Raw genomic sequence first — 55,951 nt, 5'->3', positions numbered from 1 at the left:
GAAATCGCGCCGTCTTCTGCAGCGTCGCTTTCCGGTTGGTCGGCGGCTTGTTTCGCCGCTCGTCTTATGGATGTGAATATGCCTGACGGCCTTCAATGGCCGCTTAAAATCCATGCTTAATTTGACGCAAACAAAGTGCAAATGCTTGGTAAACTTGGGTTTTCGTTAAGCATCGCAGGCCCTGCAAAGGCACGCATTCGCCTCGAATTTTACGAAAATTTCACGTTCGGATTTCAACCGAACGCTAACCATGAGAACAATTGCTCTTTCAAGGACGGTGCCGCCGCGCGCGCAAGAAGCCCCTTGGAAGGCATGGTAACGCCCGGATATTTACCTTTACGTACGCGTAATATACTGTCTGTGCCGGAGTGATCTTCATCCGCCCGATAGCCCGTGCGGAAGCAAGAGTTCGCGCTCCACAGGGAACAAGCACGCGGCAGGACCGAAGAGCCTGCCGACTTCGGAGGAAATTGCATGATTCGCACATTGCTCGTCGCAGCAGCGCTTGGCTTTGCCGCAGCCGCCCCGGTCCACGCTGCCGAACCGATCCTCGGCAAGTGGAAGACGGCGAGCGGCTCCACCGCGGAAATCGCGGCTTGCGGCACAGCCTTCTGCGTCACGCTGAAGACGGGCAAGCACGCGGGCAAGCGCGTCGGTTCGCTGTCCGGAACCGGCGGCAGCTATAGCGGCGTGGTCACCGATCCCGAAAGCGACAAGACCTATAGCGGCACGGGATCGGTGGACGGCAATCTGCTGAAGATGCGGGGCTGCGTGCTGAAGGTGCTTTGCAAATCGCAAACCTGGACGCGTCTTTAAGCCTCCGCAGCAAGAACACGGGCGGCGCTGCACCAGATACGCCTATGGAGGGGCATTGTTCGCCCCTCCCGCGCCCCCGCATTAGCGGGCGCGCTGGCCGAATAGGACCTTCTGCGCCTCTTCGTCCTCGGCGAGGCTTTTCTGGCGGGCCCGCTCTTCCTTGCCCACTTCGATGGCCTTCTTCACCGCGGGGCGCGCAAGTACGGCGTTGAACCAGCGCTTCAGGTTAGGGAATTCGTTGAGGTCCTGGCCCTGGTTCTCGTGCGGAATCACCCAACCGATCGCGGCCATGTCTGCGATCGAGTAGTCGCCGGCGAGGAACGGCCGGTCGGCGAGCCTCTTGTTCATCACGCCGTAGAGGCGGTTCACTTCATTGGTATAGCGGTCGATGCCGTAGGCGATTCTTTCCGGGGCATATTGGCGGAAATGATGTGCCTGCCCCGCCATCGGGCCGAGGCCGCCCACCTGCCAGAAGAGCCACTCCTCTACCTCGACGCGGGCGCGCTCGTCGGACGGATAGAACTTGCCGTATTTGCGACCGAGATATTGCAGGATCGCTCCTGATTCGAATACGGAGATGGGCTCGCCGCCCGGACCGTCCGGATCGACGATCGCCGGCATCCGGTTGTTCGGCGAGATCTTCAGGAAGTCCGGCTGGAACTGATCGCCCCGGCCGATATTTATGTACTTGACGACGTAGGGAACGCCGAGCTCCTCCAGCATTATGGTGATCTTCCAGCCGTTCGGCGTGGGCCAGTAATAAAGCTCGATCGGAGCGGTCATCGCGTCTCTCCTGATTTGTCGGAAGGACAGACTTAGGAACACGACGGCTCAACGGCAAGGCCGCAGACCGACGCGCATTCGTTTAAGTGCATGATCGTTCTCCCTAAACCGCTGCACATCTCCGGCGCTGCTTAGATGAACGCCAGATGAACGGACGTCTCAGCCAGAGTTCAGTTTGGTTGTGCGAAAAGACAATCAATCGATTTGAACGTGTCTCGCTTCAACGGACGGAACCATGGACATTCTCGCTCGCCGCCTCACCATTATCAGCCTGCTCATGGTCGTCTTCGCGATGACGCTTGCCGCCGCAGTCGGCGCCGACACGGAACGCCGCCGCCAGAACACCTATATCGGTTCGCTCACGGATTGCACCGCTCACACGGCGCAATACTGCCAAGCCAAACTCTGAAGGAAGCCGTGGAATGGCCGCGCTCGTCTCCTCTGCCATTCTCTCGCTCAGGCTCCTGATACTCGCGGGCCTGCTGATCGCTCCCATCGGAGCGGTCGCTTACAGCAAAGCCGCCGGCTACGGCATCGGCAAGAACGGTGCCGGCTTCGTTCTTTTCGTCACCCTCCAGCGCCAGGCGATGAGCTGATTTCGAGACGCCGCCTTCGGTCCTTGCATATCGGTTGAAAGTGCGCTCCTCTCCTGATCGGGAAGACCTGTAAGCCATGCCCGCATACGCGATCTACTTTGCCGCAGCTCTTGCCGAAATCGCCGGATGCTTTGCCTTCTGGTCCTGGCTGAGACTTGGCAAATCCACCCTGTGGCTCATTCCCGGCATGGCTTCGCTTGCGCTTTTCGCCTGGCTGCTGACGATGGTGGACGCGGCAGCGGCGGGCCGCACCTATGCCGCCTATGGCGGCGTCTACATCGTCGCGTCGCTCTCTTGGCTCTGGCTTGCCGAAGGCGTCCGGCCGGATCACTGGGACATGACGGGCGCCGCCGTGGCGCTCGCCGGCAGCGCGATCATTCTCGCGGGGCCGCGCTGAAGTACAAAGTGCGGCGCTGTAGAACAAAAAACAGCACTCTTGTCGTTTGCTTGTCGAAAGGGGCTGCATATAATGCGACATGAACAAGCGAATCTCTTCACACTCCGTCCTCTCCGTCGCCACCCCTGAACCCTTCGAGCCGCAGCTCTTCGACGATGCGACCCAGGCCGTCGATTGTCTGGAAGCGCTCTACGAACGCAACACCCGCTTCCTCTGCGAAGCCTTCGAAGGTCTCGGGAAAAGCGGCAGGCCCCTCACTCGTTTCCGCGCCTGCTATCCGCAGGTCAGCATCGAGACGAGCAGCTTCGGACATGTCGATTCGAGGCTTTCCTTCGGCTATGTCAGCGCGCCCGGCGTCTACACGACGACCATCACCCGGCCCAAACTGTTCCGGCACTATTTGAAAGAACAGCTCGGCCATCTCATGCGCAACCACGGCGTCGCCGTCACGGTGTCGGAATCCTCGACACCGATCCCCCTCCATTTCGCCTTTGGCGAAGGGGCGCATGTCGAAGCGTCTGCGGCCGACGGCATCGACATTCCGCTGCGCGACCTTTTCGACGCGCCGGATCTTACGACCACCGACGACGAGATCGCCAACGGCTCCTACGAGCCGGGTCCGGGAGAGCCGTCGCCGCTCGCGCCCTTCACGGCGCAGCGCATCGACTATTCGCTCGCGCGCCTCAGCCACTATACCGCGACCAGCGCCAGGCACTTCCAGAACTTCGTGCTTTTCACGAACTATCAGTTCTATGTCGACGAGTTCTGCGCCTGGGCGCGCCAGCAGATGGCGGAGGGCGGCAACGGTTACACCGCCTTCATCGAACCAGGCAACATCACCACCCCCGCGGGTGCCGACCGGCCGGATGCCGACTATTCGCTCGCCCGCCTGCCGCAGATGCCCGCCTATCATCTGAAGAAGAAGGGGCACGGCGGCATCACTCTCGTCAATATCGGCGTCGGCCCATCCAATGCCAAGACGATCACCGACCATATCGCCGTGTTGAGGCCGCATGTCTGGCTGATGCTCGGCCATTGCGCGGGCCTGCGCAACAGCCAGCGGCTCGGCGATTACGTGCTGGCGCATGCCTATATGCGCGAGGATCACGTGCTCGATGACGACCTGCCGGTCTGGATTCCCTTACCCGCACTGGCCGAGGTGCAGGTTGCCCTGCAGGACGCCGTCGCCGAAGTGACGGGCTACAAGGGCTACGACCTCAAACAGATCATGCGCACGGGCACGGTCGCGACGATCGACAACCGCAACTGGGAACTGCGCGACCAGCGCGGACCGGTCAAACGACTCTCGCAGGCCCGGGCCATCGCGCTCGACATGGAATCGGCTACCATCGCCGCCAACGGGTTCCGCTTCCGCGTCCCCTACGGGACGCTGCTCTGCGTGTCCGACAAGCCGTTGCACGGCGAACTGAAGCTGCCCGGCATGGCGAGCGCCTTTTACCGGACACAGGTGAGCCAGCACCTGAAAATCGGTATCCTGGCCCTGCAGAAGCTGGCGGCGATGCCTTCCGAGAAGCTCCATTCACGCAAGCTCAGAAGCTTCTACGAGACTTCGTTCCAGTAGAGCCCGCATCCTGTCGCTCAGAAGCGTTTCACGCTTTCGGCCGCAGGAGGAGCGACAGCAGCGTGCCGACCACCGCCGACACGATTACCATGAGGTGGGCATTGACACTGGCGCGGCCGAGCGTCTCGAGCGTCGCCTGATCCGCCGACGCTCCGAAGGAAACCGCACCGGCGACGATCGCCGCTGCGTAGGTTCCCACACCCGCCGGCGCGTGCACCGGCAGGACGGAAGACAATTCGCCACCGAGCGCCCCGCCGAAGGAGGCGGCGAGCGGAGCGACCCCCATGATCGCGAGCACCCAGGCGAGAACGACGACTTTTACCGCCCAGTTCAGCATCGTCATCGCCCAGGCCCGCAGGAAAGCGGGAATGCCGATCGGCAGGCCCGCCTCCACCTCGTCCAGATGCGGACCGACCTTCGCCGGCGCGAAACGGCGCACCGTGGTGAGAGCTTTCTCCTTCATGAGAAAGAAGGCAAGAGGCGACAGAAAAGCGATAAGCCAGAGAACCCAGCCGATCGCCCCTGGGCCCCGCCCCACCACCAGACCCACCGCAGCGACGGTCAGCAGGGCATGCAGGTCCAGAAGCCGCATGACGAAGAGCGCCGCGGTACCACGCAGCAGCGGCACACCGAATTCGCTGCGCATGAGCAAGGGAAAGCTCGTTTCGCCCGCTCTGAACGGCAGCATGATGTTGAGCAGATTGTGAACCTGGGTCACACGGAAGAGAGACAGAAACCGGCCCCTGGTTTCGCCCGGGAAGTAGTCGTGGATCCGATAGCAACGGATGAGATAGGTGGCGACGAGAAGCGCTAGCGCCGAGAGCACCGGCACGACGCCGATTTCGGCCCATTGCCGCAGCAATACCGGCCAGCCCCAGACCCACTCCACGAAGACGGCATAAGCCGCGATTGCCGCAGCGGAAATCAGTGCCAGACGGTTGCGCGCGAGCCACGACCGCCGGCTGCGCTCCCAGTTCGTATTCATCGAGACCGTTTTCCTGTATCAGCAATGCGATTCGACATTGGTTATAACCTCAGAAGTATGCAAGAAAACCTGCCAGCCCACCGGAGACTGCCCTCTTGAATCGCATCGAAGAACCCGTGAAGCCGATGACCGAAGTCCTGGAGGGTGTCGAGCTCTCCATAGTCGTGCCGGTGTTCAACGAGGAGGAGAGCGTCGGACCGCTCGTCACGCGCATCCGGGCGGCAATGGCCGGGTTCCTGAAGTCATGGGAACTCATCCTCGTCGACGACGGCAGCACGGACCGAACCCTGCCGAACGCGCGCAAGGAGCTTTCACACCCCGACCTGCAACTGAAGATCATCGAACTCCAGAAGAATTTCGGCCAGACGGCCGCAATGCAGGCGGGGATCGACGCGGCGTCCGGCCGGCTGATCGCCACGCTCGACGGCGACCTTCAGAATGATCCGGCAGACATTCCCAACATGGTCGCGGCGATAGAAGAGCGCGGGCTCGACCTCCTTGTCGGCTGGCGGCAAAACCGACGCGATGCACTGATTCTGAGGAAGATCCCGTCCTGGTGCGCCAACGTTCTGATCGGCAAGATCACGGGCGTGAGATTGCACGACTATGGCTGCAGCCTGAAGATCTACCGCGGTTCCATCATCAAGCAGGTGAAGCTGATGGGGGAAATGCACCGCTTCATTCCGGCCTGGGTGGCGGGTGTCGTGCCGAGCAGTCGGATCGGCGAGATGCCGGTGACCCATCACGCGCGGCATTACGGCAGCTCGAAGTACGGGATCTCGCGCACGTTCCGGGTTATTCTCGATCTGCTCGCGGTCTTGTTCTTCATGCGCTACAAGGCGCGGCCCGGGCACTTTTTCGGCTCCATCGGCCTGGCCGCCGGCGGTCTCAGTGTGCTGATCCTTCTCTATCTAGCGATAGACAAGTTCATCTTCGGCAACGACATCGGCACCCGTCCGATGCTGATCGTCGGCGTGATGCTGTTCCTATCTTCGGTCCAACTGATCACCACCGGCATTCTCTCGGAGATGATGGCGCGCGCCTATTTCCGCGACGATGAAATGACGAGTTACATCGTGCGCCAGACTTTCGAGCGGGAGCAGCCGCGTGCTTGAAGCGGTCAATCGACGCCCTGGAGCGGTCGTCCTGGCGGTTGCCGGCTATTCCTGCTGTGCATCATCCTGCGGGTCTCCGTCTCGAGCTCACTGGAAATCGACGAGGCGGAACAGGCATTTCTGTCTCAGTTCCTCGCCCTCGGGTACGGACCGCAGCCGCCCTTCTACAATTGGCTGCAATATGGACTGGCAGAGGTGATCGGGACCTCGCTGGCGACGATGACCATCCTCAAGAACGGGCTCCTATTTCTCTGCTGTCTGTTCTACGGCCTTGCGGCACGGCTGGTATTGACCGACCGCCGTCTGCCCCCGATCGCAATGCTCGGCGTTCTTACGCTGCCCCCGATCTTTCTACTCGCACAGCGCGATCTTTCCCACACGGTCGCAGCACTCTTCGCCGTCTCGCTGTTTCTCTACAGTTTCCTGAAGACGCTGAAGCGGCCCAGCCTTTTCTCCTATATTCTCACCGGCGTTGCGGTGGGTATCGGCCTGATGGCGAAGTACAACTTCGTCCTCGTGCCGGTCGCGGCGATCGTCGCCGTTTTGCCGGAACGGGAGCTGCGGGCGCGGATACTCGACTGGCGCATTCTGCCGGCGATTGCGGTAGCAACGCTCATCGTTCTGCCCCACGCCTACTGGATGCTGCAGAATTTCGGTTTCGCCTCGGGTGGGACCTTGAACGAGATGCGGGAGCGCGAGGCGGAGGGATTTCTGCTTCAGGCCTTTTACGGCGTCTATTCGCTCGGCTCCGCCGTCATCGGCGGCAGCCTGGTGCCGCTGCTCGTATTCGGCCTGGTCTTCCGCGGCAAGTTCCGCGCGATCTGGCAGGCGGAAAGCCAGTGGAGCAGGATCATCGGGCGGATGCTCGCCCTTTGCCTGATCGCGGTCCTGCTGGTCGTACTCGGCGTCGCCGCCACGCATGTGCGCGAAAAATGGCTGGTCCTCTTCCTCGTTCTCATTCCGCTTTATCTCTGCCTGAAGATCGAGGCGGCGAATATCGACCTTACAGACAGCCTCAGGCGCTTCTTTCTGCTGGTCTTAGTCATCGTGCTGGGCGCACTCGTGCTCGTGTCGGCGCGAGCGGTCGCGCGGCCGTGGTTTGGTGACTATTCGAGGCTGAACATACCCTACGCCGCATTGGCCGAAGCGGTGGCACAGGCAGAAGGCCAGCCGGCGCTTATCCTGGCCAATGACAAGCAGATCGCGGGAAATCTCCGAATGCAGTTCAGCGGAGCACAGGTCACGATGCCAAGCCCCTCGAATGCGCTTCCGGTCGATATGTCGAAAAGGCCCCTTCTCGCGGTCTGGCATGACGACGCACAGCCGGAAGCACCCGTTCCCGACCTGTTGCGGAACGCTCTCTCCGCACTTGGCATTCCGGACGCGGCCGCGGCACCGCGCCACCTCGCGCTGCCCTATCTCTACGGGACCGGCGAGGACCGCTACAGCTTCAGCTATGTCTGGGTCGCGGAATAGACGCGCGGGAAGCCGCTACACGGGGTTCCCGAAATTGCTCTCCTGCGAGCCGACCAGCAGCTTCAATTCACCGGGGTGAACGCGCAATGCGACCTTGCCGCTTCTGATCGGGATAAGCTCGCCGTCGATGACGCAGTTGATCTTCCGATCCACCTTCGGAAAGTGCAGGTCGACCGTCAGAGCGCTCATCTCGGTGATCAGCGTGCTGCTCCTGAATTTTCCGCGCAGGATGTCGAAGGAGAGCTTCGCCACGCCCGCAGGGCTTAGCGGCGGCGCCGTGTAGAAGCCAAGGTGGCCGCTCGTCAGGTCTTCCGCATACATCAGCGTGTCGTGGCCGAAATGGTTGTTTGAAACGGAAATCGCCGAAACATGCCGGCGCTCGCGGTGCCCGTCCGCGTCGAATTCGATCTCGAAATCCGGCGGGTTGAAGATTACGCCGATGGCGGCGCGTACGCTGGCGCTGATCTTTCCGAGTCGCGACGCGAAACGATAGGACTGACGATAACGCACCATGCGGGCGTGGAGCCCCATCGAGAACTGATGCACGAATGCGCGGCCGTCAGCGCTGCCTATATCGGCATCGATGATTCGGCCATTGGCCAGCACCTCCGGAACCTTCCAGATATCGAGCGGCAGCTTCAGGGAGCGCGCGACGAGATTCATCGTCCCGGCGGGGACGATGCCCAGCGGCATGCCGGTTTTCCAGGCCACGCCTGCTGCCGCAGAAATCGTGCCGTCGCCGCCGCCGGCGACGATCGCGTCGAGATCGTCCCGTCCGCAAGCGGTCTCCAACGCGTCCCGCATCTCATCCGCCGCGACCACGGCGATCTCGATCTCGTGGCCGGCCGCCCGAAAGTCCTCCTCGACCTTCCTGCTGTAGGCATCCATGTCCGTCGTGCGGAAAGTTCCCCCATCTCGATTGAAGATGGCTTTGACTTTCAAGGGCTGCTGCCTCCGTCATGCGAGTGCGTTCAGCTTCTCAGATAAGAGCGGCAGCGGGGGTTTCCAGAGCTATGCGGACGAAAAGTGCGGGCGGCCTTATTGCCGGCCGCTTCGGCGTACGGAAGTTTCAACGAAGCGATCACGCGCGCTTGAGTTCTGGCCCCGAGCGGGATTCGAGCGGCTTCAGTGTCATGCGATCGCCGTCGCAGAGGACATTCTCGTCGCCCCAGGCTTTCAGGGCCATGATCACCGGTTTCAGGCTTTCTCCCCTCGGCGTCAAGGCGTAGTCGACACGCGGCGGAACGACCGGAAAGACCGTACGCGACAGAAGCGCCGCCTCCTCCAGCTCACGCAACTGCCTGGTCAGCATACGCGGCGTCACGCTCGGTAGCCTCCTGCGCAGTTCGTTGAAGCGCAGGACGCCTTCGCTCATCAGGTGATAGAGGATGACGCCCTTCCATTTGCCGTCGATGAAACTCAAGGTCGACTCGACCGGGCAGCCCGGAAATGTGTTCGTCAGCTTCGCGCGCGGCCGGGACATACGGTATCCTTTTCGACACTATAGGCCAAATTTGTGCATTCTTGTGTGCATTGAGCATAGGGGCCATGTAGCTCCTGTTCAATTTAAAAAGGAGCATTCCATGCGTGCCGTCGCCTACAAGACACCGCAACCCATCGCCAACGAGACCGCGCTGATGGACGTGGACCTGCCTGTGCCGACGCCGGGGGAGCGCGATCTCCTGGTGGAAGTCAAGGCGGTTTCCGTCAATCCGGTCGACACCAAGGTGGCGCCGGCGTTCAGCCGGAGCCGGAGCAGCTGAAGGTTCTCGGATGGGATGCCGCCGGCGTCGTCAAGGCGGTCGGCCCGAAGGTTACGCTCTTCAAACCCGGCGACGAAGTGTTCTACGCAGGCGCCATCAGCCGGCCCGGGACGAATGCGGAGTTTCACCTCGTCGACGAGCGGATCGTCGGGCGGAAACCGCATTCGCTCGATTTCGCGGCCGCCAGCGCCTTGCCGCTTACGGCGATCACCGCCTGGGAGTCGATTTTCGATCGGCTCAGGGTCAATGATCCCGTACCGGGAGCAGCGAACGCGGTGCTGATCATCGGGGGCGCCGGCGGCGTCGGCTCGATCGCCATTCAGTTGCTGCGCGCTCTGACCAATGTCACCGTCATCGCCACCGCTTCACGCGCCGAAACCCGCGAGTGGGCCTTGAAGCTCGGTGCCCATCATGTGCTCGACCACAGCCGCCCGCTTGCGGCCGAGGTAGAGCAGCTCGCCCTCGGCGCGCCGGCCTTCGTGTTTTCAACGACCAACACCGACAAGCATGTCGACGAGATCGTCAAGCTGATCGCGCCGCAGGGGCGCTTTGCGCTGATCGACGACCTGGCGGTCCTCGACGTCATGCCGTTCAAGCGCAAATCCGTCTCGATCCACTGGGAAATGATGTTTGCGCGTCCGCTGTTCGGGACCCCGGACATGATCGAGCAGCACAATCTCTTGAACAGGGTCGCGGAACTGGTGGATGGCGGCAAGATCCGCACGACCTTAACGGAGACGCTCGGCCCCATCGACGCGGCAACGCTCAGGAAGGCGCATCAGATGATTGAAACCGGCCGCACGCGCGGCAAGCTGGTGCTCGCCGGATTCTGATCCGGTGGCGATGTGGGCCGTCTGCAAGGCCCCTCCCCAACCCCTCCCCACAAGTGCCACAAGTGGGAGGGACTGGGGAGGGGAAGTTCTTTGGTGCCTCTATCCGTGAATGATTTCGCGGTGGCGCTGGAGCCGGCGCCCGTAAGCCTGGCTCACCCGGTCGAAGATGATGGCGATTCCGACGATGGCGAGGCCGTTGAAGATGCCGAGCGTGAAATACTGGTTGGCGATCGCCTTCAAGACCGGCTGACCGAGGCCCTGAACGCCGATCATCGAGGCGATGACGACCATGGCGAGCGCCATCATGATGGTCTGGTTGATCCCGGCCATGATCGTCGGCAGCGCCAGCGGCATCTGCACGTTCTTCAGCTTCTGCCAGTTCGACGAGCCGAAGGCGTCCGCCGCCTCCAGCACATCCTTGTCGACCAGCCGGATTCCGAGATTGGTGAGGCGGATCATCGGCGGGATCGCGTAGATGACTACGGCTATAAGCCCCGGAACCTTGCCGATGCCGAGAAGCATCACGACGGGAATGAGGTAGACGAAGCTCGGCATCGTCTGCATCACGTCGAGCACCGGATTGACGATGTTCTGGAAACGATCGGAACGTGACATGATGATGCCCATCGGTATGCCGATCGCTATCGACAGGACCGTACAGACGAAGATCATCGAGATCGTCTTCATCGTGTCGTCCCACATGTCGAGATAACCGATGAGGAGCAGGGTACCGACGGCGCCGGCAACGATCTTCCAGTTGCGGCTGGCAAACCAGGCGATCACGGCAATCAGGATGAGAATGATCGGCCAGGGCGTTCGTGTCATGAACCGTTCGGCGTGGATCAGGAAGAACTGGAGCGGGTCGAAGAACGATTCGATCGCGTCGCCATAGGCGCGTGTGAAGCTACGGAACCCTTCGTCGATTATCTTCTTCAACTGCCGAAGCCGATCGTCGTCCATGTGCGGAAATTTGGTCAGCCATTCCATGTGTCGATTCCCCTTCGCACTCTTTTGGGCGGCTTATGGTTGTTATTGCTTTACCGCCTGCCTTTTAACGCTAACGCGCGGTGTAAACGATGAAGCCACGCAATCTTATTCTCAAACCGACATGCGGTGAACGAAATCTTGCGCCTTCCTTCGAAAACTATGCAGCAGAAAACAAAAAACGGCGCGCTTTTACGCGCGCCGTTCATTCGAGGCGAGTCGATCAGAGGGCAGCCTTGATCTTCTCGGCGACTTCGGGCGAGACCCACTTGGTCCAGAGGTCCGGGTTTTCCTCGAGGAAGTGCTTCGCGCCTTCCTCGCCGCTCGCCTGATTGTCGGTCATCCAGGCCATGAGCTTGTTGACCGTGTCGTTCGTCCAGGCGCGGGTGTTGAGATACTCCATGGCCGGGCCGGCGCGGTCGGCGAATTCCTTGGTTACCAGTGTCTGGACCTTGTCCTTCGGCCAATCGTTCTTCTTCGGATCCGGGCAATCCGCAACCGTATTGCAGCGCTTCCATTCGGCCATGTCGTTGGGGACGCCATGCTCGAGCTTGACCATCTCGTACTTGCCGAGCAGCGCTGTCGGGGCCCAGTAGTAGCCGACCCAACCCTGCTTGCGCTCGTAGGCCTTGGCAATCGAGCCATCGAGGCCAGCCGCCGAGCCGGTATCGACCAGCGTGAAGCCCGCCGCCTCGGCGCCATAGGCCTTGTAAAGCTGCGTCGTCACGACCGTGCCGCCCCACCCTTGAGGACCGTTGAAAATCGCGCCCTTGTTCGGATCCTCCGGATCGGGGAAGAGTTCCTTATGCTTCAGGACGTCGTCGATCGTCTTGATGTCCGGGTTGGCATCGACGATGTACTTCGGAACCCACCAGCCCTGTACAGCGCCATCCGAAAGCGCGACTGCGGCGCCTACGAGCTTGCCTTCTTCGAGGCCGCGGTTCACCACGTCCGGCAGCAGGTCGACCCAGCCCTCCGGCGCGATATCCGGCTCGCCCTTCTCGATCATCGACGTGATGGTCGGCACCGTGTCGCCGACGACGAGCTCCGCACTGCAGCCGTAGCCTTCGGTCAGAATGAACTTGTCCACACTCGCCAGGACTTCGGCGCTCTGCCAGTTCATGTTGGCAATCGTCACATCGCCGCATTCCGCCGCCGATGCCGCGCTGCCGAGTCCCAAAAGACCGGCGGCCAGGCATGTCGTTGCAAGAAGTTTTTTCATTTCGGCTCCCTCTGTTTTGGCGGTGTCTCTATGGCGGACTGCCAGCCTCACCGCAGCTGCTGACAGTGAACGGAACAAGCACCCGCCCCGATCCGATGCCGGGGCGCGACAGCTCGCGGGTCAACCGATACCTGTTCGGACCGGTACCGCCCACATTGCTATCGTGTCTTTCCGGCGAACACTTTCCCATTTGCGTCAGCGGCTGACATTCCTGCCGTTTGTCAAACTACACAAATAATTGATGGGTTTAACCCCCTTTTTTAAATTCATTTGCCGGCGACCCCCATCATCCACGTCGGAAGGTGGACGACTTATAAGGACATGCGAAAAGGCCGGCGAACGCTCGCCGGCCTTTCCAGAAGTGCAATTGCGTGTTCGGACAGGGGCGTTCGACCCGTCTATCCGAACATTCACATGTTCGGATAGACCGGCCCTTCGCCCCCTTCTCATCACGGGAGTCCGTGCGGGCCTCCCTCTCCGAACATTCACATGTTCGGATAGACCGGCCCTTCGCCCCCTTGTGGCGGCACCCAGTTGATGTTCTGGTTCGGGTCCTTGATATCGCAGGTCTTGCAGTGGACGCAGTTCTGGGCGTTGATGACGAAAGTGGGCTCGCCGTCCTTCTCCACCCATTCATAGACGCCGGCCGGACAGTAGCGCGACGACGGGCCGGCATAGACCTCGTATTCCGAGCGTTTCTGCAGATCCCAATCCTTCACCTGAAGATGCACCGGCTGGTCCTCCTCGTGATTGGTGTTCGATAGGAACACCGAGGAGAGACGGTCGAAGGTCAGCACGCCATCCGGCTTCGGATAGTCGATTTTCTCGTGCTTGGCGGCCGGCTCGAGCGATTGCGCATCGGTCTTGCCGTGCTTCAGCGTGCCGAAGAAGGAGAAGCCGAAGAGCTGGTTGGTCCACATGTCCAGACCGCCGAGCGCCACGCCGACCGCGGTGCCGAACTTCGACCAGAGCGGCTTGACGTTGCGGACCCGTTTCAGGTCCTGGCCGATGGCGCTCTCGCGCCAGCCGCGCTCGATCTCGATCGGCTCGTCATTGGCGCGGCCGTTGGCGATCGCCTCGGCGAGCTTCTCCGCCGCGAGAATGCCCGACAGCACCGCATTGTGGCTGCCCTTGATGCGCGGCACGTTGACGAAACCGGCTGAGCAGCCGATCAGAGCCCCGCCGGGGAAGGAAAGCTTCGGCACAGACTGGTAGCCGCCCTCGGTAATGGCGCGTGCGCCGTAGGAGAGCCGCTTGCCACCCTCGAAGGTGCCGCGGATCGCCGGATGCGTCTTGAAGCGCTGGAACTCCTCGAACGGATAGAGATATGGGTTCTTGTAGTTGAGATGGACGACGAAACCGACGGCGACCAGATTGTCCTCGAGGTGATAGAGGAAGGATCCGCCGCCGGTCTTCATGCCGAGCGGCCAGCCGAAGGAATGCTGCACGAGGCCGGGCCTATGATTTTCCGGCTTCACCTCCCAGAGTTCCTTCAGGCCGATGCCGAATTTCGGCACGTCGCGCCCCTCGTCGAGCTTGTATTTGGCGATCAGCTGCTTGGCGAGCGAGCCGCGCACGCCCTCGCCGATAAGGGTGTACTTGCCGAGCAGCTCCATGCCGCGGGCGAAGTTCGGCCCCGGCTCGCCGTTGCGCTCGATGCCCATGTCACCGGTGGCAACGCCGATCACCGCGCCCTCGTCATTGTAGAGGACCTCGGTTGCGGCAAAACCCGGATAGATTTCGACGCCGAGCGCTTCCGCCTGGGTGGCGAGCCAGCGACAGACATTGCCGAGGGAGACGACGTAGTTGCCGTGATTGTTCATCAGCGGCGGCATCAGGAAATTGGGAAGGCGGACCGAGCCGGCGGGGCCGAGAAAGAGAAACTGGTCGTCGGTGACTTCCGTCTTGAACGGGTGGTCCGGTTCGTCGCGCCAGCCGGGCAAGAGCCGGTCGATGCCGATCGGGTCGACCACGGCGCCGGAGAGGATATGCGCGCCCACTTCGGCGCCCTTCTCCAGAACCACGACCGAGAGTTCCGGATTGACCTGCTTCAGCCGGATCGCCGCCGCAAGACCAGCCGGTCCCGCCCCGACGATCACGACGTCGAATTCCATGCTCTCGCGTTCGGGGAGTTCTTGTTGCTCGGTCATTACACTCTCCAGTTCTGCCGGTCTTCTGCCGGCTCCGTTCCCGGCCAAATCATCCCGTCATGACAAATGCCGTAAACCTTGTCGAGCCGGGATGCGACAGACTGTCTCTGCATTTGCGCATGAGTTCATGAGATTACTATGTTACTTGAACGTAAACGTAAATGCATTTGGGCGGATCTGGCCGATCGACAGCTTGCTTTTGCAGCGCTCGCATGCGAGGAGGCCCGCCCCACCCCGCAAGCCGCATCACCGACAAGACGGAGACGATCATGGCGTTCGCCCTAGGCCTCGACTTCGGCACGACCAATTCGGTACTGGCTCAGGCCGAAGGCGCCTCGACGCGCTCCATCGTCGTGGAAAGCCCGGTCGGGAGATCGGACACGACGCGCACGGCGCTCTCTTTCCTGAAGGATGCCGGTCCCTCGCCCCTGAAAGTCGAAGCAGGACAGGCGGCAATCCGCGAATTCATCGACAATCCGGGCGAATGCCGCTTCCTCCAGTCGATCAAAACCTTTGCCGCGAGCGCGCTCTTCCAGGGCACGCTGATCTTCGGCAAGCGCTACGAGTTCGAGGACCTGATGCAGCGTTTCCTGACGCGGCTCAGGGACTATGCCGGCAGTAACTGGGAGCCCACCTTCAGGCGTGTCGTCATCGGCCGTCCCGTGCAGTTTGCGGGCGCCAATCCGAACGAGAAACTGGCCCTCGAACGCTACAATCGCGCGCTTACCCGCATGGGTTTTCCCGAAGTCCATTACGTGTACGAACCGGTCGCGGCCGCCTTCTATTTCGCGCGCAACCTCGATCGGGACGCGACGGTGCTCGTCGCCGACTTCGGCGGCGGCACTACCGACTACTCGATCATCCGGTTCGAGAGCCAGGCCGGTCGACTGACGGCAACGCCGATCGGACATTCCGGCGTCGGCATCGCGGGAGACCATTTCGACTTCCGGATTATCGACAACATCGTCTCGCCGCTCATCGGAAAGGGGAGTCTGTTCAAGAGCTTCGACAAGCTGCTTGAGGTGCCGTCGAGCTACTACGCGAATTTCGGCCGCTGGAACCAGCTTTCGATCTTCAAGACGTTGAGAGATTTCACCGAATTGAAAAAGCTGGTGCGCGCAAGCCTGGAGCCGGAAAAGCTGGAGTCCTTCGTGGAGCTCATCGAGCATGACGAAGGCTATCCACTCTATCAGGCGGTCTCGGCCACCAAGATGCGGCTCTCGCAGGCTGAGGAGACCGAATTCGCCTTTGCGCCGCTGGGCGAGCGCGCACGCCGTACCGTTCACCGGGAAGAGTTCGAAGCCTGGATTGCGCCTGACCTTGCCCGCATCGAGGAGGCGCTTGACGAGGTCCTTTCAACGTCTGCGACAACACCGGACGGGATCGACAAGGTGTTTCTGACCGGCGGGACATCCTTCGTGCCGGCGATTCGCCGTCTCTTCGAGAACCGCTTCGGCAAAGAGCGCATCGAGAGCGGCGGCGAGCTCCTGTCGATCGCCCATGGCCTGGCGCTTATCGGCGAGCGCGACGACATCGCGGCCTGGACAGCGGCGGCCTGAAGGCAGTCCCTGCCACCACAGATTTGAGGAACGTGCAGTGGACCACGCCCACCGATCTGTTACATTCGCCCCATGATCTCGGCCAACGACCTCTCCCGCTCCGAACTCGCTGCCCTTCTCGCCTTCCATGCGGAGGCGGGTGTCGAGTGGCTCCTCGAAGAAGAACCGGTCGATCGGCTCGCTGAATTCGAGGCAATGAGAATCAGGCGCGCGCAAAGCCGCGCCGTGCCGCAAACCAGCGCGACCGCAGTTGAACCGCAGCAGCCTGCTCCCCTTGCCGCCCCCTCGCGCGAGCGTCGCCCCGCGCCTCCGGCATCCCCTCCGGTGGTTGCGATACCGGACGAGCAGGCCATCAAGGAGGCGCAGTTCGTCGCCGATGCCGCGCGATCGCTGGGAGAGCTACGCACGGCCATGGAGGCCTTTGCCGGCTGCAACCTCAGGAACAGCGCCCGCAACCTCGTCTTTGCCGAAGGCAGTGCTGCTTCGGGTGTCATGATCATCGGTCCGATGCCCTATGCGGATGACGACCGCGACGGCCGCCCTTTTGCGGGGCGGCACGGCGAGATGCTCGAACGGATGCTGTCCGGCATCGGCCTCTCGCGCGAGGACGTGCTTCTTGCCAATGCCGTGCCCTGGCGGCCACCGGGAAACCGCGTTCCGAGCGCTCGCGAGGCGGATATCTGCCGGCCGTTCATCGAGCGTCAGATCGCGCTGGCCGAACCCAAGCAGTTGCTTCTGCTCGGCAACTTCACCGCCCGCTTCTTCTTCGGCGGCGAAACGATCCATCAACTGCGCGGCGAATGGCGGGAGCTCACCTTTGGCGGCACCGGCATTCCAACGCTCGCCACCTTGCATCCGCAGGACCTTGTCGCCGCTCCCGTCAACAAGCGCTTTGCCTGGCTGGACCTGCTGGCGTTCAAGTCGCGCCTCGGCTGATACAACTGCTCGATTTATGAACAAGGTGTGAAAAAAGCCATGCGATTTGCGCATGTCTGAGTGGCGTTTTAGCGCATTGCAAAACCCATGCTGCACCGCAATATAGCACGACGGGAGGAATGGATAAGGATTTGAACCATGACTGCCCGCTATCGCCCGATTCACAGCAGCTTCGAGACGCTCCGCTACGCCGGTGCCTCCTCGCGCGCGCCGTTCAACAGCTTCGGGTCGGCTGCCAACGAGCAGCTGACAGCAATCGGTCTCGCGCGGACGACCCGCCCGGCTCAGATCTTCGCCGAATTCATCCAGCGCTGAACGCCCTGCGCCGGAAAGACTGCAGGAGAGAACGATCATGTCCAAGCCGCTCGACGGCATTCGCGGTCTCGTCGACACGGTCTCCGACATTCGCACCGCCGTCCGCGCGTCTCGTGAGTACAGCCGCCTGAGCATCGCCAGCGACGGGTTCCGCGCCGATCACGGCGCGGCGAGCCAGTTGCTGCCGAGATAGGGCACGTTTGGGTCCCGGATCGACCTGAACCAACGTGATCGATTCCAATTGGTGAAACGCGGATGCGGGCGGAAATCCGCACACACTTTCCTCATCACGCTCCAGCCTTTCCGGCTGCGCCATTTCGCCATTCCCTGTCGCAATCGACAGCGCCCCGGAACTTCGTTACAGCCACTCTCGATTCGTTTTGACGGAGTGACGAAGTTCATCGGCCGAGCCGAAACGAAGCCGCTCCTTAATCCCCTCTCCAGGAGCGCCGATGCTGGCGAACTTCGCATCCGTTTTCAGCCTGATGCTCTCGACCTTCCTGATGATGGTCGCATTCGGGCTGCAGAGCTATGTCATCCCTGTACGCTCCGTGGCGGAAAGCTGGTCGACCCTCACCATCTCGATCTTCGCGACCGGCTACACGCTGGGGTTCACCCTTTCCTGCATCGTCACGCCTAAATTCGTCCTGCGCGTCGGCCATGTCCGCGTCTTCACAGCCCTGATAACGCTCCTTTCCATCGCGATCCTGATGTGCGGGCTCGTCGTCGATTGGCGCGCCTGGATCGGCTTCCGTGCCGTGTCGGGCTTTGCGATTGCCGGAAGCTATCTCGTCATCGAGAGTTGGCTGAACGAGCGGGTGACGAACGACAATCGCGGCCTGCTCTTCTCGCTCTATCTCATCACCAGCATGGTCGGCACGATCGGCGGACAGTACCTGGTGCCGCTCGGCGATCCGAGCAACACCTCCCTGTTCATCCTATGCGGCGTGCTGTTCTCGCTCGCCCTGCTGCCGACCGCCCTTTCTTCCTCGCCGATGCCGGCCCCCCCGGCACGGGCAAATTTCGATATCCCCGCACTCTATCGCCGCTCGCCGGTCGCCGTCGTCGGCGGCTTTCTCGCCGGTGCGCTCTCGGGCGCGTGGCTCAATCTCGGCGGCGTCTTCACCCAGAAGATCGGCCTTTCGACCGGCGAGGGAGCGACACTACTCGCGTCGCTTCTGGCCGGCAGCGCGATCTCCCAGGTCCCGATCGGCCGCGCCTCGGACCGGATGGACCGGCGCATCGTCATGGTTGCCTGCGGCATCGCCGGCGTCGTGTCGTGCCTTGCCATGTCCGTTTCGATTGCGAGCAGTCCCCCGGTTCTCTATGCGCTCGCCGCCTGCATCGGCACGGTCCTCTTCCCGATCTACGCGCTGAACGTCGCGCATGCCAACGACCTTGCCCGCCCCGACGAATATGTGGAGATTTCATCCGGGCTGATGATCACCTACGGCCTCGGCACGATCTCCGGTCCGCTGATGGTCGGTCCGGTCATGGACCGGTTTGGCCCCGTCGCACTGTTCATCGCGCTTGCCGTGTATTTTGCACTCTACAGCGGCTATGCCGCATGGCGCATCCTTCAGCGCGAGCAGCATGACGGCCTCGTCGCGAAGACCGATTTTCAGGCGACCACGGTGCTGCCGACCCCCGGTCCCGACGTCACCGGTCCGCTCGCACAGCAGGACGCAGGCGAACTCATCGAGGACGATACCGTTCCTGCCTGGGAGCAACGCGCCGAGTAGCACATCCCTTTATCCCTGCGGCGTCACGTGCTTGCGCGCGCCCTTGCGCTCCAGTCCCAGCCGATGCTCCCGGTAGATGATGAAGATGCCCGCGCCGACGACGATCGCCGTCCCGGCAAGCATGGTCAAGGTCGGCACGTCGCCGAAGAGGAAGTAGCCGATGACTATGCCGAGCACGATCGACGTGTATTCGAAGGGAGCGATCGTCGACATATCGGCGTGGCGGTAGCTTTCCGTCAGCAGGATCTGCCCGACGCCGCCGCAAAAGCCGGCGATCGTCAGGAGAACGAAGGCCTGCCAGGAAAGCTCGGACCAGCCGAAAGGCAGCGTCGCGAGCGAGAACACCGCGGCCGAAAGGGAGAAGTAGAGGACGATGGTATGCGTGCGCTCCTTCTGCACGAGCTTGCGCACGAGCACCATCGCCGTTGCCCCGAGCGCTGCCGAAAGCAGTACGGCGACGGCACCCTTGGCCTCGGCCGACCCGAAGCCGCCTTCGTTGAACAGCGTAAGCCGCGGCCAGGAGATGATAAACACCCCGACGAGCCCGACAAACACCGCAGACCAGCGATAGAGCCGCACGATCTCGCCCAGAAAAATTGCCGCGAAAGCGACAGCGAGCAGCGGCATGGCATAGCCGATCGCAATCGCCTCCGGCAGCGGCAGATGGACGAGGCCGTAAAAGCCGCAACTCATGGCGAGAATGCCGACAAAGCCGCGCACCAGGTGTCCGGTGATATCAGTGGTCCTGAACGCATCCCGCAATGCGCCACGGCATGCCAGAAATCCAAGGATCGGCACCATCGCAAAAGCCGAGCGATAGAAGGTGATCTGGCCGGTGGGGATATCGTCGCCCGCAGCCTTGATGCAGGTCGACATGCACACGAAGACGACGACGGAGAGCACCTTGAGCACAATCCCCTTCATCGGGCTCACATCGTCCGCATCCATGAAACGCAACTTTTCAAACTGACATCGGCGAACCGGTCGGAAGGCCAACAGAAACGGGAGGACGCGGCGGCAAGGCCGCGAAAGGACCACGCCACCTTAGCCGTGCTTGCGCAGCATGTTGGATCAAATTTCGTGATGGAGCTGGTTTTTTCGTGATGAATTCGCCCGCATATGCAAAGCTTGTTGCCAAGAAAGATGGGTCTGCAGGTTATTTAGCAAGCCCGAAAAAATCGTCACGGATTTAGTTCTTGTTAGTGCCGCTCCGATAAACCTTCGGTCAATAAGAGGCGGGAGTGGCCCTGCGTTTTTGCTGCCGGATGTACTGTCGCCGGCACCACATTCGTGCGTAAATCTCGGATCTTGGCTTTTCACCATCACGAGCGCCCTCTACAAATCAAAAGAGCAAGAAGGCGTAAGCAGGACTGACCATGCGGACAAACACTGGCCAGATCGTTCATCTGGAAAACTACCGGCCGACCGATTTCGTACTCGAGAGGGTGGACCTGACTTTCGAACTCGACCCGAGGGAAACGAAGGTCGAGGCGCGCATGATCTTCCATCGCCGCGAAGGCGTCAGCCCCTCTGCACCGCTCGTTCTCGACGGCGACGAGCTCACCATGACCGGCCTGCTGCTCGACCAGGAAGCGATTCCCGGCACGCTCTATGAAGCGACGGACGACACGCTTACCATTCGTGGCCTGCCGGAAGCGGCGCCCTTCGAGATCACCGTCACGACGGCCTTGTCGCCTGAGACGAACACCAAGCTGATGGGCCTCTACCGCACGAGCGACGTCTATTGCACCCAGTGCGAAGCCGAAGGCTTCCGCCGCATCACCTACTTCCCGGATCGCCCCGACGTGCTGGCGGTCTATACCGTGAACATCATCGCGGACAAGGCTTCCGCACCGCTCCTGCTTTCGAACGGCAACTATCTCGGCGGCGCCGACATGGGCGACGGCCGTCATTTTGCCTCCTGGTTCGATCCGCATCCGAAGCCGAGCTACCTGTTCGCGCTCGTTGCCGGCGATCTGGGCGTCGTCGAGGGCACCTTCACCACCGCTTCCGGCCGCGACGTCGCGCTCAAGATCTATGTCGAGCACGGCAAGGAGCCGCGTGCCGCCTACGCCATGGAAGCGCTGAAGCGGTCGATGAAATGGGATGAGGAAGTCTTCGGCCGCGAATACGATCTCGACATCTTCATGATCGTTGCCGTTTCCGATTTCAACATGGGCGCCATGGAGAACAAGGGGCTCAACATCTTCAACGACAAATACGTGCTCGCCGATCCCGAGACGGCGACCGATGCGGACTATGCCAATATCGAGGCGATCATCGCCCACGAATATTTCCACAACTGGACCGGCAACCGCATCACCTGCCGCGACTGGTTTCAGCTCTGCCTGAAGGAAGGCCTGACCGTCTATCGCGACCACGAGTTTTCCGCCGACATGCGTTCGCGCGCCGTGAAGCGGATCGCCGAAGTGCGGCACTTGAAATCCGAGCAGTTCCCCGAGGATGCCGGCCCCCTCGCCCATCCGGTGCGCCCGACGCAATACCGCGAAATCAACAATTTCTACACGACGACGGTTTACGAGAAGGGATCCGAGGTCACGCGGATGATCGCGACGATCCTCGGCCGCGACCACTTCAAGAGGGGAATGGACCTCTACTTCGAGCGGCACGACGGCCAGGCGGTGACGATCGAGGATTTCGTTGCCTGCTTCGAGGCTGCGAGCGGCCGCGACCTCAAGCAGTTCTCGCTATGGTACCATCAGGCCGGAACGCCGCTCGTCACCGCTGCGGGCACCTATGACGCCTCCAGCCAGACATACACGCTATCGCTGGAGCAGACCGTTCCGCCGACGCCCGGGCAGAGCAGCAAGGCACCGATGCATATCCCGCTCCGCTTCGGATTGCTGCTTCCGGACGGAAGCGAGGCGAGGCCCTCGGCCGTCTCCGGCGCCGAGATCACCGGCGACGTACTGCACCTGACCGAGCGCAAACAGACGATCACCTTTTCCGGCATGCCATCCGAGCCGGTCCCCTCCTTCAATCGCGGCTTCTCCGCGCCCGTCAATCTGCACCTGGCGCAAAGCGCCGAGCACCGGGCGCTGATCGCACGCCACGAGACCGACCTCTTCGCACGCTGGCAGGCGCTGAACGCGATGGCCCTCGACAATCTCGTCAAGGCGGCAGCGGAAGCGCGTACCGGCCAGCCGGTTGCCTGTGACGATGCGCTCGTCGACGCCCTGCTTGTCGCAGCCGGCGACGACCGACTGGAGCCGGCGTTCCGATCGCAAGTGCTGTCCCTGCCGAGCGAAACCGACATAGGCCGCGAAATCGGCGGCAACAACGACCCGGATGCCATTCACGCCGGCCGCCAGGCTATTCTGGCCGCCATCGCCACTGCCGGCAAAGACACCTTTGCGCGACTGGTGAACGAAATGTCCCTGTCCGGCCCGTTCCGTCCCGATGCCGACAGCGCCGGGCGGCGGGCGCTGCGCAATTCCGGGCTCACCTACCTCGTCTATGCCGACGGAAAACCGGAGAAAGCCGCTGATGCGTTTCGGTCCGCCAACAACATGACCGACCTCAGCCAGGCGCTGACGCTTCTTGCGCATCGGTTTCCGGGCGCCGAAGAGACGGCGGACGCCCTGGCCGCGTTCAAGAAGCGCTTTGCCGACAACGCGCTGGTCATCGACAAGTGGTTCGCCATTCAGGCGACGATTCCCGGAGCATCGACGCTCGACCGCGTTCGGGCGCTGATGTCGGATCCTCTCTTCAATGCCAGCAATCCGAACCGCGTTCGCTCACTGGTCGGCACATTCGCCTTCGCGAATGCCACCGGCTTCAACCGCATCGACGGTGAAGGCTATCGTTTCCTTGCCCGGCAGATTCTGGACATCGATGCGCGCAACCCGCAACTTGCGGCGCGTATTCTGACGTCGATGCGCTCCTGGCGGTCGCTCGAAAAGATCCGGGCCGGCCACGCCCGCAGCGCGCTCGAGGATATCGCGCGCGCCTCCAATCTTTCCGCCGATGTCAGCGACATCGTCGACCGCATGCTCAAAGACAAGCACTGACCAGAGCACCGGCACACCGCCGAACACGACGGTTTCAGGTCGGATCGACCTGAAACCGTCGTGGATCTGGCCCGAAGTCGGCTCTGGCAGTCCGGCTATCATTTCCCAACGATGAAATATGGTTAACAAATCTTTACCGTTACCTCTGGACAAGGCGAATCGCCCTGTGATTCATTGAGTCAGATTCGGGCGAGCGGCGCGCCGAATCACTGAAACGCCCGCTTCCGGGAAACCGATAAAGACGGGACCGACGTTTCGGACTGAGAAGAATCAAGCGTTCCTTGCGGCATGGTCGCGTGCGGATCGCTTTTCGAGGACGACAAATTGGATAAGATGGCGGACGCGCGACGGGGAAGCGCAGCCGAAGGGCGGTTGCGACTCAAGTTTCCGGGCTTTTCGAGCCTCGAACGGGAGTTCATCGAGCAGGCAAAGATATTTGCCGAACCGGCCTCGCAGAAGCTCGCAATGGCCGAGCCGATGCTCAAGCGGTCCATCCCGGTCCTCATTATCGCTTTTCTTCTCATCGTGGCGATCTCACGGATGTCGGGCATCATGGACGAGCATGCCCGCATGGAAGCCTCCTCCCGCCGGACGGTCAGCCTCGCGGCCGCAGCGGCAGCCGGTGTTTTCCAGACCGGCGGATCGGAACTCTTCGCCGATGGCCGCCGCTGGGAGGTCGAACGCCGGCTCACCGAACTTCTGCCTGCCGAAATCCTGGACGCCGGAATTTTCCTGCTGACGGTCCGCAGAGACGGACGCGTCTTTGCCGGGACGCAGGATGGCGTCCATCTCATCGGGCGCACGCTCTCCGCAATCGCTCCCGAGGTCGCGACGCTGCAATATTACGGCGAGGGTGCCGGTGTGGTAAGAGCGTCGATCGACGGCATCGAGCATTTCATCGCTCTCCGGCAATTGCCGGATTCCGGCGGCGCGGTTCTGGCGGCAACGTCGATCGCCAGATTCGAAGCGGCCTGGCGTGACGAAATTTCACTCAACGTCACGCTGTTTGCCGGCGTTTCGGCAATCCTGATGGTCGTCCTCTATGCCTATTACATCCAGGCAAAGCGCGCCCGAGATGCCGATGCGGTCTTTGCCGAGTCGAACCTGCGCGTCGAAACGGCGCTCTCGCGTGGACGCTGCGGCCTCTGGGATTTCGATCTCGACAACCGGCGCCTCTTCTGGTCCCGCTCGATGTACGAGATGCTGGGAATGCCGGGCGACGCGAGCGTGCTTTCGTTCGGCGATGCCGCCCGTCTCATGCATGTCGAAGACCGGGGCATATACCGGGTCGCTCGGGCGATCGCGAAAGGCAACGAGCGCCAGATCGATCAGGTGTTCCGGATGCGCCATGCGGATGGCCACTATGTATGGCTTCGAGCGCGTGCCCAGGTGATCCGCACCGTGTCGGGCCGGACGCATCTGATCGGCATTGCGATGGACGTGACCGAGCAACACAGGCTTGCGCAGCGTTACGCCGAGGCCGATCAGCGCCTGGCGGACGCGATCGAGTGCACCTCGGAGGCCTTCGTGCTCTGGGACAAGCACGATCGCCTGGTGATGTGCAACACCCATTACCAGCAAGCCTGGCAGTTGCCCGACCACGTGCTGGTGCCCGGCACCGAACGCACGATCGTCCACGCTGCGGCGGCAAGGCCCGTTGTCGAAAGGCGCGTCGCCGATCCGGACCGGAGCAATCACTCGCAGACGAGCGAGGTTCAGCTTGCCGACGAACGCTGGCTGCAGATCAATGAGCGGCGCACGCGCGACGGCGGGCTCGTCTCGGTGGGTACGGACATCACGCTCCTCAAGCGGCATCAAGTTCGCCTGCGCGAATCGGAGCGGCGGCTGATGGCAACCATCGGCGATCTGTCCGCCTCCCGCGTAACGCTCGAGCAGCAGAAGGCCGAACTTTCCGTCGCCAACGCGAACTATCAGGCGGAGAAAGAGCGCGCCGAGGCCGCGAACCGGGCAAAGTCCGAATTCCTCGCCAACATGTCGCACGAGCTGCGCACCCCGCTGAACGCCATTCTCGGCTTCTCGGAAATCCTGCAGGACCAGATGTTCGGCCCCCTCGGCTCGGAGAAATACCACGAGTATTCGCGCGACATTTTCGAGAGCGGCAAGCATCTGCTCAACGTCATCAACGACATACTCGACATGTCGAAGATCGAGGCCGGCCATATGCGCATCACGCGCGAGCGGATCGATCTCGCGCCACTCATCGAGGAGACCCTTCGTTTCACGGCGATTCCGGCGGAGCGAAAGAACATCCGCGTGGTCCAGCAGATATCCTCCGGCCTGACGATGTTCGCCGACCGCCGGGCGATGAAGCAGGTCCTGCTCAATCTCCTCTCCAATGCGGTCAAGTTCACCAATGAAGGCGGCCGCATCTCCTTGCGGGCGCGCAAGGTGAGGGGCGCCGTCACGCTGACGATCGCCGATTCCGGCATCGGCATTCCCAAGGGCGCGTTGCAGAAGATCGGCCAGCCCTTCGAGCAGGTGCAGAGCCAATATGCCAAGAGCAAGGGCGGCTCCGGGCTCGGGCTCGCCATATCCCGTTCGCTGACGCGGCTTCACGGCGGGACGATGAAGATCCATTCGGCAGAGAATGTCGGCACCATCATATCGGTCAGGATTCCCGACCGCGGCTGACTACGTCCGCTTACGCTGCAGCGACGACCCCCTGGAAGATCCGGCGCACGGCCTTCGAGTAACGGCGAATGTCGGCTTCGAGATGCGTCAGATCCGGATAGTCTCCGGCACGGCAGACGAGATCCACGAGACCGGCCGGCGCTTCCTTCGGATCGAAGTCGCCATCGATGCAGAGGCGCACGAGCTGCGACAGCTCGGTGAAGAGTACGAGCGCTTCGGCGGCCGTATCGAGATCGTTCGCATTCATCATCCCGGCACCGAGCGCCTTCAGCGCCTCGAGCGTATGCGTGCCGGCAGGAGGGGACGTCACTCCCCTCGCCGGCGCGATCAGGGCGAGGTACTGGGCGATGAACTCGATGTCGACCAATCCGCCGGGAATGAGTTTGAAATCCCAGATGTCCTTCGGCGGCTTCTCCTTGTCGATCAGGCCGCGCATCTCCTCGACGTCCTTGCGGATCTTCGCGATGTCGCGCTTTTCAGTGAGTATCTCGGCAAAGATCGCCTCCGCTTCGCCGACGAGGCTCTCGTCGCCGCAGATGCAGCGCGCCCGCGTCAGCGCCAGATGCTCCCAGGTCCAGGCTTCCGTTCGCTGGTACTTGGCGAAGGCGGTTATGCGGGTGGCAACCGGCCCCTTGTTGCCGGAGGGTCGCAGCCTCATGTCCACGTCGTAGAGGATGCCCTCGGCGGTCGGGGCGGAAAGCGCGGCGATCAGCCGCTGCGTGACCCGCGTAAAATAACGCACCGGATCGAGCGGCTTGGCGCCGTCGGACTCGAGCACTTCGTCGTCGTAATCGTAGAGCAGGATGAGATCGATATCGGAGCCGGCGGTCAATTCGTGACTGCCGAGCTTGCCCATTCCGACGATTGCGACCCGCCCGCCGGGGAAACGTCCATGCGCCGACCGGACCTCCTCCAGAACCGCATCGAGCGCGGCGGCAATGATCAGATCGGCAAGGTCGGTGAGAGCGCGCCCCGCCTGAAGGCCGGTGATCGCGCCTGTGAGCAGCCGGATACCGATCAGGAAGCGCTGCTCGGCGGCGATGATGCGCAAGCGGTCCAGCACCTCCTCATAGTGCCGGCCTGCGCCGACGAAGGTCGCGATGCGCGGCGCCAGATAATCCCTTGTCGGCAGTTCGGCAAGCAGCCCCGGCTCCAGCATGCCGTCGAAGACATGCGGCTTGGCGGCGATGATGTCAGCCAGGCGCGGTGCCGACGACATGATATTGACGATCAGCGACAGGAGGCCGGGATTGTTGCCGAGCAGCGAGAAGAGCTGGATCCCCGCGGGCAGACCGGAGAGGAAGTGGTCAAAACGCAGAAACGCTTCGTCGGCCCGCCTGCTTTCGCCGAAGACGCGCAGGAGCTCCGGCGTCAGTTCCGTCAGCCGCTCGCGCGCCTCGACCGATTGCGTTGCCCGATAGCGCCCGTAGTGCCAGGTGCGAATGATATTCGCTATGTCGGACGGCCGCTGGAAACCGAGCTTCTTCAGCGTTTCGAGCGTATCCGGATCGTCCTGCTGACCGGTGAAGACCAGGTTTCCGGTTTCGGTGGATAGCTTCGCCTCCTGCTCGAAAAGCTGCGCATAGCGCCGCTCGACCGCGCGAAGCACGCGCGACAGCGCATTCGAAAAGGAAGCCGTATCCTCGAAGCCCAGCATATAGGCGATCCGCCTGAGCTCCGGCTCGGTTTCCGGAAGGAGGTGGGTTTGCTCGTCATGCACCATCTGGATGCGGTGCTCGACGTCGCGCAGGAACCAATAGGCATCGGTAAGCTCCTCGGCCGTCGCCGCGTCGATCCAGCCGCTCTCGGCGAGCATCCGCAGCATCGCTTCCGTTTCGCGCAGACGCAGCGCGGGCGTGCGGCCGCCGGCGATCAGCTGCTGGGTCTGAACGAAGAACTCGATCTCCCGGATGCCGCCGCGCCCGAGCTTGATGTTGTGTCCCTTCACGGCGATTTCTCCGTGCCCCTTATGGGCATGGATCTGCCGCTTGATCGAGTGAATGTCGGCAATTGCCGCATAGTCGAGGTACTTGCGGAAGACGAAGGGCGTCAGTTCCTTGAGGAAGCGTTCGCCTGCGTCCACATCGCCCGCGATCGGCCGCGCCTTGATGAAGGCGGCCCGTTCCCAGTTCTGCCCCCTGCTCTCGTAATAGAGCATTGCCGCCTCGACCGGGATGGCAAGCGGCGTGGAGCCCGGGTCTGGCCTGAGCCGCAGATCCGTGCGGAAGACATAGCCGTCGCCGGTTCTCTCCTGCAGGATGCGAATCAAGCGCCGCAACAGCCGGGCGAAGGTTTCCGGAGCATCGTCGCGATTGGTGATGATGCCCGACTGCGGATCGTAGAAGACGACAAGATCGATATCGGAAGAATAGTTGAGCTCGCCGGAGCCGAGCTTTCCCATTCCAAGCACGACGACGCCGGAGGCGGTAGACGGCGCGGAACTGTCCTCCAACACGAACTTGCCGCTTTCATGCGCGCCGAGCAGCAGATGATCGATCGCCGCCGAAACGGCCGCCTCTGCAAAATCGCTGAGCCACCGTGTCGTCTCACGGCCACCGAAAAGCCGCGAAAGGTCCGCAAGCGCGACGGCGAAGGCGACCTCGCGCTTCGCCCGTCTCAATCGCGTCATGATCTCGGCGTCCGGCAGCGCCGCCCCGGGCGCATCACCCCGCCAGGACACCCTTGCGGCCTCGATCCTGCGCTTCAAAAACGTCGGCAGCGCCTCGGATAGCAATGCTTCGAGGATCGCCGGGTGGCTACGCGCCGTATCCCGTAGGAATGGCGAAAGCGCGAAGGCGGCAACGAGAAAATCCTTGAGCGGCGCGTCCGAGGCAATGAGCTTGGCAATGCGTTCGCTACCCTTCGCCGCATCCTTGAGTACGGAAAGGGCGGCTTTGGCGTCCGCCTGGCTCGCCGGGCGAATCGCCACCACATCGATATCGGACAAAGACCGCTCGATCGCTTCCGCCATGCACAATCCCCCCTTCGGTTCCCGTCATGGGTTTATCAGGTCGCAACCGCCGGGAAAACCATGCGAACCGCCAGGCCCCGACCGTCCTCCTCCGTCGCCGACAGTTCCAGCGAGCCGCGGTGCATCTCCATGACGGCCTCGACGAGCGAGAGGCCGAGGCCCGTCCCCGGCTTCGACCGGCTTTCGTCCAGGCGAACGAAACGCTTGACGACCTCCCCGCGCATATTCTCCGGAACGCCGGGCCCGTAGTCGGCAACGGTCAACACGGCGTGACGAGCGCTCCTCTTCAATTCAACCCGTATCAGCGGATTTTCGGCACCTTCCGCGTATTTGATCGCATTGTCGATCAGGTTGCCAAGCGCTTGGCTGATCAGTTCGCGGTTGCCGGAGATCGCCGCCCCCGCCGCCGCCTCCGCTTCGATACGCATTTCCTTGTCTTCCGCCAGCGGCTCGTAGAGTTCGACGCAATCCGCCACGATCTGCGCCAGGTCGACCTCGTTCATCTCGGCGACGGCGGAGCCGGCTTCGACGCGGGAAATCATCAGAAGCGCGTTGAAGGTACGAATCAGCTGATCGGACTCGGCGATGATCTGTTCGAGCGCACCGCTCTGGTTGCCCTCTTCGGTATCGGCGAGCGCCGCCTCTGCCTTGTTGCGCAAGCGCGTCAGCGGTGTCTTGAGATCGTGCGCTATGTTGTCCGAGACCTGTTTCAGTCCTTCGTTCAGCTTTTCGATGCGCTCGAGCATCGCGTTCAGCGATTCGGAAAGACGGTCGAACTCGTCGCCGGAACCGCTCGTCGGCAAGCGTTGCGAGAGGTCGCCGGCCATGATCTTGGTGCTCGCCTCCGACATGCGGTCGATCCGGCGCAGGGCGTTGCGGCCGATGCCGAACCAGATCACCAGCGCACCGAGCCCCATGATGCCGAGCGCGACCATCAACGCCTGACGGACGAGCGCACGGAATTTTTCGGGTTCCTGCAGGTCGCGTCCGACGAGGACTCTCAACCCGTTGTCGAGCATCAGGACCTGGGCAAGGGCGACATGCCTGTCGGCGCGGCTCTCGTCGGTGAAGCGCCGGTAACGGAACGGCTCGGATTTCCATCCTTCGTCATCGAGCAGCCCCGGCTCCAGCGCGGCCACGTTTCCGGCGAGGATCTCTCCGTTCGGACCCGCAATGACGTAGAGATTGGCTCCCGGCTGACGTGCCCGGCGCTCGAGCGAGCGAAGCAGCCCGTTGATGCCGGCCCGGTCGTATACGCCGGCGATCTGCGCCACTTCGGCGGCGATCGCTTCCCGCGTCTGCTGCTGCAGGAGGCGCTCCGACATGCCGGTCACGTAGAAGACGAGGAAGGCCGCACACAGGGAGAAGAGGACCAGATAGAGCGCAGAGAGCCGGACTGCGGTCGTCCTGAACAGCACGCCTACCCTGCTCATGTGTCCGTGGTCCGGTCGTCCTTGATCATGTATCCGGCGCCCCGGATCGTCCGCAGCAGGGGAGGATCGAAATCCTTCTCGATCTTCGAGCGCAGGCGCGAGACGTGCACGTCGATCACATTGGTCTGGGGGTCGAAGTGGTAGTCCCACACGTTTTCGAGCAGCATGGTTCTTGTCACCACCTGCCCGGCATTTTTCATGAGGTATTCGAGCAGCCGGAATTCGCGCGGCTGCAAGGATATCTCCTTGCCCTGCCGCCGGACCGAATGGGACAGGCGGTCGAGTTCGAGATCGCCGACGCGATAGACCATGTCCTGCTCGGGTGCGCCCTTTCGGCGGCCGAGCACCTCGACACGCGCGAGGAGCTCGCTGAAGGCGTAGGGCTTCGGCAGGTAATCGTCGCCGCCGGCACGCAGACCGGTGACGCGGTCGTCCACCTGCCCGAGTGCGGAGAGAATGAGCACGGGCGTGTGGATGTCCTTGCGCCTGAGTTCGGTGATCAGCGAAAGACCGTCGCGGCGGGGAAGCATGCGGTCCACGACGAGAACGTCATAGGCATTCTCGCTCGCCATGAACAGGCCGGCCTCGCCGTCGCTCGCGTGATCGCAGACGATGCCTGCCTCACGGAATGCCTTGGCCAGATAGGCGGCCGCCTCCAGATCGTCTTCAACAATCAGAATCTTCATACGGGTGACCATAGTCCCGGACCTCCGTTCGTCTCAACCGGTTTCAGCCCGCTGCGGCTGACGGGATTTGAAACACCAAGCGCCGCGACATGTTTTCGATGTCGCGGCGCCTTCCAAGTCGGAGCGGGGTTCGGAAAGTCCGCGCCCCTTCCTGCGGCGTCTCAGCCCTGAGCGATGGGGAGTGCGACGAAGCGGCTGCCTTCCTGAGCCTCGATCTGGAACAGAGCCTTGGTCCGTCCATCCTTCTTGGCGTTGTTGATGACCTTGAGAACTTCGTCCGCCGATTTCACGTCCTGATTGTTGACGGAGACGATCTTCTCGCCCTCCTTCAGGCCGCGATCACTGGCGGCGGAGTCCGGATCGACGGACGTGATCGTGACGCCACTGTCGTCGTCCGACGGGGTTACCGTCAGGCCGAGGTCTGCCAGCGCCTCCTCGCCTGCCTGACCTTCATCGGGCTGCGCTTCGCTGGTCGCCGGCGTTTCCTTGGAATCGCTCGGCAGCGTGCCGATTTCGAGCTTGACCGTCTCCGACTTGCCGCTACGCCACAGCGTGACCTCGGCGGTGGAGCCGGGGCGCAATGCCGCGACCCGACGGGCAAGATCGCGCGGATCCTTGACCGGTTCGCCATTCAGGGCCGTCACGATGTCACCGTTCTTGATGCCCGCCTTTTCACCCGGCGAGCCTGCCTGAGGTTCGACGACGAGGGCGCCATTCGCTTCGGACAGGCCGAGCGACTCGGCGATGTCCTTCGTCACCGGCTGTATCTGGACACCCAGCCAGCCGCGCGAAACCGTGCCGTCCTTCATCAAGGAGTCGACGACGTCTTTCGCGACCGTTGCGGGAATCGCGAAGGCGATGCCGACATTGCCGCCGGAGGGCGAGAAGATGGCCGTGTTGATGCCGACCACTTCGCCTGCGAGGTTGAAGGTCGGGCCGCCGGAGTTGCCGCGGTTCACCGCTGCGTCGACCTGCAGATAGTCGTCATAGGGGCCGGAACCGATATCGCGTCCCCGGGCGGAGATGATGCCCGCGGTCACCGTGCCGCCGAGGCCGAAGGGATTGCCGACGGCGACCACCCAGTCGCCGACGCGGACCTTTTCGTCGTCGGCGAACTTGACATAGGTGAACTTGCGCTTGTCGTCGACCTTGAGCACGGCGAGATCGGTCCGGCTGTCCTTGCCGACGAGCTTGGCATCGAGCTCGGTACCGTCGTTCAATATGACGGTGAAGGCCGAGCCGTCGGAGACGACATGATTATTGGTGACGAGGTAACCGTCCTCGGTGATGAAGAAGCCGGACCCTTGTGCCCGCGGACGGAGACGACCCTCGCCGCGGGGGCCGCGACGGTCCCGCCAGCGATCCGCGCGGTCGTTGTCACCGGGACCGAATTCGCGGAAGAAGCGCCGCAGCGGATGGTCTTCGGGCAGATCCTCGAAGCCGCGGCCGCCGAAATCGAAGGTGAAGTTGCTTCCATCGTCGCTGACGCGCTCACGTGCCTGCACGCGGACGGAGACGACCGCCGGAGAAACGGCGTCGACGACGTTCGCGAAGCTCGGAACAGCCGGAGCGGGCACGCTGACGGCTTCGGCGAAGGACTTGGTAACCTCTGCCGGGAGGCCGGTGGTCAGCAGCACGGCCGCGACACCCGCAACCGTCGTTGTCTTCAGCACTGTCTTCAAGGAGGGCCGGGAATTTTTGATCGTGGACATTCGCTTTGCCTTCTCTCTTTCAGGAAGCCCGCCTGCAGGGGCAGGCGGCTTCGAAACCTTTCTCCGAGCCGGACCAAGGGCCTGATTGCCGGAGATCCGCTCGTCTGGCTGTCCCCTGGGGAAACAGCCTGTGTCGAAAGATGTAACGGGTTGGACCTTACTGAGTTCTGTCCGGCAGATGAATTTTTGGTAATGTTCCGCTCGGCCCGGCAAGCTGCCGGAGTCCCTGCGCCGGGTGGTGCGCCGCAAAGCCGGGAATCCCGCTCGAGATCAGGGCCGCAGGAGCTTGTCCAGCGCTTCCTTTTCCTCGGCGGAAAGGGGGGCGCCGGGAATCCTCGCGGCGCGGCGCCGCCCCGCCAGGACGAGGGTGACGATGCCGGCCACGAGAAGGATGGCGGGCATGCCCCACAGCACGAGCGTCTTGGCCTCGAAGCGAGGTTTCAAAAGAACGAATTCGCCATAGCGCGAGACGACGTAGGAGATCACAGCCTCGTCCGTATCGCCGTTCTTCAGCCGCTCGCGCACGAGCAGCCGCAGATCCTTGGCGAGTTCGGCATTGGAGTCGTCGATCGACTGGTTCTGGCAGACCATGCAGCGAAGCTGGGCGGAAATCGCACGGGCACGCGCCTCTAGCCCCGGATCTGCGAGCACCTCGTCAGGATTGACGGCAAGGCTCGGAACGACCGAGGCAAGGAGAAGGAAGAGCGCGAGCAGCAGCCGCCTGATCATTCCGCAGCTCCCATCGCCAGCGCCTTTCTGGCACGCGCCGGTGCGCCCACGCGAAGGCGCCGATCACTGAGCGAGACGATGCCGCCAGCCATCATCACGAGCGCGCCGCCCCAGATGCAGAGAATCAGCGGTTTCCACCAGATGCGGACGACGATGCCGCCATCCGCCATGTCGTCGCCCAGCGAAACATAGAGCTGACTGAGGCCGAAGGTCCGGATTCCGGCTTCCGTCGTCGGCATGCGGCGCGCGGAATAGAGCCGCTTCGACGACCAGATATCGGTAACCGCGACCCCGCCTCGGCTGATGGTGAAGTGGCCGGCCTCCTCGGTATAGTTCGGCCCGCGCCCTTCACGCATGCCGTCGAAGCGCAGGCTGTAGCGCCCGACGTCGACCACCGCGCCGGGCTTCATCTCGACGACCGTTTCCGTTTCGAAAGCCGTGACCGTGACTATCCCGATAAGGGTGATTCCGAGCCCGATATGGGCGAGCGCCGTGCCGAAAGCCGATCGCGGCAGTCCCGAAAGCCGTCTCCAGGCGACGCCCGCCGCCACTTTGCCGAGACCGGAGCGCAGAACCAGATCGGCAAGCGCTCCCAGGATCAGGTACACGCCGAGGCCGAGGCCGAAGGGTGCCAGGACCGGGCCGCCGTGCAGCGCGTAATAGCAGATCGCGGCAGCGAGCAGGCCCAGGGCGGCAGCCGCAAACAGACGTTGCGCCGCACCGGCAAGGTCGCCGCGCTTCCAGGCAAGCAGCGGACCGAAGGGAACGACGGCGATGAGCGGCAGCATCAGCAGACCGAAGGTCATGTTGAAGAACGGCGCGCCGACCGAAATCTTGTCGCCGGTGAGCGCTTCGAGTACCAGCGGATACAGCGTGCCGGTCAGCACCGTCGCCGTGGCCGTCGTCAGGATCAGGTTGTTCACGACGAGCGCACCCTCGCGCGAAACCGGCGCGAATATTCCGCCGGCCTTGAGATGGGAGGCACGGAAGGCAAAGAGCGAAAACGCACCGCCGATGAAGACGACCAGAATGGCGAGAATGAAGACGCCGCGGGTCGGGTCGGTGGCGAAGGCATGGACGGATGTCAGCACGCCGGAGCGCACCAGGAACGTGCCGAGCAGCGACAGCGAAAAGGTCATGATCGCCAGCAGCACGGTCCAGATCTTCAGCGCCTCTCGCTTCTCCATGACCAGGGCCGAGTGCAGAAGTGCCGTTCCGGCAAGCCAAGGCATGAAAGAGGCGTTTTCGACCGGGTCCCAGAACCACCAGCCGCCCCAGCCCAGCTCGTAATAGGCCCAATAGGAGCCCATGGCGATGCCGGCGGTAAGAAAGGTCCAGGCGGCGAGTGTCCACGGCCGCACCCATCGCGCCCAGGCCGCGTCGATCCGCCCCTCGATGAGGGCGGCGACCGCGAAGGAGAAGCATACGGAAAAGCCGACATAGCCGAGATAAAGCAAGGGCGGGTGGATCGCGAGCCCGATATCCTGCAGCACGGGGTTGAGGTCGCTGCCCTCGCCCGGTGCCGGCACGAGCCGCGCGAAGGGATTGGAGGTCAGCAGGACGAAGAGCGCGAAGGCCGTCGCGATCCAGGCCTGCACCGCAAGCACGTTCGCCTTCAACGTCTCCGGCAGGTTGCGGCCGAAGAGCGCCACCATCGCGGAAAAGAAGACGAGAATCAGCAGCCAGAGAAGCATCGAGCCTTCATGGTTTCCCCAGACCCCGGTGATCTTGTAGATCAGCGGCTTGAGGGAATGCGAGTTCTCCCAGACGTTCTTGACCGAGAAATCCGATGTCACATAGGCGAATGTCAGCACCGCGAAGGAGAATGCCACCAGCAGGAAGCAGACGAGCGCCGCGTTTGCTGCCAGGCCCATCAAGGAAGGGTCGCCGCGCCGCACTCCCAGGACCGGCAAGACCCCCTGGATGATTGCGGTCGCGAGCGCCAGGACCAGTGCATAGTGCCCGAGTTCGATGATCATCGGATGTTTTCCTCCCCGCCGAGCGTGACACCCTGCGCTTTGAGGCGGTCGGCGACATCCTTCGGCATGTATGTCTCATCATGCTTTGCGAGGACGGTGTCCGCAACGAAAACCGGGCTGCCTCCGACGAAGGCTCCCTCGGCCACCACGCCCTGGCCCTCGCGGAAGAGGTCAGGCAGGATGCCCGTATAGGTCACCGGAACGGTCGCAAGCGTATCCGTCACCGTGAATGTGATAGTCCTTCCCTCGCCGCGCTTTACGGAGCCCGCCTCGACAAGTCCGCCGAGGCGGATGCGCGTCCCCGGCGCGACGCCGGCCTTCGCAAGATCGCCCGGAACGTAGAAATAGGCGACCGCCTGGCTGAAGGCGAACATGACGAGCAGCACCGCGGCCGTGAGAAATGCCACGCCGCCGCCGATTATCGCCAACCTTTTCTGCTTGCGTGTCATTCAGCCTCTCCGCCCGCGTCGATCCCCAGTTCCCGGGCCAAGGCCAGCAACTGCTTTCCCTGCTCGCCCGTTTCCGGGAAGGCCCTCAGCCCGTCATGCAACGCAATTTTCGCCCTGTCCCTTTGGTCGAGCACCACATAGGAACGGATCAGGCGCATCCACCCCTCCAGATTGGCCGGATCCTCTTTCAGGCGGCTTGCCAGGCTGTCGACCATGCCGCGGATCATCGCCTGCCGGTCGCCGGCATTCATTTCTTCTGCGGCGGCGATATCGCCGGGAGCCGGATTTCCGGGCGCGGCAGGGCCTGGACCAGCCGGAGCGGCGGCGAGCTCCGCGATATGCTGGTTCACCAGAGACAGCCAGGGCGCATCGGCCGGTGAGCTCTCTGCGAGCTTGCGGAAGGCTGCGAGCGCTTCGGTGTGCTTGCCCTCCTGCTTCAGGCCGAGCGCGAGGTAGAATGCGGAGCGCGGATCGTCGGGGTCGAGCGCCAGCGCCTTTTGCAGCGCGTTCTGCGCCTCGGATGTGACCAGGCCGCCGGCCTGCGCCACGAGAGCCTCGGCGTAGCCGCCCATTCTTGCCGGGGTTGGCCCGAGCAGGCGGATCGCGCGGTCGTAGGCGGCGACGGCGTCATCCACGCGGCCGTGGCGCATGTAGATCGGCGCCAGCAGGTCCCAGCCGGCGCCGTCCTGCGGATTGAGAGCCAGGTGGTTTTCGGCCTTCGCGATCAGGATGTTGACGTCGTCGCCGGGATCGGCAAGGCGAGCCGCGAGCGGCTGCGCCGGCACACCGGGGCTGCCGGTCGTCAAATAGAGACAAAGGCCGACGGCCGGAAGACAGAGGAAAATGAAAGCCTGCGCCAGGCGGTTGGATAGAAGCCGCTTCGGCGTGCGCTCCGCCACAGCCTGATCCGCGGCACTGGCGGCCAGCATGCGGCGGGCGATCTCGGCCCTGGCCAGCTCGGCCTCCTCGCTTCCGATCAGACCGGCCTCCCGGTCCCGCGCCAACTCGCCGAGCTGATCGCGATAGACTTCGATGTCGTGACTATGGCGAGACGGCAGCGGCTCTGCCGCCCGCATGAGCGGCAGAAGAAGCACGGCTGCGACAGCCGCCGTCAGAATGGCGACGAGGATCCAGAACAACATGCTTGGGGAATACTATGAGGGCCATGTCATTCCAACTCGAAAACCGGCAATGACGTATATTTGAGGCGTTTCGCCGCAAGAATGCCGCCGCGCAAGGAGAATCCGCTCGCCCAAAGCAGCCCCCGCGATTCAACGCCTTCCACGGTTCGCGATATTCGAGGGCGGTGCCGCTCAGGTGAGCGGCGTCCAGCTTCCATCGCTGTTGCGACAGGCGGCGCCGCGTGCCGTGGTCTGTTGGCTCTTGACGGTCACCGTATGGCTGTACTGACGGCAATTCTGCGACCCGACCTGATAGGGTGCGGCAGCGACGACCGAGCCGCTGACGCCCCGCCCTTGCCAGGCGACGGGCTGCCCGCCCGGCGCGGCTTCGAGGGCGCGATACTCGGCCTCGAGCGCCCGCTGCCGATCCGACTTGCCGAGCTCGACGCCGCCAAGACGCGAAACGACGCCACCCTGCAGGGCCTCGATATAGGTGGCTGACGATGCAACGCGGGTGGACGCTGCTCCGAGCCCGGCAACCGCCCCACCCTGACCGGACGAGGTCGTGCCACAGCCGGCGAGGGCTACACCCGAAGCCACCACCGCTATCCTGCCGCGTGACGCGAAAGCTCGCGTCATTTCTGCGTAATTCCTCATGATACGCGCTACTCATTCCTCTTGCCGGTCGCCAGTCGCGCCTCGGGAATATCCATCGAAACGGCTGGCTTCGGTCGAGTTCTTTTTGCACCACCTGCGGGTGGAGGCAACCGCCTGCCGTCAGCGCCGGCATTTTCAGGTCCGGGTGTGACCGCCGGATCACGATCGTCCCGCATCAGTCGTTTCCGACCGGCGCTCAGACCGCGGCCGGCAGTACGAGCGTGGCGCGCAACCCTCCCACATCGCGACGGCTGAGCTCCACGCTTCCCTGATATTCACCCACGATCTCGCTTACGATCGAAAGACCGAGCCCGGTTCCGGGCTTGCTCTCGTCGAGCCGCTTGCCGCGTTTCATCGCCACCGCGATCTGATCGGGGTCGAGCCCCGGTCCGTCGTCGTCGATCTGGAGCACGATCCACTGGCGGCCCGGCTCCCTTTCGCGCGCATCTTCGGGGGCCGGCTCAACATTCAGCGAAATCCTATCATGCGCGTAACGGGCGGCGTTTTCCAGCAAGTTGCCGACCGTTTCCTCGACGTCCTGCTGTTCCATCGCCAGCACCAGTCCGGGCGGATTGATGGAGAGGCTGAATTGCTTGTCCGGGTTGAGCCGCCGCATCACCCGCATGATTCTTTCCAGTGCCGGCTGGGCTTCGGTCCGCGCCAGAATCGACCCGCGCTGGGCGGCAATCCTGGCGCGGCTGAGATAGGACTGCACCTGTGTCTGCATGGCGTCCGCCTGGGCCCTGACCAGCTCGCCGTGCGGCACCTCCAGCACTCTCGCCTCGTTGAGCAGCACGGCGATCGGCGTCTTGAGCGAGTGGGCCAGATTGCCGACCTGCATGCGCGCGCGTTCGACGATACGCCGATTGCTGTCGATCAGCGCGTTCACCTCGTTGGCAAGGGGTTGGATCTCCCGCGGGAACGCGCCATCCAGCCGTTCGCTCTCCCCCGTGCGGATCTTTTCGAGCGAGCGGCGTACCTGATCGAGCGGCTTCAGGCCGAACAGGATCGTGAGCGCGTTAACGCCAAGGCCGCCGAGACCGAAAATGGACAGGGCGATCGTGAGGTTGCGCGTGAAGCGATCTATGTCGGCCTCGAGGACATCGCGATTGCCGGCGACGCGGAAGCGGGCGGCGTGGCCCTGAATGTCGAGAACGACCTCGGTTTCGGCCACCTCCACCGCGTTTCCGAACGGATCCGTGGTGGTGTAGAACCGCTCGTAGCGGATATCGAAGGGGACCTCGTCGACGCTGACGATCGGCAGTTTCGCCGTGCCGAGCGAAGTCGATATCAGCGGCGGCGTGTCGAATTCGCCGATCGGCTCGACGATCCAATACCAGCCCGTCTGCGGCTGGGAAAAGCGCAGGTCGCCAAGCTGCGGGCTACCGGAGAGCGCGGCCTTCTCGTCGACAGAGATGGAGTTGATGACGTTGTAGAGCTGCGCCCGCAGCAGGTCCTGAAAGCCGCGCTCGGAGCCCTGCCGATAAAGGGCGGAGATGACGACCCCGATCACCACGAGGGCAACGACGGCCCAGACGGTCGAAACCGCCAAAACGCGCGCCGTGAGCGATCTAATGGCCATTGCCGGGTGCTTGCATGCGATATCCGAGGCCGCGCACCGTTTCGATCAGATCATTGCCGATCTTCTTGCGGAGCCGGCCGATGAAAACCTCGATCGTGTTGGAATCGCGATCGAAGTCCTGATCATACATGTGTTCGACCAGCTCGGTGCGGGAAACCACCTGTCCCATATGATGCATGAGGTAGGAAAGCAGGCGGAACTCGTGCGATGTGAGCTTCAGCGCCACGCCTGCGACAGTCGCCTTGGAGCCCTTGGTGTCGAGACGGACGGGGCCGCAGACGATCTCGGAGCTTGCGTGCCCGGCGGCCCGCCGGATCAAAGCACGGATGCGGGCCAGCACCTCCTCTACGTGGAAAGGCTTCGCCACGTAATCGTCCGCGCCGGCATCGATGCCTGCGACCTTGTCGCTCCATCGATCGCGGGCCGTCAGGATCAGCACCGGCATGGTCTTGCCGTCTGCGCGCCACTTCTCGAGAACGGTGATGCCGTCCATCTCCGGAAGGCCTATATCGAGAATCACCGCATCATAGGGCTCCGCATCGCCCAGATAGTGGCCCTCTTCGCCGTCATAAGCCTGGTCGACGACATAACCGGCCTCCTTGAGAGCGTCGGCCAGCTGCCTGTTCAGATTGGTATCGTCCTCGACGATCAGAATGCGCATTCTCGTCCACTTCCCTTGCCTTCGGGTACCCCGAAAAAGCTTACATAGGCACTTTCACCGTGACTTTCTTGGGGCGCCCTCCGTTGCCCGGGATGAGCACCGTCACCACGCACTGCCCATCGCCGGTCGGCTGGGCAGAAAGCAGCTCGCCACCCGTCTGGGCAACCACCTGCGCGGCGGCCGCGCTGCAATCGCCAGCCACGCGGACGACAACCGCAGGCATGTTGACGGCAGGCGGAGAAAAGCCTGCGAGGCCTGCGGCGAGCGCGGCTATGGTCAATGCTGAAGACATGAACGCACTTTCGACTTGGGAAGCACTATGCCGGAATCATTAACCGATACAGGCTGAATGGCAAATGAATGTCGGCCTTGTGGCTCCGCGGACTCGCGTCCGGCGGTTGTCTGATCTCTGATACGGGAATCGACCGTAGATTGCAGAAGTTGGGCGAACAAGTTTTTGGGACAGCTCGGCGCGGGCATCAACGAGACTGCTGCCACCTTTCTGTGGATCGGCTGGGAAATTAATCGATTTAAATTTTTTTCAATCGTTTAAATGCTTTAAACCGCTGATTTACAAAGTCTTTATCCTGTGGAATCGTCCGCCCAGTCCAACAGTCTCGCCCAAAGGAGGTCCGGATGAAGACACTCGCGAACAAGCCACCGGTATCACCGCAATCCAGAATCCCGCAATCGCTGCTCGAGCGGTTCGAGAACGAGTGGCGCGAAATGCGCACGGTCGGCGAGGCTGCACAGAAGACCGTTCCTCCCGCAGAGTGAATTGCCCCGGCGGCCCCGGAGCCGCCGGATTTTTGCCAATCGGCAATTCCGTGCTACTCTCCTTCCATGCTGTCCGAAGAAATCGAAAAGCTGGCCCTGAGCCTTCCGGGAACCCAGGAAAATGCCCATTTCGGTGCACGGGATTTCCGTGTGGGCAACCGGATTTTCATGACCCTGCCGGAAGCCGGTCGCGCCGTATTCAAGTTCACGCCGGACCAGCAGCGAATGCTTCTGGAAATGGAGCCCGGCGTCTGCGCCGCCGTTCCCGGCGGCTGGGGCGCACGCGGCTGGACATCCTTCTATTTCGTCGGTGCCGACGACGAACTCGTTCGCCAGTCCATGGAAACCGCATGGCGCAATGTCGCGCCGAGAAGCCTCGTCAGCAAAAACGGCCGTCACTGACGGCGACGGTCCGCGAAGTCGCTGCAGCACTCTGAGGCGTGCCCTAATCGGCCGGTTCCCTGCCGACCTCCAGTGGCCAGGTCACGAGATAATCTTCATAATCTTCGATGTCGATGCCGTCCTCGGCGACGGTGCGTCCGCGCACGGATATGCCGGCCGCATGCACGGTCTCCGGATCGCCGGAGACGAGCGGGTGCCACCAGTAGAGATCCCTGCCTTCGGCAACCAGACGGTAACCGCAGGTCGGCGGCAGCCAGCTGATTTCGCGCACCGCTTTCGGCGTCAACTGAATGCAGTCCGGGACGGTTGCCTGGCGATTGTCATAGTCCTTGCAGCGACAGCTTTCGCCATCCAGCAGGGTGCAGCGGATCGAAGTCCAGGCGATCTCGGAACTGTCCCAATCCTCGAGCTTGTTGAGACAACAGAGCCCGCAACCATCGCAGAGGCTCTCCCACTCCGCGCCGGTCATCTCCTCGAGACCTTTCGTCTTCCAGAAAGGCATTTCGCCCATAAAGTCACACTTTCGTAAAATCCGAGCCAACTTTGAAACTTCGCAGAAAATTGCCGGTTTTTTAAGGCGGGTTGCGCGATATGCAAGTAGATTGGATTGCCGCCCCGTGCAAATATCGTCATGAGGCAGAACCTTCGGGACATGAAAGCCGTGCAGGAACCGAGGAAAGAGGACAACCGGCCGAAAAGGCGACACATCTTTCTTCGGATCGATTCCTGGATCGATTCGACCGTATGGAGTGCAGGATTCCGGCTCGGCGAGTGGTGGGAGGACACCACCATCTTCTTCCGCCGTTTTCGCGTGCGCGGCTGGAAAAGAGCGTTCTTCGAAGTGCTCGGCGAGGGAATGACCCTCGGCGCGGCGGGCTCGGTGCTGATGTTGGCGCTCGCCCTTCCCGCTTTCGAGGAAACCAAGGGCAACTGGCGGGCGCAAAGCGATTTCGCAGTCACCTTTCTTGACCGTTACGGCAACGAGATCGGCCACCGGGGCATCATCCACGAGGACTCCGTCCCGATCGACGAGCTGCCGGATCACCTCATAAAGGCGGTCCTCGCCACGGAAGACAGGCGCTTCTTCGACCATTGGGGCATAGATTTTCTCGGGCTCGCACGCGCCATGACCGAGAACGCTCGCGCCGGCGGGGTCGTTCAAGGCGGCTCGACACTGACGCAGCAACTGGCCAAGAACCTTTTCCTCTCGAACGAGAGGACGATCGAGCGCAAGATCAAGGAAGCCTTTCTTGCCGTCTGGCTCGAATCCAACCTGTCGAAGAAAGAAATCCTCCGCCTCTATCTCGACCGCGCCTATATGGGCGGCGGCACCTTCGGCGCGGCAGCGGCGGCGCAGTTCTATTTCGGCAAGGCGATTACCGACGTCAATCTTGCCGAGTCGGCGATGCTCGCCGGTCTCTTCAAGGCGCCGGCGCGCTATGCCCCCCATGTGAACCTGCCGGCGGCGCGTGCCCGCGCCAACGAGGTCCTGAGCAATCTCGTACAGGGTGGGCTGATGACGGAAGGACAGGTGATCGCCGCCCGCCTGACCCCAGCCTCGGTGGTCGATCGTGCTCAGGTCAAGGCACCGGATTTCTTCCTCGACTGGGCCTTCGAAGAGGTCCAGCGCATTGCCGCTCCCTTCGCGCAGCATTCGCTGATCGTGCGCACGACGATCGACATGGGGCTGCAGCAAGCAGCCGAGGAAGCGGTCGAATCGGGCCTCAGGCAATATGGCGAGAGCTACAAGGTCAAGCAGGGCGCTCTCGTCATGGTCGAGCATGGCGGCGCGGTGCGGGCGATGGTGGGCGGCCGCGACTACGGCGAAAGCCAATTCAACCGCGCCACGCGCGCGCTGCGCCAGCCGGGGTCGTCCTTCAAGGTCTATACCTACGCTGCCGCGATGGAAAAGGGCATGACACCGGAAACCATCGTGGTGGACGCGCCAATCACCTGGCGCGGCTGGTCGCCGCAGAACTACGGCCGCAAATATGCCGGCCGGGTAACGATGATGAACGCGCTCGCGAGATCGATCAACACTATTCCGGTCCGCCTCGCCAAGGACAAGCTCGGTACCGAAATCATTGCCGAGACCGCCAGGAGAATGGGCGTCGAGACCCCGGTTCGGACCGACAAGACCATGCCGCTCGGCACCTCCGAAGTGACCGTGCTCGATCAGGCGACGGCCTATGCGGTCTTTCCGGCGGGCGGGTTCCAGTCGCAACGCCACGGCATCAGCCAGATTCTCAACTATGACGGCGACATTCTCTACGACTTCGGGCGCGACGCGCCGCCGCCACGCAGGGTTCTGAGCGAACAGGCGGTCTCGTCGATGAACCGCATCCTGACGCAGATTCCGGTCATCGGGACGGCGCGGCGCGCAGCCCTCGACAACGGGATCGTCACCGGCGGCAAGACCGGAACGACACAGGCTTATCGCGACGCATGGTTCGTCGGCTTCACCGGCGACTACACCACGGCCGTCTGGTTCGGCAATGACGACTATACCTCCACCGATGAAATGACCGGCGGATCTCTCCCGGCGATGACCTTCAAGCGGCTGATGGACTATGCCGAACAGGGGATCGAGCACCGCGCGATTCCCGGCATCGAAATCGCACCCGCCAAACCGGCGAAGGAGCGGGTCGCCGAAACTGCGAAGCCGGACGAGAACGCCCTGCCGCCGCTCGTGCGGCCGCGGTCATTATCCGCCGACGTAACCCGGCTCTTGAAAAAGATCGGCGACACATTCGAGAAAGCGCAACCGCTCAAGGCGCGCGAAAGGCCCGGCGGCAAGGTTGCCGTGCTCGAGCCGACGGATCGCGGCGTGAACATACGGACCATGCCCGGCACGACAAACAATTGACTTGGCAGTCAGAAATCCGTTCTCTGGCGAACAGGCCGAGCGGCGCCCCTACGAGCGCCGACAGGGTAAACGACGCAACATTCGATAGAGCCGCCACTTGTTTCGAGTTCCCCTCCTTGTCGCTCTTGCCCTCATCGTCGCGTTCGGCGGCGGAATCGGGACGGCCGTATGGGCGCTGAAGGCGACCGTCGGTTTCGGCTCGATCGCGATCGGTCCCTGGATCGCTTTTCCCGAAGCGCAGACCGTCTCCGCCGATCCCTATGCCAAGGCGCACCGCGCCCGGGCAGGCGAATTGCTCTATGGCGGCGCCGAGGGACTGGCCTTTACCGCGCTCACGGACGATACCGGTGCGCGCCTCTCGGCCGCCTGCTCCTATGACATTTCGGGTATGACACCGCCGGCGCGGTTCTGGACCCTTTATGCGGCGGCGGCGGACGGGACCGCGCTGTTGCCGGGGCCGGACCTGCCCTCCGCAATCAATTCCTGGACCGTCCTGCGCGCCGAGGACAGCCGCTTCGTCATCCACGTTTCCCCGGTTGCCCAGCCCGACAACTGGCTGGCGATACCCCGGACGGGCAGCTTCGCGCTCGTGCTGACCCTTCTGGACACGCCGACGGCAGGGTCCTCCGGCTTGATCGACCTCGCAATGCCGAAGATCGCAAAAACCGGGTGCGGGCATGCGTAGCATCATCTTCGCCATTCTCGTCGGTCTCGTCGGAGCGGCGCTTCTTCATATCGTGATCGTGCTCGCCCTGCCCCAGTTCACCGGCCGCGATGCCTATACGCGCGTGCTCGGCCTGCTCGAAATGGACAGCTTCTTTCCGCTGACCGCCGAACCGGGGCCGACAGGCCTGAACAACGCCGACCCCTTCCTGCGTACGGCCGTCTGCAGCTTCTCGGTGGCGGACGCTCCGGCTCGCTTCGTCGGGCGCGGCGACGTGCCCTTCTGGTCGCTTGCGATCTTCGACAGCGGGTCGAACGAGGTCTTCAGCATGAACGACCAGACAGCCGTCCATGGCGATCTCGACCTCGTGGTCGCCACACCGATCCAGCTCGTCGAGCTGCGCAAGTCGCCGCCCGAAGCGCTGGCGCAATCGATCATGATCGAGATGAAGGACGAGGAAGGTTACGCAGTTCTTCGAGCCCTGGCACCTCTCGACAGCTTCGAGGACCTGGTCCGCACATTCCTTGCGGAGTCGAGGTGCGAGCCCTTCCAGCGGTAGAGGCGAAGGTAACGGCGATTTGGGGGAAACTGAAATCGAAGTGGTCGAAGTCGGGCGGCGAACGGGCGCACCGCCCGGGCGGGCGCTGCCGGCGCTTTGCCCGCGGGTTTACTGCTTCTTGGCCTGGCGGCCAGCCGGGGCAGTTGGCTGCGGTCCGCGGCCGTCCAGCCTCTCGTAACGGATTCCTGTGAAGAACAACACCTTGGCGCCGCCCTTCCCGACAGGACGCCGTCGAGGGCGTTTGACGATCCGGTCCTGCATTCTGATTACGTCTGCCATGCTCGTCTCCATAGTCTCACGAGACGGATGAACTACCGTACAGATTTCACCCTGCCCGTTTTCGGGCTGACGCATTTTCCGGTGCCCGGACAGACGCGCCCTTCTCAGTCACTCCTTCTTCCGGTCACCCGGATGTCGTCCGTTTCGGCATAAGAGGCGAGGCGATAATAGCCGCCTTGTGCCGATTGAGCCACAGCCTGGTTAACCGTTTGTTAATCCAGACCATGACGCATTAACCTCGCGCAATCCTCAATCCTGGGGGATTTGCAAATCCGGCAATCCGTCCGTCAGCGCCTTGCAATCAAACCGAAAAGGAAAGCTACACCCGCGACCGTCAGCAATGTCGAAATCGGTTCTTCCCGAACGCGCTCCCGGACGCGCTGCGTCATCAGTTCCGCTTCCCCTTGCACGACCGCCTTGGCTCCGGTGCCAATGGCCGAGACGGTCTCCGTCAGCCGGGCGATCTCTGCCTTCAGTTCCTGGACCTGGGATTCCAATTCGGCCTGTGCGCCGGACGCCCGCGTTTGGGCACCCGTCTCTGCACCGACTGCCGCCAGATTCTTCTCCGCCATCTCTCCGCTCCTTGCCATTCTGGTATCACCCTTTGCGCGATTTCAACGCGTCGAGGCCGGATTGGTTCCCATCAGGACGACGCAAGAACCAGCGGCTCAAGGAAGGGCGGCGACGATCGCCGCCCACCCTGGAGTGAAGCGGCCGAATCGCCGCGCCTACTCTTCGCAGCGGAAATCGCCGCCGTCGCATTCCGCGATCGTCCTCTGCCCGTGGTAACGGCGCTCGCGGCGCGACTGTTCCCGTTCAGCGCCCTCGATCCCCCGCCGCCAGCGGTCATCGTCACGGCCGCGCTCCGATTCCCATTCGCGCCGCTCCCTTTCCCGGTCACGCTCCCAGTCTCGGCGTTCCCGCACCTGGCGGCGATCCCATTCCGACCGGTCGCGTTCACGCTCCCGATCCCAATCGCGGTCATGCCTCCAGCGGTCGCGATGGCGATAGAATTCACGGCCGCGGTAGTTCCGATCCCAATAGCTGTCGAACTCGAAGACGACCGTCGGAATGCCCAGCGGACGGTAGTATTCCGGCTCCACATAGACCCGGCTGCTGCGATAGGCGGCCTGCACGTATCGGCCTGCCACCCATCCCCGCCCGCCATAGAAGGAAACGTCGCACCAGGGGCTTTCCGACAGGCAGCCGTGAATTTCCACCGATTCGCCGACCGGAATGACCGTTACAGCCGGATAATATGTACTCGGTCCCGAGCGCATATTGACATTGGCAGTGGCAAAACCTTCGGCCGCCGATGCGGCCGCGGGCATGAGCAGCAGCGCAAAGGCAGCCGCTGCCCGCAAGAATATTTTCTTCACAAATCAACTCCCACATGAGAGGCCGCAGCCCGACTCGCTTCCGGCGTTTGCCGTCAATCGGATCAAATAGGAGCGCTTGTGGACTTTTTATGGCTGAGGAAAGCGGCCTCCGCTGCCGGGGTGGCTCGTCACCAGAATGACGCAAGCCTGAATAAAGCCCCAACGTCCATAGTTAATGCTGCGCTAACGATTTCGATCTAGTTTTAGACACGTGTGTCGTTCCGAGCCATCGGAATGCCGTCATGCTTTGCGTTTTAGGATATGTCGTGACAAACCGGTTTCGTGAGTTGGAACGGCCGCAGACGGGGCGGTTGAAGGACGTCGTGCTGATGGCGACCGTCACCGGCTTCGAGAGCCTTCGGATTCCAAGCAGGTCCGACATGAAGCAGTTTGCCGAGCTGTTCGAGCCGCTCTTCCTCGGCTCCAGCAACGAGGCCCGCCGACAGGCGGCGGCGGCACTATCCCAATGCCCGCACGTGCCGGAGCCGGTGGCCCTGCTGATCGGCAGCATGCCCATTTCGATCGCCGCCGCCTTCCTCGCCGGTGCGACAGCGATTTCCGACGGCGTGCTCATTTCCATCATTCGCCAGCAAGGGCCGGGCCATGCGAACGCCATTGCCCGTCGGGAGAGCCTTTCGCCTTCGGTGATCGACGCGCTCGTCGAGCATCATCAGTCCGCTCCCCTCCCCGCACGTCTTCACGACGGCGCCAGTCGCCCGGCGGCGAGCGATCCGCAGCCGGCTGCCGCAGCCGCCGATCGCGAAGAAAAGCTGCGCGCGGAAATCAAGGCGCTGGCGCGCGTCGGATCACAGGAGAAGAACGGCACCTCGTCGATCCAACCCGTCAGCGAGCTGCATTGCGCGCTGCTAGTCCGTTTTGCGCGCAATGGCGAAGCGACCCTCTTCTCCACGGCCCTGGCAGACGCGCTCGGAGCAAGCCGCGCACTCGCCGGCCGGATATTGCTCGATGTTTCCGGCCAGCAACTCGCCGCGACGCTTGCAGCTCTCGCCTTCCCGGCGGACGAGGAAAGCCGCGTGCTCGAGGCGCTCTATCCCCATCTTTCCGAAAGAATCGGCGGCGGCAACCGCGCCGAAGCGCTGATCGGAAGTCTCGACCGGCAGGCGAGCGGCGAACGGGTGGCGTCCTGGGTTCGCGCCGATGCAAACGGGGCGAAGCCAGGACGGCATGAGAGCCTGCTTGCGGATAATCGAGCCGCGGACCCGCGCCGGCACGACGCGCAACCGATTGCGCGTCAAAGCAAGGCCGTCCAACCAAAGCGAGGCTTCGGCCAGTTCTAGATCCGTTGATCGTAGCCGATCAAAGGACAACGACATCCAGCAGCTCAAATTGCTACAGCGACGTTTGCGCGTCTCATAAGGCGCGCAGCGCTGTAGGAAACTTTTCGGAGGACTGCAATCTCTCCTCAGCCTCATCCCTATGCTCGTCACAGGGGCCCAGCAGCGCCGCGTCTGCGGCGCGGGAAGAGTTCTTCAGCCCAAGGACTTGGGCTGGCTGGATTCCTGTGACGAGCACAGGAATGAGGAGATCGAGCAAACCGCGGCGGGTATCCCGAATCTCGAAAGCCTTAAACCAGATCGAACAGATCGCTGCAGTCGTCGAGTTCCAACTCTACAATCCAGCAGTCCGGGTCGAAGCGGATTTCCGAGGAAAGCGCCCGTTCGACGGCGTCGGCCTCGGCGCCACGCAATCGCACCTCGAAGCGGCGCGACGTATCTCCTTCCCCATCGAAGAAATTCTGCGGCGCCGGCGCATAAAGCGTCTCGTAGCCCGATCGTCCGCGCTGCCGGATGAAGATCGCGCCGGCGTCCTCCGCTCCCTTGCGCAGCACAGCCGCATACCCGCCGCGTCCAAAGGCGTTCCGCAAAAGCGAGGAGACGAAAATGTGGGACTTCAGGCGCATGCACAGCTGATACACGCGCGACCGGCGAGATGCAAACGGAGCGGTCGACCGGCAGTGGTGCGCAACTGATCCTCTTGCTCTGGCCGTCAGAGCGCTCCGATTTCCTTAAGCTTCTTGAGAACCTTGGGGTTGGGCTCTCCGGTCTGAGGAAGACGATAGTGTTTTTCGAAATGGCGGATGGCGGCGCGCGTCTGATCGCCGGCAACGCCATCGACGACGACATCCGCATAGGCGAGATTGCTCAGCCCCTTCTGGATGTTCATCACCATTTCGCTCGACACGGGAACCTCCGTGCGGGAGCCGAGCGCGTTCTCCTTCTCGGCGCTGCGGATGGCAGCGGCGACCGGATCTGCCTCGGCCGGAACAGTCTTCGGGTCGGCATAGGGCCGGTTGGCGGGCGTCGCAACTGCCGGCGGGGAGCCGCCGGCGTTGCGCAGTGCCCGAAGCAGATCGTCACTCGGCGCACCCGTCTCCATACGGCCGGCTTGCTTTTCGAAGCGGAGGATCGCCGCCGAGGTCTTCGGACCGCTTCGGCCGTCCGGCGCTCCTTCGTAAAAGCCGAGCCTTGCCAGTTCCTTCTGGATGTCCGCAACCAGCGTCGAGACCGTGCTGCCGGGCGCATCCGGTGAGTCCTGCGCCGGAAGCGACGCCTGCCGTTCGTTGGGCCCGTCCGTTGCCGCATCGCCGGCTTTCGCGTTCCCCTCCCGCTCTATGACGAAGGTGGTAACATCGCGCTGCTCGACCGGCTCGCCTTTGGCAGCCGCAAGGCGTTCGGCCACTTCGGGACTGACGAGGGGCACGCGGGTACGCAGAAGCGGCGAGGGATGAGTACCGTTCTGGTACCACATGGCGTTTGCGGCGACGAAACTGAAGACGACGGCAAAGATCGCCGACCCGCCGGCGCTCACCGGATGGCGGGAAATCAGGCGACCGGTGAGCACCAGACCACGGCCGACGACGGCGAGTCCGCGCAAGGCCAGACCCGCTCCGCGCCGCGCCGCCCGCTTGCGCTCAGGCTGTTTTCGCTTGCGCGGCGCCATGTCCCCCTTCCCTGTCAATTTCTCCGGTGTGGAAAGCCTCGGAGAGCGCCGGCACTCCGGTTTCGCTCTTTCCGTCTGCGTGCTGCTTCAATCGCGGCGGAAACTCCACTGTGACGGGCGCATTCGCGCACTCCCTTTCTGCCGCGCCTGCGGCATCGCTGGGAATGGTTACGACGATAACGGTACCCTCCCCCTCGGCGCTGCGGATCGCAAAATCGCCGCCATGCAGTTCGGCAAGTCCCTTGACCAGCGAGAGGCCGAGTCCGGTACCCTCGTAGCGGCGGGTATAGTCATTCTGAATCTGGACGAAAGGTTGGCCGAGCATTTGCAGCTTGTCCGCAGCGATCCCGATCCCGGTGTCGCTGACCGTCAGCTTCAGCATGTTGCCTTCAAGTGCGGCATCCACCGTGACAAGCCCGCCGCGGTCGGTAAACTTGATGGCGTTGCCGATGAGATTGATGAGGATTTGCTGGAAGGCGCGCTGGTCCGCATTGATCTCGCCGACGGAACGGGTGACGCGGCTCGTCAGCCGCACGCCTTTTTCGCGCGCCTGGTGCGACAGCATGGCCTCGCAGGCGGCGATCGCCTCGGCGACACGGAACGGTTCGAGGAGAAGCTCGTAACGGCCTGCTTCGATCTTGCTGATATCGAGCATCGTGTTGACGACCGAGAGAAGATGCGTGCCGGATTGATGGATCAGCGACACGTATTCGCGCTGGCGATCGTTTTCGAGCTTGCCGAAATATTCGCCTGCAAGCACGTCCGAAAAGCCGAGGATGGCATTGAGCGGCGTGCGCAATTCATGGCTGACGGCCGCAAGGAACCGCGTTTTGGCATCGTTGGCCGACTCGGCATGTGCTGCCTTGGCGGCCGCCTCTGCCTGCAAGCGGGCCTCTTCGGAAACATCGCGAGACTGGGCGACAATCGCAAGGAGATTTCCTTCAGCGTCTCGAATCGGCGTCATCTCGCAGTAGATATGTGCGAATTGAGCGCCATCCGCCGACGTCCGTTCGAGACGGATGTCCACGGCAGAGCGCTCGCTGTCCAGGCGCAGCGAATCAATCGCTCTCAGGAAGGCGATGCGATCCGATACATGGATCTGCTCGATGAAGCCGCGCCCATGCGGATCGCGCATCAGTTTCAGATACTCACTCGCATCGCGGCCGTGGACGGACAGGACGTGGCCCCGGGTATCGTGGACGGTCACCAAACCCGCAAAGAGATTATATGCCGCATTGAGATCGGGCAGTTCCGGTGCAGGCGCGAGTTCCACCTCGCCGGCCGCCGGGAAATCGCGGCCGCTCGCAATGGCTGCAGCCGCGGCCAGCAGGGACGCCGAGGCCCAAAGCGCCGCTCCCGCCGGCAGCGCGGCGGATACGGGCAATGCCAGGGTCAGCGCGAGCGGGACGATCGGCAGCGCGGTCAGGGATACGGCAGCGACGGCACGCAAGCGTCTGAAGTCGTGACGCGCAATTGCTGGGCCCAGGCCGCCGCGCGGCAGCCAGGGTGCGGCCGCTTCATCCACAAAGGATGTCCATCTGCCAGCCATGTCACGCAATAAACTCACGCCTTGCCCTGCCGAATTTGTCGTTCTTGCGAGGCAATTTCGGACCGTTCCGCGTCGTCGCGGACGACCGCCTCGTGATGACCCGAATCTCGCACCCCTGACTTAATGAAAGAATAAACGGCCGCTCTCCGGAGGCGTCCGGGGCGACCGAAAGTTCCCGATTTGAGGCAATCCGAGCGAGCATCGTCAGATGTGGTTAACGGTGCGTAAGCAGCGGATTTTCGTGGATTTTTCGGCTCGCGTTAACGATTTGGGCAGGCATCGCCACTATCCGGTGCCGGGAACGCGAGGCTTGAGGCCGAGACCTCAGCCACGAGCGTTAACGACGGCCGCTGAAATGCAGGGAAAAGCGTCTGCACGAATATGCTGATCCCTGAATTTCAATAAAATTTGAAGCAAATACCGTTGTTTCTGGAAAAGGGGCCTTGTGATTCCCGCGCTAGTTTCGAAGCGTAAACACCACGGCCGGAGCCGAAGGCAAAAGAGGATGGCGCAAGATGTGGTTTCTCGTAAAGGCGACGTTCTGGTTCTCGCTGGTGCTGGTGCTGCTGCCGTTTCTCGATCCGTCGAGCAGCGAGAAGCTCGAGCACGGCCCGAAGATGGAGATCGGCGGCACATTCTCTGCCGCGAACGAAGCCTTTCAATATATAAGCGCGATCTGCGTAGAGAAGCCGGACGTCTGCGAGAAGGGTGCGGAGACTTTCGTCGCCCTCGGACATCGCGCCCGCGAAGGCGCTCGCATCGCCTATGAGTTTCTCAACACCCAGTTCGCGGAAGGCGACGCCGCCGCTCCCGACGTCAAGGTCATGACCGGTACCGTCGCACCGGCAGAAAGTATCCCTTCGGCGGAAGCGACCGAGAAGGCCGAACAAGCATTCAAGCGTATGCCGGTTCCGGAACACCGCCTCGATCCCGGTCCGGCTTCCGGGAAGTAAGCCCTGCCGCGGAGAAGCAAGACTGATCGTTGGGGCGTGGCAGCGCGGGGAAACGCGATTGCCTGTTCTCTTTGCGGCCCGCCTCTCCTATATGAAGGTGAAACGATGCGCCCGCACTGCGATTGAAGCAGTTACACGCGGACTGCGCTACGCAGCGGGCGCCGAAAGCCGGACATAGCATGACTTCACTTGACCAGATCATCGACGACTTTGCATTTCTCGACGAATGGGAAGATCGCTACCGCTATGTGATCGAACTTGGCAAGAACCTGCCCGAGATGCCGGAAGCCTCGAGGACGAGCGAGAACAAGGTGCAGGGCTGTGCCAGTCAGGTCTGGCTCGTGACCCATGCGACCGGCGATACGGAAGACCCGCTCCTCACCTTCGAGGGAGAATCGGATGCGCATATCGTGCGCGGCCTCGTGGCAATCGTCCTCGCCATCTTCTCCGGCAAGCGTGCTTCGGAAATTACCAGAACCGACGCTCTCGACATCTTCGGCAAGATCGGCCTCATCGAACATCTTTCCTCGCAACGCGCGAACGGCCTGCGCTCGATGATCCGGCGTATCAAGAGCGAAGCCGAAGGACGCCTGCCTGCCTGACCGGCGAAGAGTCAGAGCACTTCCAGGACAAGTGCGTAACGGTTTTTCGTCCGGAAGCGCGTAGCTTCAACGGGTGGCAGCGTGTCAGTGTTTCAATGAAATACTTAAACGTCCTGAAAAAGCCGGCCCGAATGAACCGGCCGGCCTTTATGACACAACTCAGGCGTTGCGCGTTCCCGATGGCCCCGTGGGGCCGCCCGGATCACTTGCCGCGGCGCTTCCGACGCTGTCCCAAACCCATTTCCTTGGCGAGCCGCGAGCGTGCTTCCGCGTATGCCGGCGCGACCATCGGATAATCCGCAGGCAAATCCCACTTGTCTCGGTAGTCTTCCGGCGAAAGGTTGTGGTGCGTCATCAGATGCCGCTTCAACGACTTGAAGGTGCCGCCGCATTCGAGACATGTGATCTGGTCGTCCTGCACCGACTTTCGAACCGAAACCGCGGGCTTCGGCTTTTCCACCGGGACGACCACCGGTGCAGGAGCCGTGGTGTTGTTGAGAGCCGAATGCACGTCGGCTATGAGCGTCGGCAGCTCGGCAACCGGAACCACGTGGTTGCTTACATAGGCGGCAACGATCTCCGCCGTAAGCTCAACCAGGAGTTCATTGCTCGCACCGAGCGAAGTCTCTGTCATTTCTTTCTCCTATCGGAATCCAGCGACGAAACCTGAAACAGAGTTCCAGGGGGAGGATGTACAAAATGCCGTCAATCAGCGCTTGCCGCCTCGGAACCGACCGCGATCTCGCAATGGAGACTGCGGTTCTGCCGCAACATCAAGGCTCGAATTGCGAGAGGGAAGAACCGTCACCAAGGCGCCAAAGCGGCCGACACCTCAAAGCAACGGACAAGCATCACAACTCAGGCTGGAATTTCATCTCAAAGTATTTTCCACGACGACACTTTGCATTTACTGCATTAACACTGATCTGCCAAAAGTCCAAACATAAATTTATCGGCATGCAGCAACTTTATTCCGAGTTGCTAAAATTGTCACGCTCGGCAAAATTGTCCTCAAATACAGAGTCAGAAATGCTGCCCGTCAATGCCCGCGCGGCTCTTCCTTATGGGGAAGCTGATCTATCACCGATCGTTTTGTCATCCTGTAGCCCGCTTGATGCGCGGCTTTTGCCAATAGATGGGCCGAGATCGGTGCCGTCAGCACGAAGAAGCCAAATCCCGCAAGTGCGCGCACGAAGACGGCGGCATCGAGCGAATGCAGCCCGGCCGCAAAGAGCAGCAGACCCGAACCGACGGTACCGGCTTTCGAGGCCGCATGCATGCGGGTGTAAAGGTCGGGGAAGCGGATGAGGCCAACCGCGGCAAGCAGCGAGAAGCAGGCGCCGACAATCATGATCAGCGCAACGAGGTAGGCGATGATTTGCAGAACCATCAACGCGCTCCCTTGCGTTTGCGGCGCCCGGCCTGTCCCGCGCGCGAGCGCGTCGACGACGGCTTTGCCTGGGCCAGGTCAGTTGCGCCCGGCGTCATGCGCTCCGGCGAGAGACCGCGCGCCAGGATGAAGCGGGCGAAAGCGACCGTCGCAAGAAAGCCGACGAGCCCGAGGGCGATCGCGATATCGATGTAGAGATAGAAGCCGGTTCTCACAGCGATCACCGCGATCAGGCCGATCGCAATCGCCACCAGCATATCGAGGCCCAGCACCCGGTCCGGAAGAGTCGGCCCGCGAATGATGCGCAGCACCGTCAACAGCAGCGCGAGAGAGAGAAGCACGAGCGCCACGCCGGAGGCCGTGCTCAGGACTGCAGCGGGCGTCATCGTTCGAAGGCCTCCCGAATTCGACGTTCGAAGCCGCCGGCGATGTCTCGCCGTAGAGCCCCCGGGTCGGCGCAATCGAGCGCATGGACGTAGAGGGTCTTGCGATCTTCGGAGACATCCACCGACAGCGTACCCGGCGTCAGCGTGATCAGATTGGCGAGCAGCGTTATCTCGAAGTCAGTCCTGAGCGCGAGCGGATAGGCAAAAATGCCAGGCTTCAGCGCCATGTTCGAGCGGAGAACCAGAATCGCGACCTTCGTTGCGGAAATCGCGAGCTCCTTGAAAAACAACAATGCGAGCAACAGCAGCCGCAACGGTCTCAGCGGGTAAGCCACCGGGCGCAGCTCACGCCGGATCAACCAGAGCGACAAGGCGCCGGCCGCGAAGCCCAGCAGGAGGTTAGCGGGCGTGAAGCTGGCGCTGATTGCTCCCCAGATAAGCGTAAAGACCAGGTTGGTCAGCAGGAATTTCATTGCGGACCTCCTGTGGGAAAGACTGAATTCAGGTAAGCGGACGGCTCTGCAAGACCGGCTGCGGCGCTCTGGATCATCGCAAGCAGCGGTTCGGGATAGAGGCCGAGCGCAAGCGCCAGAAGCGTAAGTGCTGCAAGCGGACCCAGGGCCGTCGCGGACAGGGGGGCCGGGCCGGCGGCCGCCTCGGGGATCGCGCTGTCTCGCCAATAGGCCAGGAGGAAAAGGCGGCCGGTCGCAATCATGGTGAAGAAGCCGACGAGAAGGAGCGCGGCGGCAAGCCACCAGGCGCCGATATCGATGGCCGCCTTCACCAGCATGACCTTCGGCCAGAAGCCGGAAAAGGGCGGCAGCCCCGAAATGGCGAAGCACAGCATCAAGGTCAGCGCCGCAAACCCCGCATGCTTGCGGTAAAGGCCCGCAAGCGTTGCGATCGAGCTGTCTGCACCGAGGCGCATGGCGATCCCGGAGGCGAAATAAAGGCCCGTCATCACCAGCATCGAATGGAGCGCGTAGAAGATCGCGCCGCCAATGCCGCCTGGTCCGCCGATGGCTAGGCCTGCGAGCATCGAACCTATGCCCGAAACGACGAGGTAGCCGAGAAGGCGACGAAAATCCGTTTGCGCGAGCGCACCGAGAACGCCGACCATCATCGTCAGGGCACCGACGAGCGCCAGTACGAAGCTCAATTCCTCCCTTTCGATCGGAAAGAGCATGACCGTCACGCGGATCAACGCATAGATACCGACCTTGGTGAGCAGGCCGGCAAAGAGCGCCGACACGACGACGCGAGGGGT

53 protein-coding genes and 2 pseudogenes (1 of these 55 only partly in view) are annotated in these 55,951 nt (G+C 62.6%); 23 read left to right on the top strand and 32 right to left on the bottom strand.

What is annotated here, in order from left to right:
• The first annotated feature begins 474 nt into the window (after positions 1–474).
• Positions 475–816, top strand: a complete 342-nt coding sequence (locus ACFHWW_RS15275; protein WP_018094582.1) for a DUF2147 domain-containing protein — start codon at positions 475–477, stop codon at positions 814–816.
• A gap of 81 nt (positions 817–897) precedes the next feature.
• Here ACFHWW_RS15275 and ACFHWW_RS15270 read toward each other — a convergent pair whose 3' ends face one another.
• A complete protein-coding gene (locus ACFHWW_RS15270) occupies positions 898–1,599 on the bottom strand; it encodes a glutathione S-transferase family protein (protein ID WP_100672042.1) in 702 nt (233 codons plus the stop codon).
• 235 nt (positions 1,600–1,834) lie between these two features.
• Between ACFHWW_RS15270 and ACFHWW_RS15265 the strand changes: the two genes are divergently transcribed.
• The 4 genes from ACFHWW_RS15265 (at position 1,835) to ACFHWW_RS15250 (ending at position 4,174) form a co-directional block, all read left to right on the top strand.
• The gene (locus tag ACFHWW_RS15265) at positions 1,835–2,008 is read left to right on the top strand and encodes a hypothetical protein (RefSeq protein ID WP_003527318.1); all 174 of its coding nucleotides are present in this window, start codon (positions 1,835–1,837) and stop codon (positions 2,006–2,008) included.
• Between the two features lie 13 nt (positions 2,009–2,021).
• The gene (locus ACFHWW_RS15260; RefSeq protein WP_003527319.1) at positions 2,022–2,195 is read left to right on the top strand and encodes a hypothetical protein; all 174 of its coding nucleotides are present in this window, start codon (positions 2,022–2,024) and stop codon (positions 2,193–2,195) included.
• A gap of 76 nt (positions 2,196–2,271) precedes the next feature.
• Positions 2,272–2,592 carry a YnfA family protein gene (locus tag ACFHWW_RS15255; RefSeq protein ID WP_018094580.1) on the top strand — a complete coding sequence of 107 codons (321 nt, stop codon included), beginning with the start codon at positions 2,272–2,274 and terminating at the stop codon, positions 2,590–2,592.
• A 79-nt stretch (positions 2,593–2,671) separates the two neighbouring features.
• On the top strand, positions 2,672–4,174 hold the full coding sequence (locus ACFHWW_RS15250) for an AMP nucleosidase (RefSeq protein ID WP_100672040.1): 1,503 nt from the start codon (positions 2,672–2,674) through the stop codon (positions 4,172–4,174).
• Between the two features lie 28 nt (positions 4,175–4,202).
• Here ACFHWW_RS15250 and ACFHWW_RS15245 read toward each other — a convergent pair whose 3' ends face one another.
• Positions 4,203–5,159 carry a lysylphosphatidylglycerol synthase domain-containing protein gene (locus tag ACFHWW_RS15245; RefSeq protein ID WP_379939019.1) on the bottom strand — a complete coding sequence of 319 codons (957 nt, stop codon included), beginning with the start codon at positions 5,157–5,159 and terminating at the stop codon, positions 4,203–4,205.
• 95 nt (positions 5,160–5,254) lie between these two features.
• On the opposite strand from ACFHWW_RS15245, the gene ACFHWW_RS15240 reads away from it, so the two are divergent.
• Together ACFHWW_RS15240 and ACFHWW_RS15235 are read left to right on the top strand one after the other, a co-directional pair.
• Positions 5,255–6,274 carry a glycosyltransferase family 2 protein gene (locus tag ACFHWW_RS15240; protein ID WP_100672038.1) on the top strand — a complete coding sequence of 340 codons (1,020 nt, stop codon included), beginning with the start codon at positions 5,255–5,257 and terminating at the stop codon, positions 6,272–6,274.
• Positions 6,267–7,750, top strand: a pseudogene (locus tag ACFHWW_RS15235) (ArnT family glycosyltransferase). Before ACFHWW_RS15240 ends, ACFHWW_RS15235 begins: the two are co-directional and overlap by 8 nt.
• Positions 7,751–7,765: 15 nt before the next feature.
• On the opposite strand, the gene ACFHWW_RS15230 reads toward ACFHWW_RS15235, so the two are convergent.
• Positions 7,766–8,692 carry a diacylglycerol kinase family protein gene (locus ACFHWW_RS15230; RefSeq protein WP_127712297.1) on the bottom strand — a complete coding sequence of 309 codons (927 nt, stop codon included), beginning with the start codon at positions 8,690–8,692 and terminating at the stop codon, positions 7,766–7,768.
• Positions 8,693–8,831: 139 nt separating this feature from the next.
• Positions 8,832–9,233, bottom strand: coding sequence for a helix-turn-helix domain-containing protein (locus ACFHWW_RS15225; protein ID WP_100672035.1), 402 nt, complete (start codon positions 9,231–9,233; stop codon positions 8,832–8,834).
• A gap of 100 nt (positions 9,234–9,333) precedes the next feature.
• On the opposite strand from ACFHWW_RS15225, the pseudogene ACFHWW_RS15220 reads away from it, so the two are divergent.
• Positions 9,334–10,346, top strand: a pseudogene (locus tag ACFHWW_RS15220) (zinc-binding alcohol dehydrogenase family protein).
• A 99-nt stretch (positions 10,347–10,445) separates the two neighbouring features.
• Here the strand turns inward: ACFHWW_RS15220 and ACFHWW_RS15215 are convergent.
• From ACFHWW_RS15215 to ACFHWW_RS15205, 3 genes are all read right to left on the bottom strand, one after another.
• On the bottom strand, positions 10,446–11,333 hold the full coding sequence (locus ACFHWW_RS15215; protein ID WP_018094574.1) for a proline/glycine betaine ABC transporter permease: 888 nt from the start codon (positions 11,331–11,333) through the stop codon (positions 10,446–10,448).
• Between the two features lie 220 nt (positions 11,334–11,553).
• Entirely contained in the window at positions 11,554–12,552 is a 999-nt protein-coding gene (locus ACFHWW_RS15210) for an ABC transporter substrate-binding protein (RefSeq protein ID WP_324763113.1), read from the bottom strand.
• A gap of 485 nt (positions 12,553–13,037) precedes the next feature.
• Complete coding sequence (locus ACFHWW_RS15205; protein ID WP_379939015.1) at positions 13,038–14,702, bottom strand: electron transfer flavoprotein-ubiquinone oxidoreductase; 1,665 nt, start codon at positions 14,700–14,702, stop codon at positions 13,038–13,040.
• Between the two features lie 269 nt (positions 14,703–14,971).
• On the opposite strand from ACFHWW_RS15205, the gene ACFHWW_RS15200 reads away from it, so the two are divergent.
• From ACFHWW_RS15200 to ACFHWW_RS15180, 5 genes are all read left to right on the top strand, one after another.
• Positions 14,972–16,261 (top strand): Hsp70 family protein, encoded by a 1,290-nt coding sequence (locus tag ACFHWW_RS15200; protein ID WP_379939012.1) that lies wholly within the window; start codon positions 14,972–14,974, stop codon positions 16,259–16,261.
• Between the two features lie 72 nt (positions 16,262–16,333).
• Entirely contained in the window at positions 16,334–17,197 is an 864-nt protein-coding gene (locus ACFHWW_RS15195) for a uracil-DNA glycosylase family protein (RefSeq protein WP_379939010.1), read from the top strand.
• A 138-nt stretch (positions 17,198–17,335) separates the two neighbouring features.
• A complete protein-coding gene (locus ACFHWW_RS15190; RefSeq protein WP_100672030.1) occupies positions 17,336–17,512 on the top strand; it encodes a hypothetical protein in 177 nt (58 codons plus the stop codon).
• Positions 17,513–17,549: 37 nt separating this feature from the next.
• Positions 17,550–17,705, top strand: coding sequence for a hypothetical protein (locus ACFHWW_RS15185; RefSeq protein WP_379939008.1), 156 nt, complete (start codon positions 17,550–17,552; stop codon positions 17,703–17,705).
• A gap of 259 nt (positions 17,706–17,964) precedes the next feature.
• Positions 17,965–19,254 carry an MFS transporter gene (locus tag ACFHWW_RS15180; RefSeq protein ID WP_275596568.1) on the top strand — a complete coding sequence of 430 codons (1,290 nt, stop codon included), beginning with the start codon at positions 17,965–17,967 and terminating at the stop codon, positions 19,252–19,254.
• A 9-nt stretch (positions 19,255–19,263) separates the two neighbouring features.
• Here ACFHWW_RS15180 and ACFHWW_RS15175 read toward each other — a convergent pair whose 3' ends face one another.
• Positions 19,264–20,202, bottom strand: a complete 939-nt coding sequence (locus tag ACFHWW_RS15175) for a DMT family transporter (protein WP_018094566.1) — start codon at positions 20,200–20,202, stop codon at positions 19,264–19,266.
• A gap of 428 nt (positions 20,203–20,630) precedes the next feature.
• Between ACFHWW_RS15175 and pepN the strand changes: the two genes are divergently transcribed.
• Positions 20,631–23,285, top strand: a complete 2,655-nt coding sequence (gene pepN / locus ACFHWW_RS15170; protein WP_379939005.1) for an aminopeptidase N — start codon at positions 20,631–20,633, stop codon at positions 23,283–23,285.
• 324 nt (positions 23,286–23,609) lie between these two features.
• Complete coding sequence (locus tag ACFHWW_RS15165; protein WP_198516714.1) at positions 23,610–25,937, top strand: ATP-binding protein; 2,328 nt, start codon at positions 23,610–23,612, stop codon at positions 25,935–25,937.
• Between the two features lie 10 nt (positions 25,938–25,947).
• On the opposite strand, the gene ACFHWW_RS15160 is transcribed toward ACFHWW_RS15165, so the two are convergent.
• From ACFHWW_RS15160 to feuN, 12 genes are all read right to left on the bottom strand, one after another.
• Positions 25,948–28,908, bottom strand: a complete 2,961-nt coding sequence (locus ACFHWW_RS15160) for a bifunctional [glutamine synthetase] adenylyltransferase/[glutamine synthetase]-adenylyl-L-tyrosine phosphorylase (RefSeq protein WP_379939003.1) — start codon at positions 28,906–28,908, stop codon at positions 25,948–25,950.
• Between the two features lie 35 nt (positions 28,909–28,943).
• Positions 28,944–30,341 carry a sensor histidine kinase gene (locus tag ACFHWW_RS15155; RefSeq protein ID WP_379939001.1) on the bottom strand — a complete coding sequence of 466 codons (1,398 nt, stop codon included), beginning with the start codon at positions 30,339–30,341 and terminating at the stop codon, positions 28,944–28,946.
• Positions 30,338–31,039, bottom strand: a complete 702-nt coding sequence (locus tag ACFHWW_RS15150; protein ID WP_018094561.1) for a response regulator transcription factor — start codon at positions 31,037–31,039, stop codon at positions 30,338–30,340. The genes ACFHWW_RS15155 and ACFHWW_RS15150 overlap by 4 nt, the downstream gene beginning before the upstream one ends.
• Before the next feature lie 149 nt (positions 31,040–31,188).
• Positions 31,189–32,739 carry a Do family serine endopeptidase gene (locus ACFHWW_RS15145; protein WP_379938999.1) on the bottom strand — a complete coding sequence of 517 codons (1,551 nt, stop codon included), beginning with the start codon at positions 32,737–32,739 and terminating at the stop codon, positions 31,189–31,191.
• A gap of 270 nt (positions 32,740–33,009) precedes the next feature.
• The gene (locus ACFHWW_RS15140) at positions 33,010–33,465 is read right to left on the bottom strand and encodes a cytochrome c-type biogenesis protein (protein WP_100672259.1); all 456 of its coding nucleotides are present in this window, start codon (positions 33,463–33,465) and stop codon (positions 33,010–33,012) included.
• A complete protein-coding gene (locus ACFHWW_RS15135) occupies positions 33,465–35,447 on the bottom strand; it encodes a heme lyase CcmF/NrfE family subunit (RefSeq protein ID WP_379938997.1) in 1,983 nt (660 codons plus the stop codon). Before ACFHWW_RS15135 ends, ACFHWW_RS15140 begins: the two co-directional genes overlap by 1 nt.
• Positions 35,444–35,896: a cytochrome c maturation protein CcmE gene (ccmE, locus tag ACFHWW_RS15130; protein ID WP_029958929.1), complete on the bottom strand. Its 453-nt coding sequence runs from the start codon at positions 35,894–35,896 to the stop codon at positions 35,444–35,446. Before ccmE ends, ACFHWW_RS15135 begins: the two co-directional genes overlap by 4 nt.
• Positions 35,893–37,038 (bottom strand): c-type cytochrome biogenesis protein CcmI, encoded by a 1,146-nt coding sequence (gene ccmI, locus ACFHWW_RS15125; RefSeq protein ID WP_324763104.1) that lies wholly within the window; start codon positions 37,036–37,038, stop codon positions 35,893–35,895. The genes ccmE and ccmI overlap by 4 nt, the downstream gene beginning before the upstream one ends.
• A 171-nt stretch (positions 37,039–37,209) precedes the next feature.
• Positions 37,210–37,656, bottom strand: coding sequence for a hypothetical protein (locus ACFHWW_RS15120; RefSeq protein WP_100672020.1), 447 nt, complete (start codon positions 37,654–37,656; stop codon positions 37,210–37,212).
• Positions 37,657–37,870: 214 nt separating this feature from the next.
• The gene (feuQ, locus tag ACFHWW_RS15115) at positions 37,871–39,256 is read right to left on the bottom strand and encodes a two-component system sensor histidine kinase FeuQ (protein WP_100672019.1); all 1,386 of its coding nucleotides are present in this window, start codon (positions 39,254–39,256) and stop codon (positions 37,871–37,873) included.
• Positions 39,246–39,917: a two-component system response regulator FeuP gene (feuP, locus tag ACFHWW_RS15110; protein ID WP_003527364.1), complete on the bottom strand. Its 672-nt coding sequence runs from the start codon at positions 39,915–39,917 to the stop codon at positions 39,246–39,248. Before feuP ends, feuQ begins: the two co-directional genes overlap by 11 nt.
• 40 nt (positions 39,918–39,957) lie before the next feature.
• Complete coding sequence (gene feuN, locus ACFHWW_RS15105; protein WP_003527365.1) at positions 39,958–40,209, bottom strand: two-component system FeuPQ modulator FeuN; 252 nt, start codon at positions 40,207–40,209, stop codon at positions 39,958–39,960.
• Positions 40,210–40,553: 344 nt separating this feature from the next.
• Here feuN and ACFHWW_RS15100 point away from each other — a divergent pair, with 344 nt between their 5' ends.
• Together ACFHWW_RS15100 and ACFHWW_RS15095 are read left to right on the top strand one after the other, a co-directional pair.
• Complete coding sequence (locus ACFHWW_RS15100; protein WP_003527368.1) at positions 40,554–40,694, top strand: hypothetical protein; 141 nt, start codon at positions 40,554–40,556, stop codon at positions 40,692–40,694.
• A 66-nt stretch (positions 40,695–40,760) separates the two neighbouring features.
• Positions 40,761–41,096: an MmcQ/YjbR family DNA-binding protein gene (locus ACFHWW_RS15095; RefSeq protein ID WP_018094552.1), complete on the top strand. Its 336-nt coding sequence runs from the start codon at positions 40,761–40,763 to the stop codon at positions 41,094–41,096.
• 43 nt (positions 41,097–41,139) lie between these two features.
• Here the strand turns inward: ACFHWW_RS15095 and ACFHWW_RS15090 are convergent, their stop codons facing one another.
• Positions 41,140–41,607 carry a YcgN family cysteine cluster protein gene (locus ACFHWW_RS15090; protein ID WP_003527370.1) on the bottom strand — a complete coding sequence of 156 codons (468 nt, stop codon included), beginning with the start codon at positions 41,605–41,607 and terminating at the stop codon, positions 41,140–41,142.
• A 120-nt stretch (positions 41,608–41,727) separates the two neighbouring features.
• Between ACFHWW_RS15090 and ACFHWW_RS15085 the strand changes: the two genes are divergently transcribed.
• From ACFHWW_RS15085 to ACFHWW_RS15075, 3 genes are all read left to right on the top strand, one after another.
• The gene (locus ACFHWW_RS15085; RefSeq protein WP_100672016.1) at positions 41,728–43,962 is read left to right on the top strand and encodes a transglycosylase domain-containing protein; all 2,235 of its coding nucleotides are present in this window, start codon (positions 41,728–41,730) and stop codon (positions 43,960–43,962) included.
• A 97-nt stretch (positions 43,963–44,059) separates the two neighbouring features.
• Positions 44,060–44,647 carry a DUF1214 domain-containing protein gene (locus tag ACFHWW_RS15080; RefSeq protein WP_100672015.1) on the top strand — a complete coding sequence of 196 codons (588 nt, stop codon included), beginning with the start codon at positions 44,060–44,062 and terminating at the stop codon, positions 44,645–44,647.
• Positions 44,640–45,185: a membrane protein gene (locus ACFHWW_RS15075; RefSeq protein ID WP_018094549.1), complete on the top strand. Its 546-nt coding sequence runs from the start codon at positions 44,640–44,642 to the stop codon at positions 45,183–45,185. The genes ACFHWW_RS15080 and ACFHWW_RS15075 overlap by 8 nt, the downstream gene beginning before the upstream one ends.
• Before the next feature lie 108 nt (positions 45,186–45,293).
• Here ACFHWW_RS15075 and ACFHWW_RS15070 read toward each other — a convergent pair whose 3' ends face one another.
• The 3 genes from ACFHWW_RS15070 to ACFHWW_RS15060 all read right to left on the bottom strand — a co-directional run bounded on the left by ACFHWW_RS15070 (position 45,294) and on the right by ACFHWW_RS15060 (position 46,843).
• Positions 45,294–45,464 (bottom strand): hypothetical protein, encoded by a 171-nt coding sequence (locus ACFHWW_RS15070; protein WP_013844138.1) that lies wholly within the window; start codon positions 45,462–45,464, stop codon positions 45,294–45,296.
• A gap of 287 nt (positions 45,465–45,751) precedes the next feature.
• Entirely contained in the window at positions 45,752–46,036 is a 285-nt protein-coding gene (locus ACFHWW_RS15065; RefSeq protein ID WP_018094548.1) for a hypothetical protein, read from the bottom strand.
• A 156-nt stretch (positions 46,037–46,192) separates the two neighbouring features.
• Positions 46,193–46,843 carry an SH3 domain-containing protein gene (locus ACFHWW_RS15060; RefSeq protein ID WP_379938990.1) on the bottom strand — a complete coding sequence of 217 codons (651 nt, stop codon included), beginning with the start codon at positions 46,841–46,843 and terminating at the stop codon, positions 46,193–46,195.
• 242 nt (positions 46,844–47,085) lie between these two features.
• Here ACFHWW_RS15060 and ACFHWW_RS15055 point away from each other — a divergent pair, with 242 nt between their 5' ends.
• Positions 47,086–48,141 (top strand): DUF2336 domain-containing protein, encoded by a 1,056-nt coding sequence (locus ACFHWW_RS15055; RefSeq protein ID WP_379938988.1) that lies wholly within the window; start codon positions 47,086–47,088, stop codon positions 48,139–48,141.
• Between the two features lie 287 nt (positions 48,142–48,428).
• Here ACFHWW_RS15055 and ACFHWW_RS15050 read toward each other — a convergent pair whose 3' ends face one another.
• From ACFHWW_RS15050 to ACFHWW_RS15040, 3 genes are all read right to left on the bottom strand, one after another.
• Positions 48,429–48,764 (bottom strand): DUF1491 family protein, encoded by a 336-nt coding sequence (locus tag ACFHWW_RS15050; RefSeq protein ID WP_275596577.1) that lies wholly within the window; start codon positions 48,762–48,764, stop codon positions 48,429–48,431.
• An 86-nt stretch (positions 48,765–48,850) separates the two neighbouring features.
• Entirely contained in the window at positions 48,851–49,804 is a 954-nt protein-coding gene (locus ACFHWW_RS15045) for a peptidoglycan-binding protein (RefSeq protein ID WP_379938986.1), read from the bottom strand.
• Positions 49,776–51,353 carry a sensor histidine kinase gene (locus ACFHWW_RS15040; RefSeq protein WP_379939043.1) on the bottom strand — a complete coding sequence of 526 codons (1,578 nt, stop codon included), beginning with the start codon at positions 51,351–51,353 and terminating at the stop codon, positions 49,776–49,778. Before ACFHWW_RS15040 ends, ACFHWW_RS15045 begins: the two co-directional genes overlap by 29 nt.
• Positions 51,354–51,868: 515 nt before the next feature.
• Between ACFHWW_RS15040 and ACFHWW_RS15035 the strand changes: the two genes are divergently transcribed.
• Positions 51,869–52,306, top strand: a complete 438-nt coding sequence (locus tag ACFHWW_RS15035; protein WP_275596579.1) for a DUF5330 domain-containing protein — start codon at positions 51,869–51,871, stop codon at positions 52,304–52,306.
• Between the two features lie 179 nt (positions 52,307–52,485).
• Positions 52,486–52,908, top strand: coding sequence for a SufE family protein (locus ACFHWW_RS15030; protein WP_275596580.1), 423 nt, complete (start codon positions 52,486–52,488; stop codon positions 52,906–52,908).
• 202 nt (positions 52,909–53,110) lie between these two features.
• On the opposite strand, the gene mucR is transcribed toward ACFHWW_RS15030, so the two are convergent.
• From mucR to ACFHWW_RS15005, 5 genes are all read right to left on the bottom strand, one after another.
• On the bottom strand, positions 53,111–53,542 hold the full coding sequence (gene mucR / locus ACFHWW_RS15025; protein ID WP_018094540.1) for an exopolysaccharide biosynthesis transcriptional regulator MucR: 432 nt from the start codon (positions 53,540–53,542) through the stop codon (positions 53,111–53,113).
• Positions 53,543–53,947: 405 nt separating this feature from the next.
• Entirely contained in the window at positions 53,948–54,298 is a 351-nt protein-coding gene (gene mnhG, locus ACFHWW_RS15020) for a monovalent cation/H(+) antiporter subunit G (protein ID WP_100672008.1), read from the bottom strand.
• A complete protein-coding gene (locus ACFHWW_RS15015) occupies positions 54,298–54,684 on the bottom strand; it encodes a cation:proton antiporter (protein WP_100672007.1) in 387 nt (128 codons plus the stop codon). The genes mnhG and ACFHWW_RS15015 overlap by 1 nt, the downstream gene beginning before the upstream one ends.
• Positions 54,681–55,157, bottom strand: coding sequence for a Na+/H+ antiporter subunit E (locus ACFHWW_RS15010; protein WP_324763097.1), 477 nt, complete (start codon positions 55,155–55,157; stop codon positions 54,681–54,683). Before ACFHWW_RS15010 ends, ACFHWW_RS15015 begins: the two co-directional genes overlap by 4 nt.
• Positions 55,154–55,951, bottom strand: the 3' portion of a protein-coding gene (locus tag ACFHWW_RS15005; RefSeq protein WP_379938982.1) for a Na+/H+ antiporter subunit D. Its footprint extends 768 nt past the window's final position; only the last 798 of its 1,566 coding nucleotides appear in the window; its start codon lies beyond the right edge, outside the window; it ends in the stop codon at positions 55,154–55,156. The genes ACFHWW_RS15010 and ACFHWW_RS15005 overlap by 4 nt, the downstream gene beginning before the upstream one ends.

This window comes from Sinorhizobium sp. P24N7 (assembly GCF_042436655.1).
Taxonomy (GTDB): domain Bacteria; phylum Pseudomonadota; class Alphaproteobacteria; order Rhizobiales; family Rhizobiaceae; genus Sinorhizobium; species Sinorhizobium meliloti_A.
This window is presented reverse-complemented; position numbering and strand designations above follow the sequence as displayed.

Bases quoted from the DNA above. Each gene is read 5' to 3' on its own strand.
- ACFHWW_RS15195 (WP_379939010.1), top strand. From the start codon at position 16,334: ATGATCTCGGCCAACGACCTCTCCCGCTCCGAACTCGCTGCCCTTCTC.
- ACFHWW_RS15135 (WP_379938997.1), bottom strand. From the start codon at position 35,447: ATGATCATCGAACTCGGGCACTATGCACTGGTCCTGGCGCTCGCGACC.
- ACFHWW_RS15075 (WP_018094549.1), top strand. From the start codon at position 44,640: ATGCGTAGCATCATCTTCGCCATTCTCGTCGGTCTCGTCGGAGCGGCG.
- feuN (WP_003527365.1), bottom strand. From the start codon at position 40,209: ATGTCTTCAGCATTGACCATAGCCGCGCTCGCCGCAGGCCTCGCAGGC.
- ccmI (WP_324763104.1), bottom strand. From the start codon at position 37,038: ATGTTGTTCTGGATCCTCGTCGCCATTCTGACGGCGGCTGTCGCAGCC.
- ACFHWW_RS15215 (WP_018094574.1), bottom strand. From the start codon at position 11,333: ATGGAATGGCTGACCAAATTTCCGCACATGGACGACGATCGGCTTCGG.
- ACFHWW_RS15150 (WP_018094561.1), bottom strand. From the start codon at position 31,039: ATGGTCACCCGTATGAAGATTCTGATTGTTGAAGACGATCTGGAGGCG.
- ACFHWW_RS15055 (WP_379938988.1), top strand. From the start codon at position 47,086: ATGCTTTGCGTTTTAGGATATGTCGTGACAAACCGGTTTCGTGAGTTG.
- ACFHWW_RS15225 (WP_100672035.1), bottom strand. From the start codon at position 9,233: ATGTCCCGGCCGCGCGCGAAGCTGACGAACACATTTCCGGGCTGCCCG.
- ACFHWW_RS15065 (WP_018094548.1), bottom strand. From the start codon at position 46,036: ATGGCGGAGAAGAATCTGGCGGCAGTCGGTGCAGAGACGGGTGCCCAA.
- ACFHWW_RS15275 (WP_018094582.1), top strand. From the start codon at position 475: ATGATTCGCACATTGCTCGTCGCAGCAGCGCTTGGCTTTGCCGCAGCC.
- ACFHWW_RS15180 (WP_275596568.1), top strand. From the start codon at position 17,965: ATGCTGGCGAACTTCGCATCCGTTTTCAGCCTGATGCTCTCGACCTTC.
- ACFHWW_RS15210 (WP_324763113.1), bottom strand. From the start codon at position 12,552: ATGAAAAAACTTCTTGCAACGACATGCCTGGCCGCCGGTCTTTTGGGA.
- ACFHWW_RS15160 (WP_379939003.1), bottom strand. From the start codon at position 28,908: ATGGCGGAAGCGATCGAGCGGTCTTTGTCCGATATCGATGTGGTGGCG.
- ACFHWW_RS15205 (WP_379939015.1), bottom strand. From the start codon at position 14,702: ATGACCGAGCAACAAGAACTCCCCGAACGCGAGAGCATGGAATTCGAC.
- ACFHWW_RS15250 (WP_100672040.1), top strand. From the start codon at position 2,672: ATGAACAAGCGAATCTCTTCACACTCCGTCCTCTCCGTCGCCACCCCT.
- ACFHWW_RS15030 (WP_275596580.1), top strand. From the start codon at position 52,486: ATGACTTCACTTGACCAGATCATCGACGACTTTGCATTTCTCGACGAA.
- ACFHWW_RS15045 (WP_379938986.1), bottom strand. From the start codon at position 49,804: ATGGCGCCGCGCAAGCGAAAACAGCCTGAGCGCAAGCGGGCGGCGCGG.
- ACFHWW_RS15070 (WP_013844138.1), bottom strand. From the start codon at position 45,464: ATGGCAGACGTAATCAGAATGCAGGACCGGATCGTCAAACGCCCTCGA.
- feuP (WP_003527364.1), bottom strand. From the start codon at position 39,917: ATGCGCATTCTGATCGTCGAGGACGATACCAATCTGAACAGGCAGCTG.
- ACFHWW_RS15200 (WP_379939012.1), top strand. From the start codon at position 14,972: ATGGCGTTCGCCCTAGGCCTCGACTTCGGCACGACCAATTCGGTACTG.
- ACFHWW_RS15035 (WP_275596579.1), top strand. From the start codon at position 51,869: ATGTGGTTTCTCGTAAAGGCGACGTTCTGGTTCTCGCTGGTGCTGGTG.
- ACFHWW_RS15090 (WP_003527370.1), bottom strand. From the start codon at position 41,607: ATGGGCGAAATGCCTTTCTGGAAGACGAAAGGTCTCGAGGAGATGACC.
- ACFHWW_RS15010 (WP_324763097.1), bottom strand. From the start codon at position 55,157: ATGAAATTCCTGCTGACCAACCTGGTCTTTACGCTTATCTGGGGAGCA.
- ACFHWW_RS15015 (WP_100672007.1), bottom strand. From the start codon at position 54,684: ATGACGCCCGCTGCAGTCCTGAGCACGGCCTCCGGCGTGGCGCTCGTG.
- ACFHWW_RS15175 (WP_018094566.1), bottom strand. From the start codon at position 20,202: ATGGATGCGGACGATGTGAGCCCGATGAAGGGGATTGTGCTCAAGGTG.
- ACFHWW_RS15120 (WP_100672020.1), bottom strand. From the start codon at position 37,656: ATGACGCGAGCTTTCGCGTCACGCGGCAGGATAGCGGTGGTGGCTTCG.
- ACFHWW_RS15040 (WP_379939043.1), bottom strand. From the start codon at position 51,353: ATGGCTGGCAGATGGACATCCTTTGTGGATGAAGCGGCCGCACCCTGG.
- ACFHWW_RS15095 (WP_018094552.1), top strand. From the start codon at position 40,761: ATGCTGTCCGAAGAAATCGAAAAGCTGGCCCTGAGCCTTCCGGGAACC.
- ACFHWW_RS15085 (WP_100672016.1), top strand. From the start codon at position 41,728: ATGAGGCAGAACCTTCGGGACATGAAAGCCGTGCAGGAACCGAGGAAA.
- ACFHWW_RS15270 (WP_100672042.1), bottom strand. From the start codon at position 1,599: ATGACCGCTCCGATCGAGCTTTATTACTGGCCCACGCCGAACGGCTGG.
- ACFHWW_RS15265 (WP_003527318.1), top strand. From the start codon at position 1,835: ATGGACATTCTCGCTCGCCGCCTCACCATTATCAGCCTGCTCATGGTC.
- mnhG (WP_100672008.1), bottom strand. From the start codon at position 54,298: ATGGTTCTGCAAATCATCGCCTACCTCGTTGCGCTGATCATGATTGTC.
- ACFHWW_RS15155 (WP_379939001.1), bottom strand. From the start codon at position 30,341: ATGAGCAGGGTAGGCGTGCTGTTCAGGACGACCGCAGTCCGGCTCTCT.
- ACFHWW_RS15100 (WP_003527368.1), top strand. From the start codon at position 40,554: ATGAAGACACTCGCGAACAAGCCACCGGTATCACCGCAATCCAGAATC.
- ACFHWW_RS15190 (WP_100672030.1), top strand. From the start codon at position 17,336: ATGACTGCCCGCTATCGCCCGATTCACAGCAGCTTCGAGACGCTCCGC.
- ACFHWW_RS15050 (WP_275596577.1), bottom strand. From the start codon at position 48,764: ATGCGCCTGAAGTCCCACATTTTCGTCTCCTCGCTTTTGCGGAACGCC.
- ACFHWW_RS15185 (WP_379939008.1), top strand. From the start codon at position 17,550: ATGTCCAAGCCGCTCGACGGCATTCGCGGTCTCGTCGACACGGTCTCC.
- ACFHWW_RS15255 (WP_018094580.1), top strand. From the start codon at position 2,272: ATGCCCGCATACGCGATCTACTTTGCCGCAGCTCTTGCCGAAATCGCC.
- ACFHWW_RS15245 (WP_379939019.1), bottom strand. From the start codon at position 5,159: ATGAATACGAACTGGGAGCGCAGCCGGCGGTCGTGGCTCGCGCGCAAC.
- feuQ (WP_100672019.1), bottom strand. From the start codon at position 39,256: ATGGCCATTAGATCGCTCACGGCGCGCGTTTTGGCGGTTTCGACCGTC.
- ACFHWW_RS15145 (WP_379938999.1), bottom strand. From the start codon at position 32,739: ATGTCCACGATCAAAAATTCCCGGCCCTCCTTGAAGACAGTGCTGAAG.
- ccmE (WP_029958929.1), bottom strand. From the start codon at position 35,896: ATGACACGCAAGCAGAAAAGGTTGGCGATAATCGGCGGCGGCGTGGCA.
- pepN (WP_379939005.1), top strand. From the start codon at position 20,631: ATGCGGACAAACACTGGCCAGATCGTTCATCTGGAAAACTACCGGCCG.
- ACFHWW_RS15260 (WP_003527319.1), top strand. From the start codon at position 2,022: ATGGCCGCGCTCGTCTCCTCTGCCATTCTCTCGCTCAGGCTCCTGATA.
- mucR (WP_018094540.1), bottom strand. From the start codon at position 53,542: ATGACAGAGACTTCGCTCGGTGCGAGCAATGAACTCCTGGTTGAGCTT.